Source organism: Helicobacter sp. CLO-3 (genome assembly GCF_001854545.1).
Lineage (GTDB): Bacteria > Campylobacterota > Campylobacteria > Campylobacterales > Helicobacteraceae > Helicobacter_B.
Window position 1 is genome coordinate 1 of the sequence record NZ_MLQN01000023.1, and the last position, 41,916, is coordinate 41,916.

Sequence of the window (41,916 nt, forward strand, 5' to 3'; positions counted from 1 at the left end):
GGGCAGATCGGGCAGGTGGGGCAGGGGCGGATTCTGCGATTTGTGAAAGCCTGCCAATAGTGGCGATAGGCGGGATAAATCAGCAAAATATAGCAAAACTCGCAGGCATAAACATCGCCGGCATTGCTGTGATAAGCGCGATAATGAGCGCACAAGATCCAAAAACAGCGACGCAAGAGCTAAAGCGGGCATTTTTAAATCTGCCAAAAACTAAATTAGTTTGATATAGATTCTGCGATTGGGGGAGGATTTGATGGATTTGGCAAGTCTGGCAGGTCTGGCGTATTCGGCAAGCTTGGTGTATTTGGTAGATTTGGCTTGGCATGCCAAACGCCAGAATCTAGCTATTTACTTTTGGTGCGGAGGAGGATTTCGCGGCAGAGGGCGCTGGTGGAAAAAGGGCATTTGAAAGAGGGCTGCACGCTAAAATCGCTTGGCTCTATGGTGAAATTCACGCTAGCGCCCGATGCTTTCGCGCCGAGCCGCCCGCGCGTGAGCCCAAAAAAGCAGTTTTTGGAATCTATGCGATGTGCATCGATTATCGCCATCACTTCGCTTTGTGCGGGTCTCGTGGAGGCGAGCGTGTGCGCGGCATAAAGCAGCGAGATTTGCTCTTGCGCTGCGGCTAGGTTGTTGGCGATGCTGTGGTAGCAGGATTTTTTGGCGATGGATAGTGTGTAGGGCAGCGCGGCGATAAGCACGCCAAAAAGCGCGATGACAAACACCAGCTCGATAAGGCTAAATGCTGGCGTGTGGCGCGTTTGGCGGGTGTGTGGCATGTGGCTATGTGGATTTTGGCGGGCACTTTTGGAATCTATGCCAATGGGGTCTATGCCAATCGAATCTATGTCGGGTTTTGCGCTGGCATTTATGATGTGATTTCTATGCTTTTCGCGCGGATTCTCGCTTTTTTGGCGCGCGTTTTGTAGTGTATTTTGGCGCGTGATTTGTCGCAAGGTTTGGCGGGTATTTTTGCGCGCGCCCTGCGACACACCTAAGCCAAAAGCCCTAAAAAATCGAGCTGGCAAGGTTTATCTGCAAGGGGTTGGGATAGGTTTTTGCTAGCTTTTGGCAGAGCGGCGAGCTTTGCAGTGGCTGGATTTGGATGTTTAGCGATTGGGCGCTGATGTCTATCATCACGCAGTTATTGGCAGAATCTAGCGCGCCATTTTTGCCTAGCCGCACACCGCTGCCTTGTGCTATCCAGCGCGAGGCAGAGAGCCCTGCTGTCTGCATGATAAACGCGCCATCGGGATTTTGCGCGCTTAAATCCTGCGTAAGCGCTGCGACTTGCACGGAGCTTATCACGGCTTGTATGTCGCTGTTTAGCGCGGCGTATAGGGCGTCGGTGCGCGTGGCGCTAAGCTTTGGTATGGCAATAGCTGCGAGGATCCCAACCACCGCGATGACAAACACCAGCTCGATGAGGCTAAATGCGCGCGAAGTTTGGGGGAAAGAGGTTTTAGGCAAAATAGCGGAAATGCTGGCGTTTGGCGCGCCTAAGATTTGTGTGCTAGTATTTGTCGCGCTAGATTCTAGGGCGCTGGATTTTGGTGTATTGGATTCTAGTGCGTTGGATTCTAGTATTTTGCGGACAAAATGCTTTAAAATAGCCGCGCCACGCGCGCGCCAGAATCCATTTCGCAAGAATCCATTGCGCCAGAATCCATTTCGAAAGAATCTAAAATTTTGCAAGCACGATTCTCTCGCCAAACGCCAGCACTTGAACCGCCCAAAACAAAGCACTAAACAAAACGCCATCCGCGCGCGCAAGATTCTGCATATATCGCGACTTTTGGCGCGAGTCATTTGCCCTAGCTTCTCGCGTAGATTCTGGCGCAAGGTGCTTTGGCGCATCGTTTGGCGCGGCGGTTTATGCATCGCTATCCTTTTATGACAGAATCCTATCGAGCATCTTTTTGACAAATTCTGCGCAGATTTTCGCCGATGAGTCCAAAAACTCATCAAAGCTCACATCCGCACTCCCATCCGCGCTGTCACTTATCGATCTAAACACACAAAATGGCACGCCAAAACTCTCACTCGCCACCGCCACCGCAGCGCCCTCCATCTCTACCGCCGCCGCGCCAAACTGCTCGATAAGCCACGCTTTTTTCTTCGCATCGTGGATAAACTCATCGCCAGAAGCGATGATGCCCTCTTTCAAATCGATGCTAGATTCTGCCGCGACCTGCCTAGCTATCGCATTTAGCGCGCTATCTGTGTCTATAAACACGCGGCTCTCTGGGATGAAGCCCAGCGGATGTCCAAACGCGCTGATATCCACATCATGCTGACAAAGGCTCGTGGCTATCATGATGTCGCCCACTTTGAGATCGCTGCGAAGCCCGCCAGCCACGCCGCCAAAGATGATTTTCTCGCAGCCAAAATGCGCTATCATCGTAGTCGCTGTGATAGCGGCATGCACTTTGCCTATTTTGCTGTAGGCGATGTAGATTTGCGCGCCTTTGTAGGTGAGGCGGTAGAATGTGTTGCCGCCGAGCTTTATCGCCTCATGCTCGCCAAAAAGCGCGAGTAGCGGGGTGATCTCCTCTTGCATCGCGCCGATTATTCCTATTTTTTGCATGGTGTGTCCTTGTTTGGTGGTTTGAAATTTTGTCGCATTTGAAACGCGTTTTGACGCATTTGCGCGTAGATTCTAGAGCGCGGATTCTCGCCCCTTTCTCGCCTATATAGATTCTCGCGCGCGGGATTTTCACTCGTGTAGATTCTCGCGCTTGAATCCTTACCCGCGTAGATTCTCACTCGCGCGGAGCGGCTAGCTTACTGCTCTTTTTGGATTTGCGCGATAGATTCTTGGAGTGTTTGGGTGTTTGCGATATTTAGCGTTGGTTTTTGGCTTAGGCGCTTGTTTAGCCCCTTTAGCACGCTATTATGCCCTAGCTCGATATACGCATCCACGCCCTCATCGCACGCCAAAATCGACTGCTTATAAAGCACGGGCGAAGTCAGCTGCAGCGTGAGTAGCTTCAGCGCGTCATCGGCGGTGTCATAGGGCTTTGTCGTGGCGTTTGAGATGATAGGCAGGGCAAACTTTGGCTTTAGTATTGTTTTTAGCAATGCTTGAAAATCCGCGCACATAGATTCTAGCAGCGGACAATGGCTAGCCACAGACATCGGAAGCAGCAGCGCGCGCTTCGCGCCAAGCGCCTTTAGCCCCTCTTCAATGCTTGCCAGATCACTTTTTGTGCCAGCGAGCACGATTTGCCCATCGCCATTATAGTTGGCGCACCACACGCTTTTGCCTTCTTTGCGCCATTTCTCGCACGCCTCTTCCAAGCGCGCATCATCAAGCCCGACAACCACCATCATGCCCGCATCTTTGCCCTCGCACGCCTTTGCCATAAGCGCGCCGCGCTCTTTGGTAAGCCTAAGCCCATCCTCAAAGCTAACGCCAAGCGCCACGCAAAGCGCGCTAATCTCGCCCAGCGAATGTCCCAGCGCAAACTCCGCCAAAAGCGGGGATTCTTGCTGCAAGATAGTGTGCGCGATCTGTGAAACTAGAAATATCGCAGGTTGCGTGTATTGCGTCTGATTTAGCAGATCATTTTCCTCGAAAAGCAGCTTTTTGCAGTCCGTATTTAGCGCATCGCTCGCGCGCTCAAACATCTCTTTTGCCACATCAAAATTCTCATAAAAATCCTTCCCCATGCCCACTGCCTGCGAGCCTTGCCCGGGGAAAATAAAAGCGTATTTCATAGCACAACCTTTTGGATAGATTGGATAAGCTTGTCGTCCTGTCGCCGGATAAGCTTGATAAAGCAAGCTTTCAAATAAACGCAACATTTTAACAATTTATTGCTTATTGTCAAATAATGCTTGGATTTGTTAATTACTTGTTTGCATAGAGTATATTTAAAAATTTAAAATAATTTGTTTTAGCATATTTAATTATGATTAAGTGCGTTGAGCATTACTCAAAATCTCCATTTCTAAGCGGTTCGCCGCGTTGTAAGTCGTGCGTGGCGCGTTTGCCTAGAATCTCTGGCAAAAGCTTTGGTGGAAGCCCGTCATTTGGGCGGATAGCGCGGATATTTTTTGCATCCAAAATCTCACCTTTCGCGATGTCCTCGCAGACAAAAAGACTCCTAGCAAAGCGCGCTTGACTTGCCCGCACCGCCTCATCTTTGCTGGGCTCTGGGCTTCCTAGCGCAGTGTGTGCGTCTTTGATACGCTGCACCATCTGCGCAAACTCGCGCGCCTCCATGCTAAACGCGCTATCCACGCCGCCAAGCGAGCGCTTGATGATGAAGTGCTTTTCTATCATGCTAGCCCCAAGCACGCTAGCCAATATCGCGCAAATATCGCCCTGCGTGTGATCGCTAAGCCCAAACTTCGTGCCATATCGCGCGAGACTTTGCATAGAGGCGATGTTGGCAAGCTCGAGTGGTGCGGGGTATGAGCTCGTGCATAAAAGCAGCGTCACATCGCTGTTGCCAGCCTTGTCGCAGGCTTCTAGCGCGTCCATGATTTGCGCGTGCGTGGCGATGCCTGTGGAGATGACGATAGGCTTTTGCGTGCTGGCGACTAGCTCGATGAAAGGCGTGTCGGTGATTTCAAAGCTAGCGATTTTATACATGGGGCATGCGAGCCGCTCGAGCAATTCAAGCGCTTTTGGCGAAAATGGCGAGCTGAAAAGCCCCACGCCAACCGCGCGCGCATAGGCAAAAAGCTCGGCATGCCACTCAAAAGGCGTGTATGCCTGCTTGTAGAGATCATAGAGCGTCTGCCCATCCCACAGCGTGCCAGAATCTATGCGAAAATAAGGCTTGTGCGAGTCGATAGTAAGGCACTCTGGCGTATAAGTTTGCAGCTTCACAAAATCAGCGCCCGCGAGGTGCGCTGCGCGGATGCTGCGTTTGGCGAGGTTTAGTGATTGGTTGTGATTGGCGGAGAGCTCGGCGATGATGAGGCTTTGGCGTGTGGGGGCGATGCGGGGCATAGCGTTTGTGTCAAAATCTGCTTGGCTAATGCGTGGCGCGGATTTTGGGGTTTGCGTGGTGGGCGCGTGGTTTGTGGTGCGTGCTGTTTGCGTGGTTTGCGTGACGGGCGCGATTTGCGAGATTTGTGTGGTTTGTAGGCCAGAATCTTTGGTGTCCGTATCTTGTGCGACTTTTTCGCTGGCTAAAATTTTGCCATATACGGACACATCGCAAAATCTAGGGGCAGAATCTTGCGGACTGGATTCTTGGGCGGTGGATTCTGTGGCGTGTGACTTTTCTGCTAAATATTCTGCCTCGCCAGAATCTAAAGCACGAGAATCTTGCGCGCGAGATTTTTTTGCGTGAGATTTTTTCGCGTGGGATTCTAGTGCGCTAGATTCTGCCATATCGCGCGCTGGCGTATGTTGCAAATGCTGCTGCATAAAATCTTTTAGCACGCCGCTCATCACATATCCATGCCGCTCATAAAACCGCCTCGCATGCGCGTTGGTATCAATCACTTCAAGATAGAGCGCATGGAGTGCGAGCGAGTCGCGCGCATAGGATTCTAGCGCGTCGAGTATAAGCGCGCCGATGCTTATTTTTTGCTGGCTTTTTTCGCTCGCCTCTATAGAATCCGCCACAAAATCCGCCGCATTCCTCACCCGCTCATTTTTCACTAGCTCATATATGCTCTGCTTATCATCAGCGCTCAAAAATGGGTTGGCATAGATGCCGATATATGCGTGCTTGTGCGCGATAGAGATGCGGCTTAGCGAGCCTACGCCAAGGCAGAATCTATCTTTTTTGAAAAGCCAATAAATGCTAGCACTACTCCCGCGCAGCGACTCGATGAAAGAAAAATGCGCCTCTTTGGTGATGTGGCTTGCATACATAAATCGCGCCACGCGCGCATCATTACGCATCTCTAGCACGCGCAATGCGTCCGCCTCGCTAAGCGTGGTAAAATCAAGCCCAAGCACGCCTTGATGCCATATCTGTCTCATGATGCTCCTTTTTGCGGTTGGCGCGGGTTTGGTGTGTTTAGTGCGTGTTTGGCACTGGTCTGGCGTGGTGGATTTGCTTCCTAGCACCAGAATCTAAACGCCTAGATTCTCGCCTCCAGCAGCTGCCTCGTGTATGCGTCTTTTGGCGCGCCAAACACCTCTTTTATCGCGCCCTGCTCGACCACGCGCCCGCTTTTTAGCACGCACACGCGCGAGCACATGGACTCGATCACGCCTAAATCGTGGCTTATGAGGATGTAGCTAAGGTTCAGCCGCTGCTGCAGCGCGTGCAATAATCCTAAAATCGCCTTTTGCGCGGATTTATCAAGCGCGCTGGTGGGCTCATCTAGGATGATGACGCGCGCGCCAGATGCGAGCGCACGAGCGATACACACGCGCTGCGCCTGCCCCCCACTTAGGCTTTCTGGATAGCGATACAAAAAGCTAGAATCCAGCCCCACTTCCTGCAAAAAGTGGGCGATATGCGCGGGCGCGGTGGCGGATTTTTGACTAGTGTTTGTTTGGCGCGCAGAATCTATGTTTTTAGATTCTAGCGATTTAGATTCTGGCGCGTTTGGTGGCGTTGGCGCGGTTTTTAATTCTGGTTTAGATTCTGGCGCGCCCCTTAGCTCTAGCGCTTCTTGCAATATCTCAAACACGCACATTCTAGGGTTAAGCGCTAAAAGCGGGTCTTGAAACACGATTTGCACGAAGCGTTTAAATGCTTTGTCGCGCTTTTTGCTAGGATAGCTCTGAAGCGCGATTTGGTGCGTGCTAGATTCTAGGGCAAAATCCTCCAAATCCGCGCGCGTCGCAGAATCTGATAATATCGCAGAATCTACTTTTTGAGAATCTGTTTTAGCAGAATCTGAACGCGTTGCAGAATCTATTTTGTCAGAATCTATAGAGCGTGCCTCGCCACTAGCACAAAAAATCTCACCGATATGCTCCTCCAGCCCCAAAATCCCAAGTGCAAGGCTTGATTTGCCACTGCCGGATTCTCCGATGATGCCTACATTTTCGCGCATTTGAAGCGTGAAGTTTATCCCAGAAATCGCGCGCGTGGAGGTTGATCTCAAAAAGCCCTTTTTCTTATACACCACGCCAAAATCCTTTAGCTCTAGCACCTTGCGCGGCAGCGGCAGCGGGGCGAGCGGGCGCAAATGGATAGCGTCCAAAAGTAGCCTCGTGTAAGGGTCTAGCTGGCGCGCTTTGGGTTTTGCTGGCGCGGTGTCGCTGGATTCTAGCGCGCGTGAAGATTCTAGCTTGTCTTTAGAATCCGATTTATTTTTGGATTCTAGCACAGAATCCAATTTTGCAGATTCTGCCAAAACCGCAGAATCCCTCATCCCCGCCATCTCAAAAAACTCGCTAGTCGTGTCCCTATCGATAATTTTCCCACTTTTCATCACCAGCAAGCGCGAGGCAAAATGCCGCATAAGCGCCAAATCATGGCTGATGAAAATTATCGCCATATCAGCAAATGAATCAAGCAGTGCTAGAATCTGCTTTTGGATATGCGCATCTAGCGCGGTCGTGGGCTCATCGCATATCAAAATGCGCGGGCGCAGGATACTCATCATCGCGATACACACGCGCTGCGCCTGCCCGCCGCTAAGCGTGTGCGGCAAGCGGTGCTTGATGCTAGGCTCTAGCCCCACGCGCGCCAGCGCCTCATCTAGCAAACACTCCTGCTCGCTTTTGGCAAGATATGGGCGATGTAGCGCAAACATCTCTAGGATCTGCTTTTGGATTGAGTGCAGCGGGTTTAGCGCCAGGAGCGGGGATTGGGGTATGTAGGCGATTTGCGCGCCGAGAATCTGTGACATAAGGGTTTTTGACGCAGGATTTTTTGAGGTGGCAGAATCTAGCAGATTTAGATTCTGTGGATTTGATTTTTGCGCTGGCACGCTGATATCTTTTGCGCGCGCGCGAGAATCCGCGCTAGAATCCACTTTGCAAGATTCCATTTTGTGAGATTCCAAACCAGAATTTGGCGCACCAATCCCGCCAAAAGCGCGAAAAAGTATCTCCCCGCTAGGCGCATCACTTGGGCGCGCAAGCCCTAGGATGAGCTTTGCTAGCAGGCTTTTGCCACTGCCAGATTCTCCGATGATGCCTACGCGCTCCCTAGGCGCTATGTCAAAGCTAATGTCGCTTAGCGCAAAATCCCCAAACCGCGCGCCCACGCCCTTTAGCGAAAGTATCGGCGCAGAATCCAAATCGCGCGCCAAAATATCACATCTAGAAACATCGCCTGCCAAAGCACCCCGCCTTAAAACATCGCGCCCTCCAAGATTCTCGCGCAAACTCACGCCGCCACCTTTGCGCGCGGATCTAGCGCATCCCTCACGCCCTCACCGATAAACACCAGCACTGAAAGCAGCACCGCCACACTCACAAACGCGCTAAATGCGAGATGTGGCGAGGTGAGATTGTTTTTGGCTTGATCTAGCAGCTCGCCTAGACTCGCACTCCCCACCGGCATGCCAAACCCCAAAAAATCAAGCGTCACAAGCGTCGTGATACTGCCCGCCATCAAAAAAGGCATATAAGTGATCGTCGCTATCATCGCGTTTGGCAGCAGGTGGCGGAAGATGATTTTACTATCACTCACGCCGAGCGCTTTGGCGGCTTTGGCATAGGTGCTTTGGCGCACCTTTAGAAACTCCGCGCGCACGACTTGCGAGAGCGCTATCCAGCTAAACGCCAGCACGATAAGCAGAATCCACCAAAAGCTAGGTGTGATGAAACTAGATAAAATGATAAGCAAAAAAAGCAGTGGAATGCTCGCATATATCTCGATACCCCGCTGCCCTAGCAAATCCAAAAGCCCACCATAATACCCCTGTAGCCCGCCCACACACACGCCAATCACCACGCTAAACGCGCTAAGCACCAGCCCAAAGATGATAGAAGTGCGAAGCCCATACAAAAGCCTCGCCAGCACATCGCGCGCCTGATCGTCTGTGCCTAGCCAGTGCGTGCTATCTGGGGGCGTGGGCGAGGGTGTATGCAAATCCAAAATAATGCTATCATAGCTATAAGGAATGGGTGCTTTGATGATGAAAGAATCGCGCAGCAAATGCTTGACATAGGGGTCGTTGTAGTTTGCCTCTGTCTCAAAATCCCCGCCAAAGGTGGTTTCTGGGTAGGCTTTCATCATCGGGAAAAATGCTTTGCCATGATGATAGATGAAAAGCGGCTTGTCATTGGCGATAATGCCAGCACTAAAAGAAAGCGCGCAAATGATGATAAAAATATAAAGCGAAATCATCGCGCGTTTATTGGCGCTGAAAATGCACCATTTTTGCGCCCAGAGGTGCTTTTTGGCGGATTTTAGATTCTGGGGGTGATGGGGCGTTGTAGCGTGGGTTTTTGCTTTGGTTTGGATTTTCGCTTGCGCTTGGATTTTGGCTGAAGCGGGATTTTCGGCAGAATTTTTGGCAGGATTTTCAGCGGGGACTTTAATAGCATTTTTAAGCGGCGCGTTAGGTGTTGCTGGCGCGCTTTTTGCCACTATTTTACCACTTGCCAATCTTTCGCTTGCAGAATCCAAATCATACTCCCAAAATCACACTCGCCCAAAACACTCTGCCAAATCACACTCGCTTCGCTAGCTCAAATCTTATCGCTTCACTAACTTATCATTTGGCTGGCTTACCACTTGACTGACTTCATCGCGTGCTTGCTTATTCCCAACGATTTTGCACGATTTCGCACAACTTTGCACGATTTTTGCGTCAAATCTAGCCGCGCACGATTAGCGCATTTGCGCTTAGATGCGGGATAAGCAGCTCCTCGCTAATCTCTTGCGCCTTTTTCTCGCCTAGCAGATATCGCACTATCTCTAGCGCGAAAAATGGCGCAGTAGCGGGCGCGGCGGAGGTGATGAGATTATCATGCGCTACCACACTTGCTTTTTTGTTATACGCGCCTTTTAGCCCATTTTCACAACTTGGATAGCAGGCAAACTCACCACTTAGCACGCCAGCCGCATCCAGCACGATAGGAGAGGCGCATATCGCGCTTATGAGCTTGCCTTTGGCGTGCATGTCTTTTAGCATATCGATGATGAGCGGGCAGGATTTGAGATTTTGCATGCCTTGCGCGCCGCCGGCTAGCGCGATGCCATCAAGCGCGTTTTGCTCTTTGGTGCTCATGAGCGCCAGGCTGTGGCTGGCTAGCATCTCGATGCCATGCGCGCCTTTATACAGCCGCTCGCCATCTATCCCAACGACCACCGCATCTATCCCAGCGCGGCGCAAAATATCCACGATAGAGACAAACTCCATCTCCTCAAATCCATCGGCAAGCGGGACGAGGATGGAGCGTTTGGGCGCATTTGTCGCGTTTTGTGTGGCGTTTTGCGTCGTATTTTGTGTAGCGTTTTGCGGCATGGGTTCTCCTTTTATTTTGGGTTTTTGGGCGGATTGCTAGAATCTAAATCGCCTTACTAGAATCAAAGCTAGCATCAAACGCGCGCATTGTATCCAAAATACACACAATCCACAAGAAAATCGCCATTTTGGCGCACGCAAATGACGCAAAAAGGCGCGCCAGCTATAAATAAGGTGCAACAAACGCAGACAAACAAGCGCAAAAATGATAATTTTTACAAACTAGGAGTGATTTTCTCCAAAACTTCGCTAAAATATCCAGAATCTCAAACACAAAGGATACCACATGAACGCAACAAAAACACTCGCAAGCATCGCTCTAGGCGTAGCACTATTTGGCAGCACGCTCTCTGCTGCTAGCATCGACACTGCCAATGCAAAGGCCTCTTTCACCGCTTTCAAAACAGCCAAAAAAGCGGCGGTAAATGGGACATTTAACAACATTGCATTTAAGTTTGGCAAAGGCGATGATATCGCAGCACAGCTAGAAGGCGCGACAGCTACCATGGAGGCTATGGCGATAAATCTAGGCGATGATGTGAAAGATAAGAATCTGAAGGACAACTTTTTCTCATTTTTCAAAAAAGACAAAAAAGGCGCGCAGCCTATCAAGGTGACTTTCCGCAATGTGAGGGCTGGCGAAAATGTCGGCACCATCCTTGCCAATGTCTCCATGAATGGCAAAAATCAAAAAGTCCCCATGCTCTACACTATCGAGAACAACACCATCACAGCAAAAGGCGTCATCGATGTGCTTGATTTTGGGCTAGGCGATGCGTTTGACAAACTCGCGGCTGCGTGCAAAGATCTGCATGAAGGCACTAGCTGGACGCAAGTAGAGATAAGCTTCAGCGCACCGCTGAAATAGCTTGACGCTGGCTTTGGCTTTTTTGTGGCGCTTTTTTGGCTTTTTGGCGCGCTTGGCTCGCCGACTTTAGCTTGCTCGCCGGCGCTATGCTTTTGACTTTTGTGGCACTTGGCTTGCTGGCTTTTAGTCGACTATGCGCCTTGGCTTTTGCCTTGCTTGTCACATGCTTTGCTTTTGGCTTTTGGCGCACTGGCTTTGGACTGACTAGTTTGGTGGTACTACGCCGTTAAACTTGATGGCGGCTGGTTTTAGATTATATGCGCACTTCGGTTTTGCTTAGCATAATCTTGAACGGATTTAGTGCCGGTTCGGTTTAATCTGTAGTGGTTAATCCCGCGAATTCTATCCAAAGCACAAGTTTGTTTAATTAATTATCTTTGAGATTCATCTTGTGAGCAGACTTGCCTGCGAAGCGATCCAAATAAATACTCATAGTCCTTCTAAACGCGTAGATTTTTCACCATTGTTGAAATCAAGGCTTTCTTAGTATTGTCTCTAAATGACAAAATTCTTCAAACCCAAAGCGAAATATTGGTTTTTAGCAAACCATTAAAAATCATAAAATTTGGGATTTAGGCGTCAATTTGCGCAAGTCGAGTGTTATTCTATATGCGCTAATCGTTTGCGGGCAAAATCCAGCGCTTCTTGCGTGATTTGCGCGCCGCTTATCATTCTTGCTAGCTCTTTTATGCGCCCTTCTTTGTTTAGTAGCGTGACTTTACTTATATTTTGGCTTGTAGCTTGGCTTGGATTCTCGCCAGCACTAGATTCTGCACCCGCTTTAGATTCTGCGCCCGCTTTGCTTACCAAAAAATGATAATCCGCGAGGCTTGGCATATGCGGCTGATGCGAGATAGCAAAGATTTGATAAGAGCTTGAAAGCTCTTTTAGCACGCGCGCCACGCCCTCGCTCTCCTCGCCGCTAAGATTTGCATCTATCTCATCTAGAATCAGCACGCCCTGCATCTTCTCAAGTCGCGCACTCATGCACATCACCGCCAATCGCAAGCGGTTAAACTCGCCCGCAGAAAGCGTGTGTATCGCGCTATTTCCTAGCGATATGTTTAGCGCATCTTTGCCATCTTTTTCTAGCGCTTTGGATTCTAGCGTGACGCGCGGGGCTTGGAGCTTCAAGCTCTCACAAAGCGTGGCGAGGCTAGATTCTAGCGCGCTTATGTGCGATTGGCGCGTGCGCGTGATAGTCGCACTCATGGCGTTTAGGCTAGATTCTAGCGCGCTTATGGATTTTTCTAGCTCTTGCTTCGCGTGGCTAAAATCCGCGAGCTCCTCTAGCTTTTTTTGCTGGGCGTCCCTGTGCTGCAGCGCGCCCTCCACGCTGCCATATCGGCGGATGAGATCAGAAAGTGCCGAAATCCTATGCAGCATCTCTTCAGAATCTAGCGCCTCTAGGCTTTCAAGCTTCGCGCTCTCCTCCTCTAGCAGGGCTTGCGCGTCATTTAGCGCCTCGCTTAGCGTGTCGGCTAGTGGCGTGACTTTGTCATGCGATTGGCTAGCGTTTGGCGCGTTGTCGGCGTTATCGGCGTCATTTGGCGCGCTAGAATCCACACTCGCGCCCGCGCTAGAATCTGCGCTAGATTCCACCCCAGATTTTGCATGGCTTGGCGTATCCGGCGCGATTTGCGCTAGCGCGGACAAAATCTTGCCTGTATGCTCAAACGCCTCAAACGCGCTCTCTATCGCCTCTTTTATCTTTTCTTTGCGTGAAAGCGTCTTTTTTAGATCGAGCAGATTCTCGTATTCGCCGGGCTTTGGCTGGATAGAATCTATTTTGGCGATCTCAAACTCCGCCATCTCCTTGATGCTCTCCATCTGGCTCTCTTCGCGCAAAAGCGTGGCTAGCTTCTCGCTAAGCGCCCTATGCTTTTCAAACTCCGCTTTTAGCGTGGCAAGATGCTGCGCGTGGGTTTTGTCACTCGCGCTTATCTGTGTATCAAGCAGCGTCAGCAGCGCCGCAGCGCCCAGCTCATCGCCACCGCGCGAGTGGATATGCTTGATATAGCCGCCTAGCATATCGCTTAGGTGTTTTTTGGCAATCGGTGTGAAATTGACAAAATAGCGCACTTTGTCCTTACGCACGAGCTTGATGTTTAGCAGCTCGCCCTCAAGCCCCAGCTCATCAGATAGCGTTTTGGCAAGATTTGGAGAGAGCAAAACATCAGTCTCGATATTTGGCGCGTTTGGCTCTCTAAGCCCAAAGCACGATAGCAGCGACTCCATAAGCACGCTTTTCCCGCTTCCGCTAGGTCCGCTGAAAACGCAGAATCCGTTTTTGAAATGCAGCTCAAAGCTCCCAAAAATCGCAGAATTTTCCACGCTAAGCTTGGCTATCATCGATTCTCCTTAAAATTTTGTGGTGCAAAATGTTGTGGCGTAATTTGTGGCGCAAAAATATAGCAAATGTGGCGTGAGAATATAACAAATATAGCGCAAAATATTGCCTCATAATCACTTCGCGCCACCCCAGCTAAATTTCTCTTTCATCACCGCAAAATAGCTTCTTTTGGGGTGCTGGATGAGATTGACACCGCGCCCTTTACGCACCACCAGCACATCATTTTTGCCAAACTCCACGCGCTCCTGCCCATCAAGCATAATCATCGCATCCTCATCCACCTCAAAACGCAGCACAAAATCATCGCTAATCACCATGGGGCGCTGCGTGAGCGAGTGCGCGCAAACTGGGGTAAGCAGCATCACGCGACAAGCCGGATGCACCACCGAGCCGCCCGCAGAGATGTTATACGCGCTAGAGCCCGTGGGCGTGGCGATGATGAGCCCATCGGCATAGTAGGCGTTGAGCGCTTCATCATCGACTTTGGCGTAGATTTTCACCATGCCAGAGATGTCTTTTTTGGTGATTAGCACTTCGTTTAGGACATAGAATTTTTGGGTGCGGAGCTTTTGGGTATGGGATTTTTGGGCGCAAAGTTTTTTGGTGTGGAGTTCTTTGGTGGGGACGCATCCGCCAGATTCTACCAAACTAGATTCTAATACCGCAGAATCCATTTTGGCAGAATCCATTTTTTTGGAATCTGCGTTTTTAGATTCTGCCTCATCTAGCGCGGCGCCCGCGCACAGCTCGACTTCTAGCATCTGATGCTTATCCAAACTATACTCCCCGCTAAGCAAAAGCGGGATAAAATCCTCTAGCTCGCTAGGCTTTATCGCGGTGAGAAACCCAAGCCGCCCCATATTTATCCCAAGCACAGGCAGCGCGCTACCTAGGCTTTTATGCACGGCAGATATCAGCGTGCCATCGCCGCCAAGGCTCACCATCGCCTGCGCGCGCGCGAGAATCTCTGGCAGCGGCAGTGCCAGCTCTGGCGCGCCCAGCATCGCCGCGCCCGCTTCCTCCATACACACGCCTATGCCATGACGCGTGAAAATCTCTATCACTTGCAAGCAGTCGTCTTTAAGCTGGGGAGAATCCGGGCGGATGATGAGCGCTACTTGATTTATAGGCGGATTTGGCGCGCGATTTGCCTGCGTGCTTGATGCGTGGTGTGCGGATTGGCTTGCTTGCGGATTTATCGCGGGATTTTTTGGCATGGACTCTCTTTTGGCTTTGGTTGTTTTGGATTTATTTGTTTTGGTTTTATCGGGTGCTTTTTGCGTATCTTTAAAATATATGCATTTTAGCATATATTTTGTACATTTTTATTTTTTAGTCCATGTCTAGCGATAGTATTGTTTTGCTGAAAAACCAGCTTGCAATGACAAAAATACATAAAACAACGCTGGACCAGAATTTAGGCATAAACTACCCTCCTCATTTATATCTGATTCTCCGGGAAAATACGCATAAGGATGTTTAGAAATCGCAACCACAGGCTCGTATCCGGCGAGCGCGATACGCACATATCCTCGATGCCTTCACCATTTGGATCGCTTCTAGCACACCATTTTATTTTGCGTTTATCAAGCTCGAGATGCCATGCCCTTTGCATATCGATGTGTATGAGTTTGGTCGTCTCTTTGGCAAACTCTTCGTTATCAAATATCGCCACGACTTCGGTATTTATGATGCTTGAGCGCGGGTCGAGGTTGAAGCTGCCAATCCATGAGATTTTATTATCAAACACGAGCGTTTTGCTATGCAGGCTCGCTCCAGAAGTCATACGCCCGCGCACTTTGATTTTGCCTGCACCTTTGCGGTATTCATACACTTCCGCGCCCATTTTCACTAGCTTATCTCGGTAGCGCTCCCAGCCCGCATACACTGGCAGCGAGTCGGTGCTTGAAAGCGAGTTTGTCAGCACATAGAGATTTATGCCCTTTTCTATGGCATCTTGCATCTGCGCTAGCCCTCTTTTGCCCGGCACCAAATAGGCAGAAGAGATATATATCGAGTCGTTGGTATCAGCGAGGATGCGCTGCAGCTCTTCATAGATTTTGCTTGCTGGATTTTTGGCATCGATTTTCTCCGGGTCATCTGCCACGAGATAGGCATGCCCCCAATACATCGCATTTACGCGGTTTTCATACTGCTTCTCCACATCCTCCATAGCATGCGAGTATCGCTCCCACTCGCTAGAATCCACCTCCAAATCAGACACCATTTCATTATAGTTTTTCATAAATTTTTTCATCTTGCGCTTTGAGGGCAAAAACTCCACTGGAATCGCGCGATGATACTCCCAATACCGCTTGAAGCTTTTCCGCGCCTGCACCGCCACATCACCTATGAAAAACGCATCTGTATCAGAAAAATTCACATCTAGCTTATTATCAAAATAATTATCCGCGATGTTGCGCCCGCCAATGATGAGCGCTATGCCATCAGCGATAAAAAGCTTATTATGCATACGACGATTTATGCGATTGAAGTGAAACACCATCTCTGGCAGGCGGAAAAGCTTGATTCTGTTGCGGTAGGGGTTGAAAATCTTTACCTCGATGTTTGGGTGGTTGTTTAGCGTGATGATGTCAGAATAGTCAGAATCTAGCCCATTGTCATCGACTAGGATTTTTACCAGCACGCCGCGATTAGCAGCCTGCCATATCTCGTGCATAAGCACGCGCGAGGCGATGTCGTTTTTGTAGATATATGTCTGTATCTCTAGGGAAAACTTCGCCTGCCGCACCAAATGCGCCCTATGAAGCAGCGCATAAGAGCCATCACTCACTAGCATAGCGCCACTTGTGCCTTCTTGTGCTAGCTCTTTGAGATATGGCAGGGCGAGGGGAGAATCTAGGCGATTATACACGCCAAAGCCTTTGGATTCTAGCGGCGTTTTGATATCGCGCGTAGATGGCACGACAGACGCGCAGCCCGCCAGCAAAAAAAGCAGCGCACATAGCATAAGTGCCAAATGTGTGTCATTCATCATTTTACCTCATCTTGCCCCTATGGAATCTATGGTTTGTTTGGCGCGAGAACGCGAGAATCCAGAATCTGCAAAATCTAGATTCTGCCCCAAAGCCACGCCAGAATCCACTTTTGTCAAGCTCTACTCAAGCGGGCTATAAATCAACCTGACATTATAGCGCATTTAAAAAGCGAAATTTTATTGAAAATTTTTTGCATTGTCCGATTTAGTTTTTGTCAGGGCAAGGACGCCCTAGATTAATTTCCAAAAAGGAGTTTCACATGGCTTTTCAGATTAACACTAACATCAACGCACTCAACGCTCACGCACAAGGTGTAGGAACACAACTAGGGCTCAAAAATTCTCTAGAAAAACTAAGCTCTGGTCTTCGCATCAACAAAGCGGCAGATGACGCTTCTGGTATGATTATCGCGGACTCTTTGCGTTCTCAAGCAAGCGCGCTAGGACAAGCGATTTCAAACACCAATGATGGTATGGGGATCATCCAAATCGCGGACAAAGCGATGGACGAAATGCTTAAAATCCTAGACACAGTGAAAGTGAAAGCTACCCAAGCAGCGCAAGATGGACAAACTACCGCTTCACGCAAGGCTATCCAAAACGACATCATTCGTCTAGTTCAAGGTCTTGACTATATCGGTAACACCACATCTTACAACGGGCAAGCGCTTCTTTCTGGTCAATGGACGAATAAAGAATTCCAAGTTGGTGCTTACTCTAACCAATCTATCAAGGCATCTATCGGATCTACGACTTCTGATAAGATAGGTCAAGTGCGCCTAGAAACTGGTGCGATGATTACTGCTGCTGGCGAAGTGTCATTGAAGTTTTTGGCAGTAGATGGTGTAAATGATGTGCAGCTAGAGACAGTGAAAATCTCTCACTCATCTGGCACAGGGCTTGGTAACCTAGCAGAAGTTATCAACAAAAGCTCTGACAAAACAGGTATAAGGGCTCAAGCAGTCGTCCTTTCTACTTCTGATGAAGAGGTAAAAGCAGGGGATTTGCGCGGTATAGTAATCAATGGCTTCACTATCGGTGATGTTCTTGGAATCAAGCAAGCAGACTCTGATGGTCGTTTGGTGCAAGCGTTTAACACTGCTACTTCTGAAACAGGTGTAGAAGCCTATATCGACAATGCAGGTCGCCTAAACCTACGAAGCACTGATGGACGCGGTATCGCAATCACTGCTGACAATGGACAACAAGCCGGTGGTGGTGGTCAAGGTCAAAATACAGGTCTAGCTATCGAAAAAATCAATGGCCAAACTTTGCAAGGGACAACTACCAACAATGTGCCAAATGGCGGATCTGTGAATTATGGACGCCTTTCACTTACTAGACTTGATGCACGCGATATCATCGTATCTGGGACAAATATAAGTGCCACAGGATATGGTCAAGGTCAAAAAGTCGCTGAATGGGTGTCAAACCTAAGAGATGTTCTTGGTGTGTTTAATGAAGCTGTGCGATCTGCTGCCGGTGGAAATGAAAACAATGCTATCGCTACTGCCAACCAAATACTAGGCGCTGGTGTTACCACACTACGCGGTGCGATGGTCGTCATGGATATCGCAGAATCTGCGACAAAAACGCTAGATAGAATCCGCGCTGACCTAGGTTCTGTGCAAGGACAAATGCTTTCAACCGTAAATAACATCACTATCACACAAGTGAATGTGAAAGCTGCTGAAAGCCAAATCCGCGAAGTGGATTTTGCTAGCGAATCTGCCGAGTTCAACAAGCTTAGCATCCTAGCGCAATCTGGAAGCTATGCTATGAGCCAAGCAAACGCAGCGCAACAAAACATCTTAAGACTACTTTCTTAAGTGCCTACGCCTTTGGGCGGGGAGTATTTGCTGGAGTAGAGGCAACCTCTGGTTTAGCTATCTTCTTTAGCTATCTTCCTGCGCCTAAAGCGCGGGATTTTTCTGCTTTAGATTCTATTTTTCGTCATTGCGAGCGTTAGCGAAGCAATCCATATTTGACTTTAGATTCTGCTTTTTCTTTTTTGATTCTTGATAGATTTTCTCTTAATTTTTTAGATTCTGTTTTTTTGATTCTTGCTGGATTTTCTTTTTTGTCATTGCGAGCGTTAGCGAAGCAATCCATATTTTACTCTTTGCTTGACTTCTTTTTTCTTTTTTGATTTTTTGATTCTCGCTAAATTTTCTCTTTAGATTTTGCCCCAAATCTTTTTTAGATTCCGCTTTATTTTGTCTTTAGATTCTATTTTTCGTCATTGCGAGCATTAGCGCGGTAGGCACTAATTCTTTCTCTAGCGCCGCTGTCCAGACACAACATGTTTTTTGGATTCTTGGATTTTGTTTGTAAATTCTGTTTTATAAAAAACTATGCCAAAAGGATGATGCATGTGACTTGATAAGCAAAAGCCAGAATCCAAAAATCTACACAAGTCCCATGCCGCGCAAGCCTGTGACTATCATTTTCGTCCCCATAGCGATGATAAAAACAAGCGCGATACGCGAGAGGATATAAAGCACAAGCTTGCCGAGCACGCGCTCGATCATCGCCGCGAAGTGAAAAAGCACCAGCATAAACGCAAACGCACCCACAATGCTGCCAAGCGCCACGATGATGCCGCGCTCCTCAGAAATCACGACAATCGTAGAAAGCGTGCCCGGACCCACGAGCATGGGAAATGCCATGGGGATGATGCTGTGCTTGAAAAGATTCTCAAAATCTAGCCCCTTATAATGCGAATAGTCTTGGTTGGTGCTAGAAAAAAGCAGGCTTTTTAGGCTCATCACCGCAAGGATGAGCCCGCCCGCCACGCGCACATCATCGAGGCTCACGCGAAAAAGGTAGTTCATGATAAATGAGCCAGAGAGCAGGAAAATCACGACGATGCAAAATGCCACGAAAATGATGTTGGCAAAGAGCTTTTGGCGCATGGATTTTTCCACGCCCTCCGTCATCGCGATAAACTGCGGGAGGTTGCCAAAGGGGTTTAGCACCGCGATAATCGCAATCGCGGCTATAAAAATCGCGTGAAAAGTGGATTCTATCTCGCCAAACATTGGATGTCCTTGTGCGTGGGGTTTTTTGGATTTTTGTTTAGTAGTGCCGATGCGCGCTATTTTATCAAAAATATGCGGCAAAATGGATTTTGTTTGGGGATTTTGTTTATGTATTTTACTTGGGGTTTTTGCTTATGTTTTGCTTTTTGCGCGCGTTTGGATTTTGTTTTTTTGGTTGGTTGGGATGCTAATTTTGCTTCTTTAGATTGCAGGTTTTGTTTTTTTTGGGATTTTATCTCTTTGGGGTTTTATTTTTCTGCCTTGGTTGAAATTTGGATTTTGCAAGCGTTTTGTAATTTTTCAATCGTCATTACTGAAGAAACTGCGCTTTGCGAGCGTAGCGAAGCAATCTATAACAAAGAAAAACAGGGGGGTTGTTTTTATGTGGAATCTAAATTTGTAAATCTTGCATTTATGGATTGCTTCGCGGGCAAGCCCGCCCGCAATGACAGGAAAGCTAGATTCTAGGTATCGGTGCGCTTGAATCCTAGAATCTAAGTTGTGCGAGGATTGAAATCTCGCTTGTATTTTTTATAGATTGCCGCGCCGCACAAGTGCGGCTCGCGATGACAAAAATATATGCGGGCTAGAAAGTCTAAGCTAGAGAATCTAGCCTAAAGTTCGCAAGGATTGAATATGTTTTCAAAGTTTTTCATCAATCGCCCGGCATTCTCGGCGGTGATTGGTATCATCATCGTGATTGCTGGGCTTTTATGTATATTTAATCTTGCAATCAAGTGGCATCCAAAGCTTGTGCCAAATCAAATTGTGGTGCAAACGACTTATTCTAGCGCTGATGCGCGCACACTTTCTGCCACAGCGGCAAGCGCTCTAAAATAGTATCAATGGTGTGGATGATAGCCCTATCTAACTAAAGCGGAAGCGGGAATCTCGCCTTTGTCTTTGGGCTTTTGTTTGTGTTTTTGATTTTGGTGGCACAATATGAGCGCTGGCTTATGCCTTTGGCGGTGCTTACGGCTGTGCCTTTTGGCGTGTTTGGCGCGATAGTGGCGACGAACTTGCGCGGGCTAGATAATGACATATATTTTCAAGTGGGGCTTTTGCTGTTGATTGCATTGAGTGCGAAAAATGCGATTTTGATCGTGGAGTTTGCGACACATTTGAGGGAAAAAGAGGGGCTTAGCGTGTTTGAATCTGCGGTGCGCGCGGCAAAGCTTAGATTCCGCCCGATTGTGATGACTTCGCTTGCCTTTAGCTTTGGTGTGCTTCCGCTAGCACTTAGCAGTGGTGCGGGCGCGCTAGGGCGGCATTCTATCGGCACTGGGGTTATTGGCGGGATGCTTGCGGCGACATTTTTGGCGATATTTTTTATCCCGCTATTTTATCTCTATCTCGCCCGGCTTGGCGAGTGGATAGCGGCATATAAACGCAGGAAAACGAGCGTATAAGATAGTAATCTGTACCAGCAGAATCTAAAATGAGATTCTAAACACGAAATCCGACTGGAGCGAATAAAATCTGGCTTTTGGATTCTAAAAAACTCAAGTCTTTAAAGAATCCGCCGCATCGAATATATTCTAAGCTGCTAGATTTATCCATGGTCAATACTACGCGAATGATTTTGATGAGCAAATAAAAGCAAAGTGGGAATTTTATTTTATAAATTTACATTTGAGGCGCATGCTGATGGTGCAGTCTTGGAGGATATCGGGTTTTTTTATCACAAGGCAGATGCGCTTGATACTTGGGAAGCGCTTTTTGAGCGCTTTTGCGCTGCCTTCTAGTGCGTCTTCTAGCAGGGCGTATTTTTGGGCTTTGATATGGCTAGCTAGAAAATCTTTCAGCTCCACATAGTCTAAATATTTATCCAAATATGGGCGCAAATCTTTATCCAAATGCGGCGCGGTGCTTGTGAGCGCCTTTGTGCCAAATGCTTTTCCGCGCTTCACTCGCTTGGAGTCGTATTTCACCTTCATATCGATGATGACGCGCTGTGGCGCTTCTCGCTCGGCTTCTAGCACGCCGATTATCGCTTTTATCTCTAGATTTTCTATGATGATTTCATGTAGCGCCATGTGATACGCCTTTGATAACGCCTATAAAACCGCGATTGCCGCGATTACAGCACTTTGGATTCTTGCCCGCTGAAGAGGCGTTTGATATTTGGGATGTGTGTGTAGATGATGAAAAGCCCTATCAGCACGAGCGGCACATGGCTGTGGATCTGCTCCTCCACACTTATGCACGCGGGCAGGGGCAGGATGTAAGGCACGATGAAAGTCAGCGCGATGCCGCTTAGCACGCCTAGCAGCGAGGATAGCGAGGATACTTTGAATACCTTGCCTACTACCGCCCACACGACAAGCCCTAGCGCGCCTTCGATTGGGATAAGCAAAATCACCGAGCCGATAGCGGTAGAGACGCCTTTGCCACCGCGGAAGCCAAGATAAGGGCTGTAGCAATGCCCGATGATTGCCAGCAGCGCTATCATCCACTGCGCGCCATAAGGCAGCCCGCAAAGCTTGGCGAGAAGCACGACGATGAGCCCTTTTGTCGCATCAAGTATGAGCGTGGCGATGGAGAAAAACTTCGCCCTCTTGGGGTCGATGTCTTTTAGTGCGCGATAGACATTGGTCGCGCCTATGCTGCCCGAGCCCACTTGCATGAGGTCGATTTTGTAAATCAGCTTGGTAAATAGCATGCCAAAGGGGATGCCACCTATCAAAAATGCCAGCACATAAAACACGACATTTATATAATTGCTAAAAAGATCCATTGTTTTGCTCCTTTTGGATTCTGGGGTTGGATTTTTGGGCTAGATTCTAGATTCTGGATTCTGCCCGCGCCCTAGATTCTAAGCACTGGGGTTGGGCTAGAATCTAGGCTTGGTTGGACTCGCGCTTTTGGATTCTGCGTTCGCGCCTATTTATCCACATGCTAAGCTTTACCCGCACTCCATGCAGTATCTATCGCCAAACTCCTCCACGCGCTCTTTATACGCGCGCAGCATGCACTCCGCATCGCCCTCGCACGCGCCAAATCGCTCCAGCCACTGCTTTTGGCTAGCCTGCAGCGCGCTCGCCTTATCGCGCGACATATTTTTCATAAGCTCATGATAAAAATCATTTAGCAGCACATCATAATAGCCTAGCATTATATCGCTACTTTGGCAGATAGCAAGCTCATTTTTGCTCCGCGCTTTGGCGCAGTCAAAGGCAGGGTAGGCTTTGTTTTGCTGGTAGCTTAGAGTAGAATCTAAGCGCGCGAAGCAGGAGTTTTCTAGCACGCTTAGATAGGGCGTCTCGGTGGTATCTTTGCCGATGTCGCTTGGGATTTTGGGCGTGGTTTGCAAAAGCAAAGTGCAGGATTTGTCCGCCACTTCGGCTTTGGTGTAGCTTAGCAGCCTTAGCTTTGCGCTAAAGCTTGGCTTATTGTTGCCAAACTTCCACACGCCAAGCGTGCAGAGGTTATCATTGCAGCGCGCGATATCGACATAATAATCGCCAAACGCCACCCAGCGCCCCTGCCAAGATGAGCGAAACGACACATCCGCCAGCGCACTAGAGATAAGCAGGGCGAATGCCAGCGCGGTGGCCAGGAGTGGCGCGGTGGTTACGGTAGCTTTGGATTCTGTCGCTGTTTGCATGGTGTGCCTTTCTTTGTGATGGTTTTGGTAGCGGTTTTGGCCCTGAATTATTTATGTTAATTATTATGTTTTAGATTCTGGTGTTTGCATTGCATTATTGCGCGACATATTAGCATAATTTCTCAAACTAGCGCAAAAGCCAGAATCTAAGAGCTAGAATCCAAGCTAGCGTCTGCTTTGGTTTGCGTGCTGCTGGATTTTTGTCGAGATTCTGCCGCGCGCGCAAAAGTGAAAAGCGGTATCATAGAATCGCCAAATCTTGGAATCTTAAAAATCCAAGAACCTTAGAATCTCAGAATCCAAAGCCCAAAATGCCTAGAATCCACATTTCACCAAGCCGCTCCAGAATCTGCACGCCGCCAAACCGCTCCAAGCCGCCCAAAACCTCCGCCCTACCCCAAAATCTCCGCTAGCTTGCGTGGCTCTTGCACGCGGATTTTGCCCTTTTCTACGCGGATGTAGCCCTCATCCTTTAGCTCGCGCAGGATTCTGGATAGCGATTGTGGCGTGACATTAAGGTCTTGGGCGATGGTGCGCTGCGTGGTGGATGCAAGCGCGGCGGCGTGCTCGATGAGATAGTGCGCGAGGCGCGATCGGAGGTCTAGCAGCATGTCGCGGGCGATGCGCTTTTCTAGCACGCGGATTTTACCCATGAGCGAGGCGATGAGTGCGAGGTTTAGCTCGGGTGATTTGATGAGCTCATCGCAAAAGCGCGCAAAATCCACGCTAAGCACCACGCCATCAGTCTGAAACACCGCGCTCGCCGGGTATACCAGCCCCTCAAATAGCGGCATCTCCGCGATGAAGCTTTGGGGCTGCAGGCGGTGGATGGTGATTTCATTGCCGCTCGCATCGCTTTTATACAGCCGCACGACGCCCTCCAGCAGCACATACAAGCGCGTAGGCGTATCGCCCTCATAAAACAAAATGCTGCCCTGCTTGCGCGATATTTTGTTGCCGATTTTGCTAAGGATTTCTATGTGGTTATTCATGCTTTTCCGTGTTTGTGGAGGTTTGGCTACTTGATAAACGCGACACTTTACACCAAAAAAGCTAATATCTTGCCAAAAGCGAGGCTTCACAAGCCCCAAATCTACTTCCAAAATACCACATAAATAAAATAAAGTTTTATTTTTAAGGTCATTATAAGTTTATAGTAAGAATAATTCCACATTTTATAGTAAGGAGCATACAATGATAAAGCCTGTGATTATCTCTACTCTAGCAATGGTAGCGCCTATATCTTTGCTAGCGGATAAGGATTCTAGTCAAAGCATCGACAAAGACATCAATGCTAGCGCGCCCATAATTGCGGGGGGGGGGGGGTGACCTCGACGATCTCGACGACCCAAATAAACCACTCCAAAATAGCCTCTTCTGAAGCCGCCCCCTTCAAAATAGCCTATAACGCATCCACAGCCTCCAATCACAGCGCGACAAAACGCACCAATAGCGACAAAAGCACAGAAAATCACGAAGCAAAACTATATCTAGCCGAGCTAGATTCTGATACTGCCAAAAGGACAGATTTAGATTCTAGAGCTTCAGATTCTAGCGTCGCAGATTCTAGCACCACAGCTAGCGCCGCTTCAGATAGCGCAGCCTCTAGCGACACGCAAAATATCGCAGAATCCAAAGAACTAAGCAAAATAACCGCCTATGGAAGCAAGCAGACCTCATCGACAACTCGCTATGATTCTAGTGCTGGTGTCGTGGATAGGCAGCTACTAGAATCCGCACCTACAGGGAATGGCGACATCTCCAGCGCATTGCGAGTATTGCCAAATGTCGCTACCAAAAACGCCTCCAGCAGCTCGCAAACACCCGGCGAAATCAGCCCTGCAAATATCAGCATCAGCGGCGGCGTGCCATATCAAAACAGCTTCCAGCTAGATGGCTTTGAGATGAATAATGACCTCGATCCCGCCGGCTCTAGCTCCAACACCCAGCCACGCCAAAGAGGCGGACTATCACAAGGGCTAAATGTCGATGTTGGTTTGCTAGATTCTATAGTGGTGCTAGATTCTAATGTCAGCGCTGCGTATGGGCGCTTCAGCGGGGGCGTGGTAGAGGCAAATGTAAGAAAACCAAGAAGCGATGGCTGGCATGGCAATTTTTCATGGCAATACACCGCTAGCCAATGGACAAAATACTACGGGCTAGAAAACAGCGCGCTTGGCGATTTGGTAAATTCTAGCAACGAAAACTATCAGCCAAATTTCTACAAAAACCTCTTTCGCGCCAATGTCGAGGGCTATATCACCAAAAATCTAGGCGTGATAGCGAGCTTCTCCACCACGCGCGCAGTGATACCTCTGCAGTCATACAACAATGGCACAAGCCAAGAGAAACAAGACCAAAAGCGCACCAGCGATAACTACTATATCAAAATAAACTACAATCCAACCGAGAATCTAACCCTAGAATACAACTTCGCATATATGCCACAAGACAACACCTACTTCACGCCAAATTTTAAAAACTCGCGCTATACCATGCGAGGTGGCGGAATCCAAACAGGGCTAAAAGCGCTGTATCAGACTAAAATAGGGCTTTCTACCACCACTCTTAGCTACTCTAGGCTGGAAAATTCTAGGCGCAGCGATGCGAATTATTACACTATGATAAATGGCAGCGAGGGGCAATTTGGCAGCGTAGATCAAATACAAGATAATGTAACGCTAAAAAGCGATTTTCTAGCTTCGCCCATTGTCACAGGGATATTGGCACAAAGCTTGCGCGGTGGGCTAGAGCTAATCTATCAAGGCGCGACACGCGATAGGATAGAGGATTCTCATATGTATATTTATGGCGGAGGTCCAGTTACTGGGACAGGGTGGAATGGGCAAGCAGATAGCTTTGGCTTCATCTCAGCAAATGCTGAGCGATACTACAACACAATGGGAATCATAAAAGCTGGCAAAACAAGTTTCAATACTTTCACCTATGGAATCTATCTTGAAGATGATGCGACTATCGATATGAAAGGTGCTGGCAGTATCAATGCACGCTTTGGCTTAAGGCTTGATGGGGATAACTATCTATCTAAGCACAAAGTAGCGCCTAGATTCTCGCTAAGCTATGTCGCACCATGGGAAGAAGCCTACAAGACGCAATTTACCTTTGGGGCAAATCGCTACTATGCGCGCAATCTGCTAGCATATAGATTCTATGCTGATGCGATAAATTCTCGTGTGGCATATTGTCGCAGTGGCGTAAATGAGGCATGGCAGGAATATAATGGCGGAAATAATACATGCGGCACATTTACCGGAAATCTTAGCAATGGGGTAGTGCAAGGCTCCAATAAAAAGCTTCAAGATTTGGATGTGCCTTATGATGATGAGCTTATGGGAAGCTGGACGCAAAATCTAGCGCTTTTCACGCTAAACTTCAAATACATCCACCGCGATGGCAAAGATCAAGTAACCACCAAAACCCAACAAAGCGCTAATTTATACTATTGGGATAATAGCGGGCGGACAAAAAGCGATATTTTTACGCTTATGATTAGCAATGCTAAGCCTATAGAGACTTTTGGCGTGTCGCATCACTATCTTTTTGCGCTAGATTGGACTAACACCACGCGCAATTACAACACGCATAATGCGGATTATGATTTGGATGATGCGATTTTGTATAATGGTGTAAGCACCACTTATGCAAATATGCCAGCACAAAAATACAACCAACCGCTTACCTTACGCCTCAATACGACACATGCATTTAATATCTGGCGCACCAAATGGATATGGAATAACTTTTTCAAATACAGAGGCACTTATGAGCGAATCGTGCTAGATTCTCTAGCAAATAGCAGCAATGGAAATATGAATAGCTTCTCTGATGCAAAGCTAGGCAATACTTTTAGCTGGGATATGCGCGTGGGATTTGAAGTAAATGTATGGAGAGGCAACACTCTTTATGTAAATCTAGATATTTACAATCTGCTAAATAGCAAACATCTCACCACCCTTAGCGGCGAAGATGGCGTGCTGCTTTATGGCGTGCCAAGCAATGCGGCGGTGCTAGCGTATGGGCTAGGCAGGCAGATATGGATACAAACAGGCTATAAATTCTAATCATAGAATCTAGCTTTGCCACACAACTAAAGGAGAGAGAGAATGAGAGCAAATAGGATTCTAGTGGGGATTTGTGTATTGTGCGTGCTAGTCGCTATGGCTGCTATAGGCGCGCTAATGCTTAAGCCAAAGGCAGATTCTGCAAATGCGTATGCCAAATATCGCGCCATGTATGCAAAGCCCATAGCGCAGTGGGAAAAGCCAGAGATAGATGAAGGTGTGGAGTGGCAGGAGCTAGGCGAGCTACCTAGTAGCGTGAGCGCACCAGAATCTAATCCTTTCAGCGAGCAAAAAGCGCAACTAGGCGAAAGGCTTTTTAACGATCCAAAGCTTTCAAAAAGCGGGCAAATCGCGTGTAGCTCGTGCCATAATAGCGAGCTTGGCTTTGGCGATGGGCTAAAAGTGAGTATCGGGCATGATCGCGCGCATGAACGCAGAAATGCGCCAAATATAGAGACAAGCGCGCTTTTTGAAGAGCTGTTTTGGGATGGGCGCGTGAGCGGGCTAGAATCTCAAGTGATTTTCCCGCTAAGCGATCCTATAGAAATGGCTAGCACGCCAGAAATCGCGCAAAATGCAGTGAAAGAGAATCCACTTTATTATGGGTATTTTATCTTGGCATTTGGCAGCGAGGAGCAAAAAGCTCGCTGGGCTACGCTCTATAAAGACGCTTTGCCGCCTATCATCAAGCCAACGCCTAAGCCAAATATTGAGGCGCGCCTTTATCCACCGCAAAACGCAAAAAACACACCAGAATCTAAAGATGATCATAGCAACCTTGCTTCTCTAGCGCCAGAGCAAAAAGAAGAGGTGCGCGCGCAAGCAAATGCGCTTTTTGGCGAGGCGAGCTTTCATAAACTGCTTAGCCAACAAGAGCGCGCGAATGCTCTAAAAGACCCTGCTGGCGTGGCAAAAGCACAGCTTAATGTGATAGATAAAAAATGGCTGCAAGCCTCGCGCGCACTGCCACAATCCGCCAAAAATGAGGCACTAGCGCTTATGAGTTTTGAAAATATTGCCAAGGCGATTGCCACTTATGAGCGGAGTCTTTTGCCAAAAAATACGCGCTTTAATGCTTTTGTAAAGGGCAAATATAGCGCATTGGATGATTTTGAGCTGTATGGTTTGCATATTTTCCGCACTAAAGGGCGTTGTATGAATTGCCATTATGGCGCAAGCTTTAGCGATGGTAAATATCATAACATCGGACTTGCGCTTTATGGACGATCTAGCCAAGATCTAGGGCGCTATGAAGTCACTAAGGATATGGCAGATCTTGGCGCATTTCGCACGCCCTCACTCATAAATGTCGCCAAAAGCGCGCCATATATGCATAATGGCATTTCACCAAATCTTATGGGCGTGATACATCTTTATGATGTGGCATTCCCCGTGCCAGAGGCCAAAACTCTAGAATCTAGCGAGCCAAAAGCGCAAAAAACGCATCTCATAAAACCGCTAAACCTAAGCACAGAGGAGATGCAGGCAATCGAGGCGTTTTTAAAAGCGATATGATTGGCTTTGCCTAAACTTGCGGTATTTTAAGAGATTAACGCGCGTGGGCTAGAATCTGCAAGCATAAAATGCGCTAGAGTCTAGCTATGGGTGATGCAGTTGTGTCTTGCTTGGCGCTTATATTTGGCACTTATTTGGCTTACTGGTGTTTTGGTATTTTAAAAGATTAACGCGCGCGGTGTTTTATAGGCTTTATGCTTTTGTGCCAGCGCGCTTAGCTTTTGTGTGATATTTTTTGTTTTGACTACCGCTTTGCGCTGGTGTTTAATGCGTTTAGCGCGCTTGGCATATTTGGCGCGTTTGGCGCAGGATTTACATCCCCATTTGTTTGTGGAGTAGTTCTAGCACGATTGGCAGTTTGTCGCCGACCTCATCTTTCATAAAATGCCCGCCACTAGGCAGCTGGATAAACTCCGCATCAATCGCTTTTGCTAGATTCTCGCTTAAATTTGTTAGCACGACTTTATCATCTTTGGCGGACAGCACCACGCGATTTTTTATCATTTTGGCGAGTTTCGCGCCCTGCAAAGGCTCTGCGACAAAAGGATCAAGCTTTGGCAAAATGCTTAAAGGCTCATAAAATCCGCCCACCAAAACCACGCCGCCAAGCCGCTCGCGCGCATCCAGCCCCTCGATATAGCGTAGCGCGCTGATACAGCCCAAGCTATGCGCGACGATAAAGGTATTTTCATCGATATCGCCGATCGTCTCGCGCAGTGCCGCGATCCATGCTTTTGGCGTGGGGCTAAGGCTATCTGGCATATCAGGCGCCACCACGCGCGCGCCCTGCTTTTCTAGCTCATTTTTAAGCCACACAAACCAATGACTTTTAGAATCCCCGCCATAGCCATGCACGATGATGACGCGCTTTTGCGCGCTGGATTCTATGGTGTTTGCGGCGTCTGCGGATGCGGTGCCTGCGGTTTTTGCGGCGCTCGCGGCGCTTTCCTTTGCTACTTCCGCGCTCACGCCCGCGCCAAAAAACAAGCCAAAAATCATAAAAATCGAAAAAAGTTTTTTCATATCCGCCCCTTTTATGTAAGATATTCGTCATAAACCCGCGATTATAGCAGGATTTATCGCGATTTTTGCACGGCACAAAAATGGTTTTGTGCCTTGTCTGCCCTATCTCATCGATCTCATTTTGCGCTCGCTCACAAAATTTTCACCATCAAGGCTGTGCGCCATAAGAATCAAATACGCGCTATTGCTTTTGCTTGCCGGCGATGATGAAGCGCAGGGCATTTAGTTTGATAAAGCCCTCGGCGTCTTTTTGATTATACACGCTATCTTCTTCAAAGGTGCTATACGCCGCGTTAAACAGCGAGTTTTTGGATTCTCTACCTAGCACAGCTACATTGCCTTTGTAAAGCTCTAGGCGCACGCTACCCTCCACGCGCGCTTGCGTCTTATCAATAAGCGCCTGCAGTGCCTCGCGCTCGGGGCTAAACCAAAATCCATTATAAATAAGCTCGGCGTATTTTGGCATGATAGAATCTTTCAAATGCGCCGCTTCCCTATCAAGCGTCAAAGATTCTATCGCGCGATGAGCCTTGAGGTATATCGTGCCGCCGGGCGTTTCATAGCAGCCGCGCGACTTCATCCCTACAAAGCGATTTTCCACCAAATCAAGCCGCCCGATACCATTGCGCGCGCCGAGTTCATTTAGCTTTTCCCAAAATTTCGCTGGGCTTAGATTTTGACCATTTATCGCCACGCCATCGCCGTTTTTAAATTCTATCGTGATGACTTCCGCCTTATCTGGCGCGTTTTTGGGGCTCACACTCCAGCGCCACATATCCTCATTTGGCGCGATTGCCGGATCTTCGAGAATCTGCCCTTCATAGCTGATATGCAAAAGGTTCGCATCCATTGAGTAGGGCGATTGATTAGGTTTTTTATCGATTGGGATCCCCGCAGATTCTGCATAGGCTAGCAGTTTTTCGCGCGAGTTTAGATCCCATTCACGCCATGGAGCGATGACTTTGATATTTGGATTTAGCGCATACGCACCTAGCTCAAAGCGCACTTGGTCATTTCCCTTGCCTGTCGCACCATGCGCGATTGCATCTGCACCCACACTTTTGGCGATTTCTACTAAACGCTTAGCTATCAATGGGCGCGCAATGCTCGTGCCTAGCAGGTATTCGCCCTCATAAATGGTGTTTGCGCGAAACATAGGAAACACAAAATCGCGCACAAACTCTTCCCTCAAATCCTCGATAAAAATATTTTCTGGCTTGATTCCGAGCTTCAGCGCCTTTTGGCGCGCTGGCTCGACCTCCTCGCCCTGCCCGATATCCGCGGTGAAAGTCACCACCTCGCAACCATACGCATCGCCAAGCCATTTCAAAATCACACTCGTATCAAGCCCGCCGCTGTAGGCTAAAACCACCTTTTTTACTTGCTTTTTCATTCTCGCTCCTTGTGATGAGGTTTTGTAGATTTTGGCAATTCATAGGTGCATTATAGGCAAAAAATGTTTAAATTGCGGTGTTTTTGCGCGCCTTGCCAATGATTATTTTAAGCCAAATTCTTTCAAAACCTTTTTTGCTTTGATATAAAATCGTATCCAGCGCGGAAACTTAGTATTTGCACGCAAAAAAGCCCTGCCTAGCTTCATCGCCAAAATATCAGATTTTGTATCTTGATATGAGCTAGCACCCCTGCGAAAGGCAAGCGCTGGTGTCTGCAAAAAAATATAATCAAAAAAACGCTCCAGCCGCTTTTCATAGAATCTCACAGCATCAAAATCATCCAAAAACACCGGCTCTTTTAGCATCGCCAAATACGCCTCATCATCATTATCGATGCGCCTAATCTCTTCTATCAAATCATCCCAAGTGGCAAAATCATGCGCGTTGATGAAGGATTTTGGGTTTATTTTGTATTCTATCAATGATGGAGAAATCACAGGCAGTGCTTGATTTATGCGATTATCAAAGCTCATAGGGGGGGGGGCGCTAAAATCTATGGTGCTAGAATCCAAAGTGTCCTTAGAATCCAACGACTCCAAAAAATCGCCGCCTTTGGTGTCGCGACTAGAATCACAGCGCAAACTCGTATCGCCCCAATAAATAGGGATGCAGCCAGCACTAAAAGCCTGAAAAAGCTTCTCTGTGAGATAGCCCGGATAGCTTGAGTTTTCAAAGCAGAGGTTAAATTTATACCCCTTTAGCCACTCTCTTTTGCTGGCCGCAAAATCGCCAAATCTATCGCCCACAGGCTTGCCGATATTGTTTTTCCATTTGCCACCAGAATCTACTTTTTTGTATCGACAAAGCTTATCAAAAAACATATTTCTAGGCGAATGCTTTGCCGGATTTGCCGCCATAAATCCGCAAAATTTGCTCCTAGATTCTAAGCTTTGGCTAGCCCAAATATGCTTGCTTTGCGCCAACTCCATATCTTCTGAAAAATGCAAAAATGGCAATGGCAAGCGCAAATGCCTATCGCCAAAATCCAAAAAATCAAAATCCATACTATAATCAGCCACATTAAAATCAGCCCTAACATTTTCCCCAGTAAAAAAAATCCGCGCGCAATCATATTTCAAATGCTCCTGTCCAAACACTGAAAAAAATATAAAATCAGGCGCGTCGCTATATATCACATCATATTTTTTACGCAAAAGTTTAACAAAAAAGTCATTATCGAAGTTTTCTTGTGTGTCGCTATCCCACCAATCAACAATACGCAAATGGATAGTTTTTTTGGGTTCGCTCATGGCTTATCCTTAGGCTTTATTTTAAATTTTTGCGATTTCAAGCACGCATTATAGGGAAATTTAGAGCAAAGTTTGTTTAATTTGTGCAGGTGGATTTTCGTGGATTTTGGTGCGAGGGTTTTGATACAAAGATTTTGGCGCGTGGATTCTGGCGCGTGGATTCTATCTAGATTCTACTTGCCAGAATCTAGCCTAACTCCAAACTTATGCTACAATACGCAATTTATTGCGCCAAAATATCGCAAAACAGCGCACGCGATACAAAAAGCACAAACACCAAACAAAGCGCCAAGCAACAACTAAACACACCAAACAAGGCAAATAATGCAAAACACGCTAACCTTCGCCCGCCCCACGCTGCACCTCATCTCACTAGGCTGCACCAAAAACCTCGTAGATAGCGAAGTGATGCTGGGCGAGCTCGCGCATTGCGAGATGATAGACGCGCCAAGCGAAGCAGACATCATCATCATCAACACCTGCGGCTTCATCCAATCCGCCAAACAAGAAAGCATCAGCACCATCCTGCGCGCCGCGCAAACGCGCAAAGAAGGCGCGATGCTCGTAGTCAGCGGCTGCCTAAGCGAGCGCTACGCCAAAGAGCTCGAAGAGCAAATGCCAGAGATAGACATCATCATCGGCGTGAGGGATTATGACAAAATAAATACGCTTTTGAAAGAAAAGGGCTTTTATACGCCAAGATTTCGCGCGGTGGATTCTGCGAAAATGAGCGCTGGGGGCGCTTTGGGTGCGCCAAAAATGCCAAATATTGCCGGAGTGGCTGGCAAAAAGAGCGGGGCGGATTTTGGCGAAGTGGATTCTAGCAAGGCAGATTCTAACAAAATAGATTATGGCAAAGCGGATTCTGCGCCAGACAAAATATCAGATTCTACCCCAGAATCCAAACACGCGCCAAACCAAAACACCACGCGAGCTACACAAGCCATACAAAGCGCGCAAACCCCAAGCGCCGCGCAACACCACGCCATCATGTCAAGCCATGACAAAGTTTTCCTAGCCGATGAGACTTCCAAGCGCATCATCAGCAACTCCAGCATCCACGCCTACATCAAGCTATCCGAGGGCTGCAACCAGCGCTGCTCCTTCTGCTCTATCCCAAGCTTCAAAGGCAAGCTACAATCGCGCCCCATAGATTCTGTGCTAAAAGAAGTCGAGAATCTAGCCAAGCGCGGCTTTAGAGACTTTAGCTTCATCGCGCAGGATTCTAGCTCGTATTTGCTTGATTTTGGCGTGAAAGATGGGCTCGTGGCGCTGATAAAAGCGCTCGATAGCCAAGGTGCCGCGCAAAACGCCAGAATCCACTATCTCTACCCGACAACCACGAGTGCGAAGCTCATAGAGACGATTATCCACTCGCGCATCGTGCAAAACTATTTTGATGTGCCAATCCAGCATATCGCTGATAGCATGCTAGCGCGCATGCGGCGGGGCATGGGCGAAAAGGAGCTAAGGGATATGCTAACTCTTATGCGCCAAGCGCCCGATGCGTTTTTACGAAGCACGATAATAGTGGGGCATCCGGGGGAGAGCGAAGAAGAGTTTGGCGCGCTTTATGATTTCGTGCAAGAGGGGGTGTTTGATAGGCTCAATATTTTTGCATTTTCTAGCGAGGAAGGCACGAGCGCGCATAAAATGGCGCAAAAAATCCCCGCCAAAACCGCCAACAAACGCATAAGCGCGCTAAACAAACTGCTAAAAGCACAAGACAAAGCGCGCTACAATGCCCTAAAAGGGCAAAAGCTAGAGGTGATAGTAGAGGGCAGAAGCAGCGTGAGCGAGTATCTCTATAGCGCGCGCGATAGGCGCTGGGGGCTAGAGATTGACGGCGAGATACTGATAAATGATAGCGAGGTGGAGAATCTCGCCGCGGGGTTTTATGAGGCGGAGATTTGCGAGTATAAAAATCGCATGCTTTTTGGCAAAATCTTGCGCGCGCTGTGAGTGGCAGGGCATGGCGATGAGTCTAGATTCTAGGGGGTGCGCGGTGAGTGATTTTTGGCCAAAATTGGTGGATTTGGCAGATTTGGTGGATTCTAGGAGTGCGCGGTGAAAGTGGCGCTTGTGGGGTATGGATACTGGGGGCGCAATGTCCTAAAGGCGCTTATCAAGCAAAATCTTGCGTATAAAGCTTATCAAGCGCGCGGTGCTGGCGGGCACGATGCGGATGATGTAGATAATGCAGATTTGGCGGAATCTAAAAGCGCGCGAGATTCTAAAAACCGCGCTGATTTTACAAAATCCACGCACAATGCAGAATCTAAAAGCACGCCAGAATCCACCGCGCTAGATTTTGAGATCATCGGCGTGTATGATACCGATATGGCGCAATGCCTTGCCGCAGCGAGCGATTATCAAGCTTTGATACAAGAAGGCACAGAATCTATAAAAACCAAAACCCGCGCAAACTCCACAAAGTCTAATCCGCCAGAATCCGCTTTTGCAGAATCCACCCTTTTAGATTCCGCGCCTAACCAAAGCGCTCTGCATATTTACCCCACTTTTGAGGATTTGCTAGCGGATGAGTGCGTGGAGGCGGTGTTTATCATCACGCCGCCACAGACGCATTACACGCTTGCCAAGCGCGCCTTGCAAGCGCGCAAGCATATTTTCGTCGAGAAGCCGCTGGCTACAAGCCTCAAAGAGTGCGCCGAGCTTTACGCGCTAGCTAGCAAGCTTGGGCTTATCGTGCATTGCGATCATATTTTCCTTTATGCACCGGCGGTGGAGTGGCTGAAGCGGCATTTGGCGATTTTTGGCGAGGTTTTGTATGTGCAAGCGCGGCGGATAAACCTCGGGCTTTTCCAAAATAGCGTGGATGTGATTTGGGATTTGGCGCTGCATGATTTATCGATTTTGGATTATCTTTGGGGGCTGGATGTGCGCTCTCATCATACTTTGCGCACGCAATATCAGGGCTTTGACGCGCTAGCAGATATTCATCTGGAGCTAAAAAATGCGAGCGCAAATATCAATGCAAACATCAGCGCAAACATTAATGCAAACATCAGCGTCTCTTGGCTCTCGCCCATAAAAGTGCGCGAGATGATGATAGGCGGCGCGAAAAAAACAGCGATTTATGATGAGACGAAAAGTGAGAAGCTAGCGATTTTTGATTGTGGGATCGTCGTGCAAGATGTCGCCAAAGACTCGCTATATAGGCAAATGGTGCAATACCACCTCGGCGAAGTGAGCCACCCTACCCTGCCAAAGATTCTGCCGCTGGAGCGATCTATTTATGATTTTTACGCACAAATCAAGGCAAAACGCATGCGCGCGTGGCTCACAGAGCATACTTTGCGCGTGGTGGGTGCGCTGGAGCGCATCTCTAGCAAATAGCGCTTAAGGCAAAATCTACTATAATGTGCGAAAAATTTGGCTGGCGCGGATTGTGTGGCGCTGCTTGAGATGTGTGCTGGCGCGGCGATAAGGCGCAGAATCTAAGGCCTAGCCAAAATCCTAGAATCTAAAGCACCAGAATCTAAAAAGGAGCAATATGTATAAAAAATGCGGATATTTGATAATCGCGCTTGGCTTGTGTTTTGGCGCGCTAAATGTGGCAAATGCAGAATCTAGCGACAAGGCGGCAAGCGATAAAATAGCGGGCGATACAGCAAACAGCGCGCGCGCAGAATCTGCACTAGAATCTAGGCTGGATTCTGGTGCGGATTCTAGCAAAGATTCTACAAAAGTGGATTCTGCAAAATCTCTAGAATCTAGCAACGCCATAGATTCCAGCAAAAACGCCGACAAATACGGCGATGCATTTGAGACATTTGGCGATATGGCGCAGTTTTTGCCAGCAGCAAGCTTGGGCTATGCGCTTTTGCTGCGCGATTTTGTCGGCGCGAAGCAGCAAGTCATCGGCTTTGTCGCGGTAGTCGCCACCACGCACCTCATCAAATATTCCTTGCATTTCTACACCCTGCACTTCTCCGCCGATGACTCCAAAATCGCCCAGCTTTCCAAACGCCCCACCAGAGAATCCTACGAAGCCTTCCCGAGCGGTCACACCGCCGCATCATTTAGCGCGGTAGGCTTTCTGCAAAAGCGCTATGGCGCGCGGCTTGGGATACCCGCGGCACTCATCGCAAGCGCTGTAGGCATCTCGCGCGTGCATTCTGAAAACCACACCATAGTGCAAGTGATTTGCGGCGCGATGCTAGGGTTTTTCCTAAGCTTTTTGCTGACGAGGGCTAGAAATCCGCATGATAAAACACACCCAGCAAAGCCGGAGCTAAAAGGCCAAGCGCCAAGCACAAAAACGATGCTTTGTGAAATAAGCCTGCTTGCGCTGGCGTTTTTATAGGATTTGCAAAATGGATTCTGCAAATATGGATTCTAACAATATGGATTCTGGCGGGCATGGATTCTTATAAAAATAGATTCTAGTAGATATGGATTCTAAAAAATGAGCCAAACACAAAGCGCACGCCAAGACACCGCGCCAAACGCGCAAACTACCACGCAAAGCGCGCCAAACACGAGCAATGCGAGCGATATAAGCGGCACTGGCAACACAAACGATGCGCCCACCAAATGCGCGCACTGCCAACTAGTCTATCCACTCTCCAAGCTCACGCGCTCAAAGCGCGCCGATAGTGAAGGGCGCGCGCTGTATTTTTGCTGCAATGGCTGTGAGAGTGTGTATTTTCTGCTGCAAAATAGTGGATTTGGCGGATTTTATGATCGTTTGGGTGAAAATGTGCTCTCTCCTATCGGCGACATCAGCGACGCAGGCAAAAACGCTAGCCAAACTAGCGCAAATACCAAAAGCTACCTCGATGAACCAAGCTTCCTCCAAAAGCATGCCAAACCCGCCAAAATCGCCAGCAAAAACAACAAAACCACGCCAAACAACAGCGCCCCAGAACTCCTAGAAATAAGCGCCATCATCGAGGGCATCCACTGCGCCGCATGCGTGTGGCTCAATGAAAATGTGCTAGGACTCAAGCCCGGAATCCACCAAGCGCGCATAAACTACACCAACAACAAAGCCAAAATCATTTTTGACCCAAGCATCATCAAGCTTTCTGAAATATTTGCGCTTATAGAATCTATCGGCTATCGCGCGCATATCTATGATCCAAGCTTACAAGAAAAGCTGCTGCTAAAGGCGCAAAAGTCGTTTTTCAATGCGTTTGTGGTGGGCGTGTTTTGCACGATGAGTATCATGATGGTGGCAATCGCGCAGTATGCGGGGTATTTTCGCGGTATGAGCGCGTCGATGAAAGATGTGCTAAACCTCGTCTCTTGCCTGCTCGCCACGCCGGTGTTGTTTTTTACCGGGCGGGTGTTTTTCAGCGGCGCGTATCATGGGCTGAAAAACAGATACATAGGCATGGATTTTCTCGTGGCATTTGGCGCGAGCCTTACTTTTATCTACTCGATTTATGCGGCTATCACGCGCAGCGGTGAGACTTATTTTGAATCAGTGGCAATGATTATTTTGTTTGTGTTTAGCGGCAAGTTTTTGGAGATGAAAGCCAAAAGTGCCGCGGGCGATAGCATCGATAGGCTGCATACGATTTTGCCAAATGTCGTTGATGTGGAGAGTGAGGGCAAAATCATCCAAAAAGAAGTCAAATCATTGCAAATGGGCGACATCGTGCGTATGAAGCCCGGTGAAATGCTGCCTTGCGATGGCGTGGCGCTACAAAGCGTGCTGCTAGATATGCAATCTATCAGTGGCGAAAGCATGCCTGTGGCAAAATCTAGGGGCGAGGAGCTGCTATCTGGGTCTATCGCGCTAGAATCTGCTTTTGCCTATGAGGTGCGCCAAAGCTATGAAGGCTCGATGATGAGCAAAATCATAAACCTCCTAGAAGAGAGCCTAAACCACCGCCCAAAAATCCAGAATCTAGCCAATGCGCTTTCTAAGTATTTTTCGCGAGTGGTGCTATTTATCGCGCTGTGTGGATTCTGTGGCTGGTGGGCGGCAAGCGGTGATGCACAGCAAGCGCTTATCATCACGATTTCTGTCATCGTCATATCTTGCCCTTGCGCGCTGGCACTCGCCACGCCTATCGCTAGCGTGGTGGGGATAGAGAGGGCTTACAAGGCGGGGATTATTTTCAAAGAGGCGCGGTTTTTGGAAAGTTTGGCGCGCGCTAGTATCGTCGTGTTTGACAAAACGGGCACGCTCACAAGCGGCAAGCATACGCTGGTATCTCGCAAGGATTTATGCGCGCTTGATGAAGCGGGCGAGAATCTGCTAGCAAACTTCGTCTCACTATCCGCACACCCCATATCAAAGGCGATATATGAGACGCTGACACTTAGCGAGCCTATCGCGCTGGAGGCGCATTCGCAAGTGGATTCTAGGGGGACGAGCGCGGTGTATAAAGGGGCGCGAGGTGGTTTGCGTGGTAGAGGTTTGGGTGGCGATTTAAGCGGTGATTTGAAAAGCAAGGTAAAAAGCGTGCGGCTGCTTGGCGGGAGCTTGGCGTTTCTAGCGGATAATGGCGTGGATATCTCTAGCGCGCGTGATTTGGAGGATGTCGATAGTGAGAGCATGAGCGTGTTTGGCTATAGTGTGGGAGGGGCGCTTGTGGCGGTATTTTACCTGCAAGATACGATAAAAAGCGACGCACTAGCGCTCATCAACTATCTAAAATCGCAGCATAAGCAAATCGCGCTCATAAGCGGCGATAGAGAGGGTGTGGTGGCTAGCGTGGCGCGCGCGCTTGGGATAGAGCAGTGGCATGCAAATATGCTGCCAGAGCAAAAGGTGGAGTTTATCAAAGCAAAGCGCAAAGAGGCGGAATCTAAAGCAGAATCTAAAAGTGACGCGAGTGCGAGCGCGGATTCTAGAAATACAGAATCTAAAAACGGCGCGGGCGGTTTAGATTCTGGCATTTCAGATTCTGTAGAATCTAGCGCGTTTGGCGAGATGCTGCATGATAAAGGCGGCGTGGTGATGATAGGCGATGGGCTAAATGATATTCTAGCGATACAAAACGCGCAGGTTGGCATCTCGATGGGTGCTGGCAGCGACATAGCGATCGCGCAAAGCGATGTCGTCGTGCTAGATGACACGCTAAAAAGCGTGCAAAAAGCCTTCGAAATCGCCGCGCAGACATACAGCCGCATCAAGCAAAACATACTGCTTAGCATCATTTACAACGCCCTGCTTATCCCGCTAGCGCTGGCTGGCTTTGTCATCCCGCTCATCGCGGCACTTAGCATGAGCGTATCCTCGCTCATCGTGGTTGGCAACTCGATGAGAAAACCAGCAAGAAAATAAAGGGAAGTGCAAAAATAAGCGCAACAAAGATGCTTTTAATGTAAAATACGCGGATTTACATAATTTACAAAGGAGCTTTTGTGAATATTAGCTTTTTAAAGATTAGCGATAAAACAAAGCAATATGCGCTATATCTATACGCTGCGCTTTTATTATTTAGTATCGCTGTGCTGCCGCTATCTGGCAATAGTTTGGTGCATAGACCAGCATTTCCTATAAATATTTTATACATCACTTCGGGCATTTTTTTATTATTTTTTATAAAAGATTTTTATAGAGATGAGTTTGTCGCTATCAAAAAGGTGTTTATATTTTTTGGCATTGTTTTAGTGGCAGGGCTTGTTTCTGCTTATTTTGCAATGGGCGCATTAGAGACGATACAAAATGTAAGGCGACTGGCATTTGATGGGTTTTTTATACTGATAGCTTATCTGCTGCTAAAAAGGCTTAATGATAAGGCTTTTGTCGTATTTTGTGTGGCGCTGCTTGTTGTGATTTTTATCCAGCCTTTAGCTACGATGCTTGATTGGCTGCTATATTGGGATTTGGAAAAGGGGGTGTTAAATTACCGCGCTACAGGCTTTCACAACCCTCTGCCGCTGGTGTATAGCGTGGTGCTTATGCTTTCTTTTAGCATGGCTGTTGCTATGCTGTGGGATAGGCGCTTTTGGTGGCTTGGCGCAGTGCTGTGTGTCGTGTCTATTTTGGGGATTGTCGCTAATGGTTCTAGGTCGGTATTTATCGCGGCATTTGTGGCATTTGTCATTCCTTTTATTTATTTTCCATACAGGCATAAAATAAAGATTCTAGTAGGTGTATCTATCGCGGCAGTGGCGCTAATAGTGGGGGTGTATATTTTTAGTGCCAAGTGGGATGAGCGGTTTAACTTTAACAAAATGGTGAATAATTTTTCGCTAGTTTGGAGCTATGCGCCAGCGGAGATGGGGCGGTTTGATGAGCTTTGCGCACCTAGTTTTTTGTATCAGGATGATATGGTGCATTGGCGCACAGAGCCAAAGTTTTCTGCACTTACCAAAACGGCCTTACAAAAGCACTGGCTTCTCACTTCGCGATATAAATATTCTGAGCCGCTGATTGAGCACTATAAAAAAATATATGCATATTCTGAACCCTCAACCAAAGATTATAGACAAATCTACAAAAAGCAGTATCTAAATATTTTTAAAAGTTTTGATGATAACTTTTTAAATTCCAATAAAATTTCTAACTATCGCATAGGTTATCTTGAATGTTCCCTTTACTCTTTTCCACAAGATGAAAATATGCGCTGGGAGCATAGCTCGCTAAATAGGCTTGGCATGAGCAAATCAACTTTGCTTGCTATACTTGATAATCCACTGCGACCTAATGGGCTTGGATTCCTAGGATATACATATAATATCCAAAATGTTTTTTCAAGGGATCATATCAATCATAATTATATTTTAAGTTTTCCCGGCAGACATCTAGGATACTCACATACACACAACCAGATTTTATCTTTTATCTTTGAGCTTGGGATTATTGGGTTTTTGGGACTAGTGCTTTTTGTGTATAGCATATTTGCTGCGCCAAAGAATGCGCGCAATGTGCTGAAAGAGACACATGCAGAATCTAAAAATGCAAAATTTACACAAACAGAATCTATAAAAATAGATTCTGTGGATTCTGTTGCCAGCACATTTTGTAACCAAAAAACCAAGTATCAGCTAGCCCATATTATATACAGAGGGCTAAAAATCTTTATCATCACGCTTAGCGTCGGACTATTATTTGATTGCATGCTGTGGCGATGGAGCCAGACATTTACATTTTTGATGTTTGGAGTGGCACTTGCTTGCAAGGATTATTTGTTTGGGCTTACAAAACTAAAAATATAGTTTTCCAAATACTATATAAATTTAAAACAAAAACTATTTAATATGGACAAAAATATGTTACAATTTTAATGCAAAAAAACAATATTTGAGGAAGCTTTTCATGCCCCAACCCACCAACACAAACCCAAAAGTCGCCATCATCATCCCAATCTACAATGTCGAAAAGTATCTTAGAGAATGTCTAGATTCTGTATGCAATCAGACATATAAAAACATATCAATAATCCTCGT

At 47.9% G+C, this 41,916-nt stretch carries 37 protein-coding genes and 2 pseudogenes; 17 read left to right on the top strand and 22 right to left on the bottom strand.

Annotated features, from left to right (window positions below; translation table 11 throughout):
• On the top strand, positions 1-224 hold a 224-nt coding region (locus BKN38_RS06875), incomplete at its 5' end, for a thiamine phosphate synthase (protein ID WP_143000235.1).
• A 120-nt stretch (positions 225-344) separates the two neighbouring features.
• Here the strand turns inward: BKN38_RS06875 and BKN38_RS06880 are convergent.
• The 10 genes and pseudogenes from BKN38_RS06880 to BKN38_RS06920 form a co-directional block, all read right to left on the bottom strand.
• Entirely contained in the window at positions 345-992 is a 648-nt protein-coding gene (locus BKN38_RS06880; protein WP_066457792.1) for a type II secretion system protein, read from the bottom strand.
• Positions 993-1,008: 16 nt separating this feature from the next.
• A complete protein-coding gene (locus BKN38_RS10360) occupies positions 1,009-1,881 on the bottom strand; it encodes a prepilin-type N-terminal cleavage/methylation domain-containing protein (protein WP_233712882.1) in 873 nt (290 codons plus the stop codon).
• Between the two features lie 10 nt (positions 1,882-1,891).
• Complete coding sequence (locus tag BKN38_RS06890; protein ID WP_066457789.1) at positions 1,892-2,587, bottom strand: 5'-methylthioadenosine/adenosylhomocysteine nucleosidase; 696 nt, start codon at positions 2,585-2,587, stop codon at positions 1,892-1,894.
• Complete coding sequence (locus BKN38_RS06895) at positions 2,575-2,766, bottom strand: hypothetical protein (protein ID WP_066457787.1); 192 nt, start codon at positions 2,764-2,766, stop codon at positions 2,575-2,577. Before BKN38_RS06895 ends, BKN38_RS06890 begins: the two co-directional genes overlap by 13 nt.
• 18 nt (positions 2,767-2,784) lie before the next feature.
• Entirely contained in the window at positions 2,785-3,720 is a 936-nt protein-coding gene (gene fabD, locus BKN38_RS06900) for an ACP S-malonyltransferase (RefSeq protein WP_066457780.1), read from the bottom strand.
• Between the two features lie 214 nt (positions 3,721-3,934).
• Positions 3,935-4,963: a pseudaminic acid synthase gene (gene pseI, locus BKN38_RS11960; protein WP_066457851.1), complete on the bottom strand. Its 1,029-nt coding sequence runs from the start codon at positions 4,961-4,963 to the stop codon at positions 3,935-3,937.
• Between the two features lie 462 nt (positions 4,964-5,425).
• Positions 5,426-5,950 (bottom strand): annotated as a pseudogene (gene pseH, locus BKN38_RS11965) (UDP-4-amino-4,6-dideoxy-N-acetyl-beta-L-altrosamine N-acetyltransferase); the annotation flags it as partial.
• A gap of 101 nt (positions 5,951-6,051) precedes the next feature.
• A complete protein-coding gene (locus BKN38_RS06910) occupies positions 6,052-8,265 on the bottom strand; it encodes an ABC transporter ATP-binding protein (protein ID WP_066457778.1) in 2,214 nt (737 codons plus the stop codon).
• The gene (locus BKN38_RS06915; RefSeq protein WP_256325561.1) at positions 8,262-9,509 is read right to left on the bottom strand and encodes an ABC transporter permease; all 1,248 of its coding nucleotides are present in this window, start codon (positions 9,507-9,509) and stop codon (positions 8,262-8,264) included. The genes BKN38_RS06910 and BKN38_RS06915 overlap by 4 nt, the downstream gene beginning before the upstream one ends.
• Before the next feature lie 190 nt (positions 9,510-9,699).
• The gene (locus tag BKN38_RS06920; protein ID WP_082942659.1) at positions 9,700-10,350 is read right to left on the bottom strand and encodes a DJ-1 family glyoxalase III; all 651 of its coding nucleotides are present in this window, start codon (positions 10,348-10,350) and stop codon (positions 9,700-9,702) included.
• A gap of 286 nt (positions 10,351-10,636) precedes the next feature.
• On the opposite strand from BKN38_RS06920, the gene BKN38_RS06925 reads away from it, so the two are divergent.
• A complete protein-coding gene (locus tag BKN38_RS06925; protein WP_066457775.1) occupies positions 10,637-11,218 on the top strand; it encodes a YceI family protein in 582 nt (193 codons plus the stop codon).
• Between the two features lie 600 nt (positions 11,219-11,818).
• Here the strand turns inward: BKN38_RS06925 and BKN38_RS06935 are convergent.
• From BKN38_RS06935 to BKN38_RS06945, 3 genes are all read right to left on the bottom strand, one after another.
• Complete coding sequence (locus BKN38_RS06935; RefSeq protein ID WP_066457764.1) at positions 11,819-13,570, bottom strand: AAA family ATPase; 1,752 nt, start codon at positions 13,568-13,570, stop codon at positions 11,819-11,821.
• Between the two features lie 114 nt (positions 13,571-13,684).
• Entirely contained in the window at positions 13,685-14,788 is a 1,104-nt protein-coding gene (locus tag BKN38_RS06940) for an NAD(+)/NADH kinase (protein WP_158655940.1), read from the bottom strand.
• A gap of 224 nt (positions 14,789-15,012) precedes the next feature.
• A complete protein-coding gene (locus BKN38_RS06945; protein ID WP_066457758.1) occupies positions 15,013-16,569 on the bottom strand; it encodes a phospholipase D family protein in 1,557 nt (518 codons plus the stop codon).
• Between the two features lie 260 nt (positions 16,570-16,829).
• On the opposite strand from BKN38_RS06945, the gene BKN38_RS06950 reads away from it, so the two are divergent.
• Positions 16,830-18,398 carry a flagellin A gene (locus BKN38_RS06950; RefSeq protein WP_066457755.1) on the top strand — a complete coding sequence of 523 codons (1,569 nt, stop codon included), beginning with the start codon at positions 16,830-16,832 and terminating at the stop codon, positions 18,396-18,398.
• Between the two features lie 136 nt (positions 18,399-18,534).
• Here BKN38_RS06950 and BKN38_RS11135 read toward each other — a convergent pair whose 3' ends face one another.
• A complete protein-coding gene (locus tag BKN38_RS11135; RefSeq protein WP_156528288.1) occupies positions 18,535-18,681 on the bottom strand; it encodes a hypothetical protein in 147 nt (48 codons plus the stop codon).
• 296 nt (positions 18,682-18,977) lie between these two features.
• Entirely contained in the window at positions 18,978-19,610 is a 633-nt protein-coding gene (locus tag BKN38_RS06955; RefSeq protein ID WP_066457752.1) for a MarC family protein, read from the bottom strand.
• Between the two features lie 156 nt (positions 19,611-19,766).
• Here BKN38_RS06955 and BKN38_RS06960 point away from each other — a divergent pair, with 156 nt between their 5' ends.
• From BKN38_RS06960 to BKN38_RS06970, 3 genes and pseudogenes are all read left to right on the top strand, one after another.
• The gene (locus BKN38_RS06960; protein WP_143000236.1) at positions 19,767-20,078 is read left to right on the top strand and encodes a hypothetical protein; all 312 of its coding nucleotides are present in this window, start codon (positions 19,767-19,769) and stop codon (positions 20,076-20,078) included.
• A 168-nt stretch (positions 20,079-20,246) separates the two neighbouring features.
• Positions 20,247-20,450: an efflux RND transporter permease subunit gene (locus tag BKN38_RS06965; protein WP_066457748.1), complete on the top strand. Its 204-nt coding sequence runs from the start codon at positions 20,247-20,249 to the stop codon at positions 20,448-20,450.
• Between the two features lie 35 nt (positions 20,451-20,485).
• A pseudogene (locus BKN38_RS06970) lies at positions 20,486-21,019 on the top strand (efflux RND transporter permease subunit); the annotation flags it as partial.
• Positions 21,020-21,223: 204 nt separating this feature from the next.
• Here the strand turns inward: BKN38_RS06970 and BKN38_RS06975 are convergent.
• From BKN38_RS06975 to BKN38_RS06990, 4 genes are all read right to left on the bottom strand, one after another.
• Positions 21,224-21,646 (bottom strand): dihydroneopterin aldolase, encoded by a 423-nt coding sequence (locus BKN38_RS06975; RefSeq protein ID WP_066457742.1) that lies wholly within the window; start codon positions 21,644-21,646, stop codon positions 21,224-21,226.
• Between the two features lie 44 nt (positions 21,647-21,690).
• Positions 21,691-22,347 carry a glycerol-3-phosphate 1-O-acyltransferase PlsY gene (gene plsY / locus BKN38_RS06980; protein WP_066457738.1) on the bottom strand — a complete coding sequence of 219 codons (657 nt, stop codon included), beginning with the start codon at positions 22,345-22,347 and terminating at the stop codon, positions 21,691-21,693.
• Between the two features lie 168 nt (positions 22,348-22,515).
• A complete protein-coding gene (locus BKN38_RS06985; RefSeq protein WP_066457736.1) occupies positions 22,516-23,217 on the bottom strand; it encodes a lysozyme inhibitor LprI family protein in 702 nt (233 codons plus the stop codon).
• Between the two features lie 392 nt (positions 23,218-23,609).
• On the bottom strand, positions 23,610-24,209 hold the full coding sequence (locus BKN38_RS06990) for a Crp/Fnr family transcriptional regulator (RefSeq protein WP_066457733.1): 600 nt from the start codon (positions 24,207-24,209) through the stop codon (positions 23,610-23,612).
• A gap of 202 nt (positions 24,210-24,411) precedes the next feature.
• Between BKN38_RS06990 and BKN38_RS11970 the strand changes: the two genes are divergently transcribed.
• Genes BKN38_RS11970 through BKN38_RS07000 form a run of 3 tightly spaced genes read left to right on the top strand, consistent with a single transcriptional unit; the run spans position 24,412 to position 28,814 of the window.
• Complete coding sequence (locus BKN38_RS11970; protein WP_256325562.1) at positions 24,412-24,546, top strand: hypothetical protein; 135 nt, start codon at positions 24,412-24,414, stop codon at positions 24,544-24,546.
• Positions 24,543-27,299, top strand: coding sequence for a TonB-dependent receptor plug domain-containing protein (locus tag BKN38_RS06995; RefSeq protein WP_083329097.1), 2,757 nt, complete (start codon positions 24,543-24,545; stop codon positions 27,297-27,299). The genes BKN38_RS11970 and BKN38_RS06995 overlap by 4 nt, the downstream gene beginning before the upstream one ends.
• 42 nt (positions 27,300-27,341) lie before the next feature.
• Positions 27,342-28,814 (top strand): cytochrome-c peroxidase, encoded by a 1,473-nt coding sequence (locus BKN38_RS07000; protein ID WP_066457730.1) that lies wholly within the window; start codon positions 27,342-27,344, stop codon positions 28,812-28,814.
• Between the two features lie 312 nt (positions 28,815-29,126).
• On the opposite strand, the gene BKN38_RS07005 is transcribed toward BKN38_RS07000, so the two are convergent.
• The 3 genes from BKN38_RS07005 to BKN38_RS07015 all read right to left on the bottom strand — a co-directional run bounded on the left by BKN38_RS07005 (position 29,127) and on the right by BKN38_RS07015 (position 32,541).
• Complete coding sequence (locus BKN38_RS07005; RefSeq protein ID WP_082942657.1) at positions 29,127-29,837, bottom strand: alpha/beta hydrolase; 711 nt, start codon at positions 29,835-29,837, stop codon at positions 29,127-29,129.
• Between the two features lie 181 nt (positions 29,838-30,018).
• Entirely contained in the window at positions 30,019-31,230 is a 1,212-nt protein-coding gene (locus BKN38_RS07010; protein WP_066457727.1) for an argininosuccinate synthase, read from the bottom strand.
• Positions 31,231-31,332: 102 nt separating this feature from the next.
• The gene (locus BKN38_RS07015) at positions 31,333-32,541 is read right to left on the bottom strand and encodes a glycosyltransferase family 10 domain-containing protein (protein WP_066457725.1); all 1,209 of its coding nucleotides are present in this window, start codon (positions 32,539-32,541) and stop codon (positions 31,333-31,335) included.
• Positions 32,542-32,613: 72 nt separating this feature from the next.
• On the opposite strand from BKN38_RS07015, the gene BKN38_RS07020 reads away from it, so the two are divergent.
• The 8 genes from BKN38_RS07020 to BKN38_RS10370 all read left to right on the top strand — a co-directional run.
• Positions 32,614-32,844, top strand: a complete 231-nt coding sequence (locus tag BKN38_RS07020) for a hypothetical protein (protein WP_143000237.1) — start codon at positions 32,614-32,616, stop codon at positions 32,842-32,844.
• A gap of 21 nt (positions 32,845-32,865) precedes the next feature.
• Positions 32,866-34,503 carry a MiaB/RimO family radical SAM methylthiotransferase gene (locus BKN38_RS11140; protein ID WP_066457721.1) on the top strand — a complete coding sequence of 546 codons (1,638 nt, stop codon included), beginning with the start codon at positions 32,866-32,868 and terminating at the stop codon, positions 34,501-34,503.
• Positions 34,478-34,612: a hypothetical protein gene (locus BKN38_RS11975; RefSeq protein WP_256325563.1), complete on the top strand. Its 135-nt coding sequence runs from the start codon at positions 34,478-34,480 to the stop codon at positions 34,610-34,612. Before BKN38_RS11140 ends, BKN38_RS11975 begins: the two co-directional genes overlap by 26 nt.
• Positions 34,609-35,898, top strand: a complete 1,290-nt coding sequence (locus tag BKN38_RS07030; protein ID WP_066457720.1) for a Gfo/Idh/MocA family protein — start codon at positions 34,609-34,611, stop codon at positions 35,896-35,898. Before BKN38_RS11975 ends, BKN38_RS07030 begins: the two co-directional genes overlap by 4 nt.
• Before the next feature lie 157 nt (positions 35,899-36,055).
• The gene (locus BKN38_RS11495) at positions 36,056-36,868 is read left to right on the top strand and encodes a phosphatase PAP2 family protein (protein WP_066457717.1); all 813 of its coding nucleotides are present in this window, start codon (positions 36,056-36,058) and stop codon (positions 36,866-36,868) included.
• Positions 36,869-36,970: 102 nt separating this feature from the next.
• Positions 36,971-39,805, top strand: a complete 2,835-nt coding sequence (locus BKN38_RS07040) for a heavy metal translocating P-type ATPase (RefSeq protein WP_066457715.1) — start codon at positions 36,971-36,973, stop codon at positions 39,803-39,805.
• An 80-nt stretch (positions 39,806-39,885) separates the two neighbouring features.
• The gene (locus BKN38_RS07045; protein ID WP_066457713.1) at positions 39,886-41,685 is read left to right on the top strand and encodes an O-antigen polymerase; all 1,800 of its coding nucleotides are present in this window, start codon (positions 39,886-39,888) and stop codon (positions 41,683-41,685) included.
• Positions 41,686-41,785: 100 nt separating this feature from the next.
• Positions 41,786-41,916: glycosyltransferase family A protein (locus BKN38_RS10370; protein ID WP_143000238.1), on the top strand; the 131-nt coding region annotated here is incomplete at its 3' end.

Bases quoted from the DNA above. Each gene is read 5' to 3' on its own strand.
- BKN38_RS10360 (WP_233712882.1), bottom strand. From the start codon at position 1,881: ATGCATAAACCGCCGCGCCAAACGATGCGCCAAAGCACCTTGCGCCAG.
- BKN38_RS06890 (WP_066457789.1), bottom strand. From the start codon at position 2,587: ATGCAAAAAATAGGAATAATCGGCGCGATGCAAGAGGAGATCACCCCG.
- fabD (WP_066457780.1), bottom strand. From the start codon at position 3,720: ATGAAATACGCTTTTATTTTCCCCGGGCAAGGCTCGCAGGCAGTGGGC.
- pseI (WP_066457851.1), bottom strand. From the start codon at position 4,963: ATGCCCCGCATCGCCCCCACACGCCAAAGCCTCATCATCGCCGAGCTC.
- BKN38_RS06920 (WP_082942659.1), bottom strand. From the start codon at position 10,350: ATGCCGCAAAACGCTACACAAAATACGACGCAAAACGCCACACAAAAC.
- BKN38_RS06925 (WP_066457775.1), top strand. From the start codon at position 10,637: ATGAACGCAACAAAAACACTCGCAAGCATCGCTCTAGGCGTAGCACTA.
- BKN38_RS06935 (WP_066457764.1), bottom strand. From the start codon at position 13,570: ATGATAGCCAAGCTTAGCGTGGAAAATTCTGCGATTTTTGGGAGCTTT.
- BKN38_RS06940 (WP_158655940.1), bottom strand. From the start codon at position 14,788: ATGCCAAAAAATCCCGCGATAAATCCGCAAGCAAGCCAATCCGCACAC.
- BKN38_RS06945 (WP_066457758.1), bottom strand. From the start codon at position 16,569: ATGATGAATGACACACATTTGGCACTTATGCTATGTGCGCTGCTTTTT.
- BKN38_RS06950 (WP_066457755.1), top strand. From the start codon at position 16,830: ATGGCTTTTCAGATTAACACTAACATCAACGCACTCAACGCTCACGCA.
- BKN38_RS11135 (WP_156528288.1), bottom strand. From the start codon at position 18,681: ATGGATTGCTTCGCTAACGCTCGCAATGACAAAAAAGAAAATCCAGCA.
- BKN38_RS06955 (WP_066457752.1), bottom strand. From the start codon at position 19,610: ATGTTTGGCGAGATAGAATCCACTTTTCACGCGATTTTTATAGCCGCG.
- BKN38_RS06965 (WP_066457748.1), top strand. From the start codon at position 20,247: ATGTTTTCAAAGTTTTTCATCAATCGCCCGGCATTCTCGGCGGTGATT.
- BKN38_RS06975 (WP_066457742.1), bottom strand. From the start codon at position 21,646: ATGGCGCTACATGAAATCATCATAGAAAATCTAGAGATAAAAGCGATA.
- plsY (WP_066457738.1), bottom strand. From the start codon at position 22,347: ATGGATCTTTTTAGCAATTATATAAATGTCGTGTTTTATGTGCTGGCA.
- BKN38_RS06985 (WP_066457736.1), bottom strand. From the start codon at position 23,217: ATGCAAACAGCGACAGAATCCAAAGCTACCGTAACCACCGCGCCACTC.
- BKN38_RS06990 (WP_066457733.1), bottom strand. From the start codon at position 24,209: ATGAATAACCACATAGAAATCCTTAGCAAAATCGGCAACAAAATATCG.
- BKN38_RS11970 (WP_256325562.1), top strand. From the start codon at position 24,412: ATGATAAAGCCTGTGATTATCTCTACTCTAGCAATGGTAGCGCCTATA.
- BKN38_RS07000 (WP_066457730.1), top strand. From the start codon at position 27,342: ATGAGAGCAAATAGGATTCTAGTGGGGATTTGTGTATTGTGCGTGCTA.
- BKN38_RS07005 (WP_082942657.1), bottom strand. From the start codon at position 29,837: ATGAAAAAACTTTTTTCGATTTTTATGATTTTTGGCTTGTTTTTTGGC.
- BKN38_RS07010 (WP_066457727.1), bottom strand. From the start codon at position 31,230: ATGAAAAAGCAAGTAAAAAAGGTGGTTTTAGCCTACAGCGGCGGGCTT.
- BKN38_RS07015 (WP_066457725.1), bottom strand. From the start codon at position 32,541: ATGAGCGAACCCAAAAAAACTATCCATTTGCGTATTGTTGATTGGTGG.
- BKN38_RS11140 (WP_066457721.1), top strand. From the start codon at position 32,866: ATGCAAAACACGCTAACCTTCGCCCGCCCCACGCTGCACCTCATCTCA.
- BKN38_RS11495 (WP_066457717.1), top strand. From the start codon at position 36,056: ATGTATAAAAAATGCGGATATTTGATAATCGCGCTTGGCTTGTGTTTT.
- BKN38_RS07040 (WP_066457715.1), top strand. From the start codon at position 36,971: ATGAGCCAAACACAAAGCGCACGCCAAGACACCGCGCCAAACGCGCAA.